The sequence below is a fragment of the Schaalia georgiae DSM 6843 genome (assembly GCF_000429245.1).
GTDB classification, from domain to species: domain Bacteria; phylum Actinomycetota; class Actinomycetes; order Actinomycetales; family Actinomycetaceae; genus Pauljensenia; species Pauljensenia georgiae.
In genome coordinates this window covers 126722-184392 of sequence record NZ_AUBM01000006.1, presented here as the reverse complement: position 1 = coordinate 184392, position 57671 = coordinate 126722, and the positions used below count along the sequence as shown (strand labels likewise).

Annotated in this window: 53 protein-coding genes and 1 tRNA gene (2 of these 54 running past the window's edge); 29 read left to right on the top strand and 25 right to left on the bottom strand. The window is 69.3% G+C overall.

The window, feature by feature from the left end; genetic code table 11:
• The 3 genes from G447_RS12740 to G447_RS0100825 all read left to right on the top strand — a co-directional run.
• A protein-coding gene (locus G447_RS12740; RefSeq protein WP_026429685.1) for a protein kinase domain-containing protein crosses the window boundary here: on the top strand, nt 1-2105 show its 3' portion. Its footprint begins 139 nt before the window's first position; only the last 2105 of its 2244 coding nucleotides appear in the window; its start codon lies off the left edge, out of view; it ends in the stop codon at nt 2103-2105.
• Between the two features lie 53 nt (nt 2106-2158).
• Entirely contained in the window at nt 2159-3061 is a 903-nt protein-coding gene (locus G447_RS0100830) for a DsbA family protein (RefSeq protein WP_005870229.1), read from the top strand.
• 225 nt (nt 3062-3286) lie between these two features.
• Nucleotides 3287-3362: transfer RNA gene (locus tag G447_RS0100825), tRNA-Thr, on the top strand.
• Nucleotides 3363-3430: 68 nt separating this feature from the next.
• Here G447_RS0100825 and G447_RS0100820 read toward each other — a convergent pair.
• The gene (locus G447_RS0100820; RefSeq protein ID WP_005870221.1) at nt 3431-4132 is read right to left on the bottom strand and encodes a uracil-DNA glycosylase; all 702 of its coding nucleotides are present in this window, start codon (nt 4130-4132) and stop codon (nt 3431-3433) included.
• A gap of 183 nt (nt 4133-4315) precedes the next feature.
• Here G447_RS0100820 and G447_RS0100815 point away from each other — a divergent pair, with 183 nt between their 5' ends.
• The 3 genes from G447_RS0100815 to groL all read left to right on the top strand — a co-directional run bounded on the left by G447_RS0100815 (nt 4316) and on the right by groL (nt 8685).
• Nucleotides 4316-4855, top strand: a complete 540-nt coding sequence (locus tag G447_RS0100815) for a LytR C-terminal domain-containing protein (protein ID WP_034475886.1) — start codon at nt 4316-4318, stop codon at nt 4853-4855.
• Between the two features lie 133 nt (nt 4856-4988).
• Nucleotides 4989-6854 carry a variant leucine-rich repeat-containing protein gene (locus tag G447_RS0100810; RefSeq protein ID WP_243442269.1) on the top strand — a complete coding sequence of 622 codons (1866 nt, stop codon included), beginning with the start codon at nt 4989-4991 and terminating at the stop codon, nt 6852-6854.
• A gap of 205 nt (nt 6855-7059) precedes the next feature.
• A complete protein-coding gene (gene groL / locus G447_RS0100805; protein WP_005870231.1) occupies nt 7060-8685 on the top strand; it encodes a chaperonin GroEL in 1626 nt (541 codons plus the stop codon).
• Between the two features lie 177 nt (nt 8686-8862).
• Here groL and G447_RS0100800 read toward each other — a convergent pair whose 3' ends face one another.
• The 4 genes from G447_RS0100800 to G447_RS0100785 form a co-directional block, all read right to left on the bottom strand.
• Entirely contained in the window at nt 8863-9153 is a 291-nt protein-coding gene (locus G447_RS0100800; RefSeq protein ID WP_005870244.1) for a WXG100 family type VII secretion target, read from the bottom strand.
• A 312-nt stretch (nt 9154-9465) separates the two neighbouring features.
• On the bottom strand, nt 9466-10422 hold the full coding sequence (locus G447_RS0100795; RefSeq protein ID WP_005870223.1) for an HD domain-containing protein: 957 nt from the start codon (nt 10420-10422) through the stop codon (nt 9466-9468).
• A gap of 34 nt (nt 10423-10456) precedes the next feature.
• Complete coding sequence (locus G447_RS0100790; RefSeq protein ID WP_026429682.1) at nt 10457-11989, bottom strand: sensor histidine kinase; 1533 nt, start codon at nt 11987-11989, stop codon at nt 10457-10459.
• Complete coding sequence (locus G447_RS0100785; RefSeq protein ID WP_034475884.1) at nt 11986-12711, bottom strand: response regulator transcription factor; 726 nt, start codon at nt 12709-12711, stop codon at nt 11986-11988. The genes G447_RS0100790 and G447_RS0100785 overlap by 4 nt, the downstream gene beginning before the upstream one ends.
• 80 nt (nt 12712-12791) lie before the next feature.
• Here G447_RS0100785 and G447_RS0100780 point away from each other — a divergent pair, with 80 nt between their 5' ends.
• From G447_RS0100780 to G447_RS0100710, 15 genes are all read left to right on the top strand, one after another.
• Nucleotides 12792-13277 carry a PH domain-containing protein gene (locus G447_RS0100780; protein WP_026429680.1) on the top strand — a complete coding sequence of 162 codons (486 nt, stop codon included), beginning with the start codon at nt 12792-12794 and terminating at the stop codon, nt 13275-13277.
• Nucleotides 13274-14938 (top strand): PH domain-containing protein, encoded by a 1665-nt coding sequence (locus G447_RS0100775; RefSeq protein WP_026429679.1) that lies wholly within the window; start codon nt 13274-13276, stop codon nt 14936-14938. The genes G447_RS0100780 and G447_RS0100775 overlap by 4 nt, the downstream gene beginning before the upstream one ends.
• On the top strand, nt 14935-15816 hold the full coding sequence (locus G447_RS0100770) for a Rossmann-like and DUF2520 domain-containing protein (RefSeq protein WP_026429678.1): 882 nt from the start codon (nt 14935-14937) through the stop codon (nt 15814-15816). The genes G447_RS0100775 and G447_RS0100770 overlap by 4 nt, the downstream gene beginning before the upstream one ends.
• Before the next feature lie 54 nt (nt 15817-15870).
• Nucleotides 15871-16797: a pantoate--beta-alanine ligase gene (gene panC / locus G447_RS0100765; protein ID WP_026429677.1), complete on the top strand. Its 927-nt coding sequence runs from the start codon at nt 15871-15873 to the stop codon at nt 16795-16797.
• The gene (gene panD / locus G447_RS0100760) at nt 16794-17228 is read left to right on the top strand and encodes an aspartate 1-decarboxylase (RefSeq protein WP_026429676.1); all 435 of its coding nucleotides are present in this window, start codon (nt 16794-16796) and stop codon (nt 17226-17228) included. Before panC ends, panD begins: the two co-directional genes overlap by 4 nt.
• Nucleotides 17229-17238: 10 nt before the next feature.
• Nucleotides 17239-17976, top strand: coding sequence for a TetR/AcrR family transcriptional regulator (locus G447_RS0100755; protein ID WP_026429675.1), 738 nt, complete (start codon nt 17239-17241; stop codon nt 17974-17976).
• Nucleotides 17977-18168: 192 nt separating this feature from the next.
• Complete coding sequence (locus G447_RS0100750; protein ID WP_026429674.1) at nt 18169-19500, top strand: MFS transporter; 1332 nt, start codon at nt 18169-18171, stop codon at nt 19498-19500.
• A 145-nt stretch (nt 19501-19645) separates the two neighbouring features.
• The gene (locus tag G447_RS0100745; protein WP_026429673.1) at nt 19646-20527 is read left to right on the top strand and encodes a carbohydrate ABC transporter permease; all 882 of its coding nucleotides are present in this window, start codon (nt 19646-19648) and stop codon (nt 20525-20527) included.
• Complete coding sequence (locus G447_RS0100740; RefSeq protein WP_026429672.1) at nt 20514-21353, top strand: carbohydrate ABC transporter permease; 840 nt, start codon at nt 20514-20516, stop codon at nt 21351-21353. The genes G447_RS0100745 and G447_RS0100740 overlap by 14 nt, the downstream gene beginning before the upstream one ends.
• A 27-nt stretch (nt 21354-21380) precedes the next feature.
• Entirely contained in the window at nt 21381-22685 is a 1305-nt protein-coding gene (locus G447_RS0100735) for an ABC transporter substrate-binding protein (RefSeq protein WP_026429671.1), read from the top strand.
• Nucleotides 22682-23395, top strand: coding sequence for a PIG-L deacetylase family protein (locus G447_RS0100730; protein ID WP_026429670.1), 714 nt, complete (start codon nt 22682-22684; stop codon nt 23393-23395). Before G447_RS0100735 ends, G447_RS0100730 begins: the two co-directional genes overlap by 4 nt.
• Nucleotides 23396-23521: 126 nt before the next feature.
• Nucleotides 23522-23821 carry a WXG100 family type VII secretion target gene (locus G447_RS0100725; protein WP_026429669.1) on the top strand — a complete coding sequence of 100 codons (300 nt, stop codon included), beginning with the start codon at nt 23522-23524 and terminating at the stop codon, nt 23819-23821.
• Between the two features lie 117 nt (nt 23822-23938).
• The gene (locus G447_RS0100720) at nt 23939-24247 is read left to right on the top strand and encodes a hypothetical protein (protein WP_026429668.1); all 309 of its coding nucleotides are present in this window, start codon (nt 23939-23941) and stop codon (nt 24245-24247) included.
• 155 nt (nt 24248-24402) lie between these two features.
• Complete coding sequence (locus G447_RS0100715; RefSeq protein ID WP_131295635.1) at nt 24403-25821, top strand: hypothetical protein; 1419 nt, start codon at nt 24403-24405, stop codon at nt 25819-25821.
• Between the two features lie 167 nt (nt 25822-25988).
• Nucleotides 25989-27071, top strand: a complete 1083-nt coding sequence (locus tag G447_RS0100710; protein WP_131295633.1) for a hypothetical protein — start codon at nt 25989-25991, stop codon at nt 27069-27071.
• A gap of 78 nt (nt 27072-27149) precedes the next feature.
• Here G447_RS0100710 and G447_RS0100705 read toward each other — a convergent pair whose 3' ends face one another.
• Nucleotides 27150-31526, bottom strand: coding sequence for an FtsK/SpoIIIE domain-containing protein (locus tag G447_RS0100705; RefSeq protein ID WP_026429665.1), 4377 nt, complete (start codon nt 31524-31526; stop codon nt 27150-27152).
• Nucleotides 31527-31708: 182 nt separating this feature from the next.
• Here G447_RS0100705 and G447_RS0100700 point away from each other — a divergent pair, with 182 nt between their 5' ends.
• From G447_RS0100700 to G447_RS11645, 3 genes are read left to right on the top strand one after another with little or no spacing between them, the layout of a single operon-like run.
• Nucleotides 31709-34762, top strand: coding sequence for a hypothetical protein (locus G447_RS0100700; protein ID WP_026429664.1), 3054 nt, complete (start codon nt 31709-31711; stop codon nt 34760-34762).
• Nucleotides 34759-36015 (top strand): type 1 periplasmic-binding domain-containing protein, encoded by a 1257-nt coding sequence (locus G447_RS0100695; RefSeq protein WP_026429663.1) that lies wholly within the window; start codon nt 34759-34761, stop codon nt 36013-36015. The genes G447_RS0100700 and G447_RS0100695 overlap by 4 nt, the downstream gene beginning before the upstream one ends.
• Nucleotides 36012-37997, top strand: coding sequence for a serine/threonine-protein kinase (locus tag G447_RS11645; RefSeq protein ID WP_051226166.1), 1986 nt, complete (start codon nt 36012-36014; stop codon nt 37995-37997). The genes G447_RS0100695 and G447_RS11645 overlap by 4 nt, the downstream gene beginning before the upstream one ends.
• Before the next feature lie 102 nt (nt 37998-38099).
• On the opposite strand, the gene G447_RS0100685 is transcribed toward G447_RS11645, so the two are convergent.
• From G447_RS0100685 to G447_RS12505, 13 genes are all read right to left on the bottom strand, one after another.
• On the bottom strand, nt 38100-39497 hold the full coding sequence (locus G447_RS0100685) for a hypothetical protein (RefSeq protein WP_005870857.1): 1398 nt from the start codon (nt 39495-39497) through the stop codon (nt 38100-38102).
• Between the two features lie 93 nt (nt 39498-39590).
• Nucleotides 39591-40364: a hypothetical protein gene (locus G447_RS0100680; RefSeq protein WP_026429662.1), complete on the bottom strand. Its 774-nt coding sequence runs from the start codon at nt 40362-40364 to the stop codon at nt 39591-39593.
• A 43-nt stretch (nt 40365-40407) separates the two neighbouring features.
• The gene (locus G447_RS0100675; protein WP_026429661.1) at nt 40408-41181 is read right to left on the bottom strand and encodes a hypothetical protein; all 774 of its coding nucleotides are present in this window, start codon (nt 41179-41181) and stop codon (nt 40408-40410) included.
• Complete coding sequence (locus G447_RS0100670; protein WP_243442268.1) at nt 41181-41870, bottom strand: hypothetical protein; 690 nt, start codon at nt 41868-41870, stop codon at nt 41181-41183. The genes G447_RS0100675 and G447_RS0100670 overlap by 1 nt, the downstream gene beginning before the upstream one ends.
• A gap of 263 nt (nt 41871-42133) precedes the next feature.
• Nucleotides 42134-43309: a pyridoxal-5-phosphate-dependent enzyme gene (locus G447_RS0100665; protein WP_243442267.1), complete on the bottom strand. Its 1176-nt coding sequence runs from the start codon at nt 43307-43309 to the stop codon at nt 42134-42136.
• A gap of 63 nt (nt 43310-43372) precedes the next feature.
• Nucleotides 43373-44926 carry a hypothetical protein gene (locus G447_RS12345; RefSeq protein ID WP_165577576.1) on the bottom strand — a complete coding sequence of 518 codons (1554 nt, stop codon included), beginning with the start codon at nt 44924-44926 and terminating at the stop codon, nt 43373-43375.
• A 178-nt stretch (nt 44927-45104) separates the two neighbouring features.
• Nucleotides 45105-45590: a hypothetical protein gene (locus tag G447_RS0100655; protein WP_026429657.1), complete on the bottom strand. Its 486-nt coding sequence runs from the start codon at nt 45588-45590 to the stop codon at nt 45105-45107.
• A 149-nt stretch (nt 45591-45739) separates the two neighbouring features.
• Nucleotides 45740-45907 carry a hypothetical protein gene (locus G447_RS12510; protein WP_243442266.1) on the bottom strand — a complete coding sequence of 56 codons (168 nt, stop codon included), beginning with the start codon at nt 45905-45907 and terminating at the stop codon, nt 45740-45742.
• Nucleotides 45861-47126, bottom strand: coding sequence for a family 4 glycosyl hydrolase (locus G447_RS10770; RefSeq protein WP_243442265.1), 1266 nt, complete (start codon nt 47124-47126; stop codon nt 45861-45863). Before G447_RS10770 ends, G447_RS12510 begins: the two co-directional genes overlap by 47 nt.
• A gap of 30 nt (nt 47127-47156) precedes the next feature.
• Entirely contained in the window at nt 47157-47705 is a 549-nt protein-coding gene (locus tag G447_RS10765; protein ID WP_051226165.1) for a hypothetical protein, read from the bottom strand.
• 237 nt (nt 47706-47942) lie between these two features.
• Nucleotides 47943-48692, bottom strand: a complete 750-nt coding sequence (locus G447_RS0100640; protein WP_005871800.1) for an ABC transporter permease — start codon at nt 48690-48692, stop codon at nt 47943-47945.
• Between the two features lie 3 nt (nt 48693-48695).
• On the bottom strand, nt 48696-49619 hold the full coding sequence (locus G447_RS0100635) for an ABC transporter ATP-binding protein (protein WP_026429655.1): 924 nt from the start codon (nt 49617-49619) through the stop codon (nt 48696-48698).
• A 43-nt stretch (nt 49620-49662) separates the two neighbouring features.
• Nucleotides 49663-50091: an AbrB/MazE/SpoVT family DNA-binding domain-containing protein gene (locus tag G447_RS12505; protein ID WP_081697815.1), complete on the bottom strand. Its 429-nt coding sequence runs from the start codon at nt 50089-50091 to the stop codon at nt 49663-49665.
• A gap of 150 nt (nt 50092-50241) precedes the next feature.
• On the opposite strand from G447_RS12505, the gene G447_RS0100625 reads away from it, so the two are divergent.
• From G447_RS0100625 to G447_RS0100605, 5 genes are all read left to right on the top strand, one after another.
• Nucleotides 50242-50634, top strand: a complete 393-nt coding sequence (locus G447_RS0100625) for a hypothetical protein (RefSeq protein ID WP_026429654.1) — start codon at nt 50242-50244, stop codon at nt 50632-50634.
• A 19-nt stretch (nt 50635-50653) separates the two neighbouring features.
• Nucleotides 50654-50971: a type VII secretion target gene (locus G447_RS12835; RefSeq protein WP_424141086.1), complete on the top strand. Its 318-nt coding sequence runs from the start codon at nt 50654-50656 to the stop codon at nt 50969-50971.
• Entirely contained in the window at nt 50968-52695 is a 1728-nt protein-coding gene (locus G447_RS0100615) for a prevent-host-death protein (RefSeq protein ID WP_081491408.1), read from the top strand. Before G447_RS12835 ends, G447_RS0100615 begins: the two co-directional genes overlap by 4 nt.
• A gap of 44 nt (nt 52696-52739) precedes the next feature.
• Nucleotides 52740-53264 carry a DUF6301 family protein gene (locus G447_RS0100610; RefSeq protein ID WP_026429652.1) on the top strand — a complete coding sequence of 175 codons (525 nt, stop codon included), beginning with the start codon at nt 52740-52742 and terminating at the stop codon, nt 53262-53264.
• 134 nt (nt 53265-53398) lie between these two features.
• Complete coding sequence (locus G447_RS0100605; RefSeq protein WP_131295631.1) at nt 53399-53917, top strand: DUF6301 family protein; 519 nt, start codon at nt 53399-53401, stop codon at nt 53915-53917.
• Nucleotides 53918-53972: 55 nt separating this feature from the next.
• On the opposite strand, the gene G447_RS0100600 is transcribed toward G447_RS0100605, so the two are convergent.
• The 6 genes from G447_RS0100600 to G447_RS0100575 form a co-directional block, all read right to left on the bottom strand.
• A complete protein-coding gene (locus tag G447_RS0100600; protein ID WP_026429650.1) occupies nt 53973-54512 on the bottom strand; it encodes a DUF6301 family protein in 540 nt (179 codons plus the stop codon).
• Between the two features lie 66 nt (nt 54513-54578).
• Nucleotides 54579-55109 carry a DUF6301 family protein gene (locus tag G447_RS0100595; RefSeq protein WP_131295629.1) on the bottom strand — a complete coding sequence of 177 codons (531 nt, stop codon included), beginning with the start codon at nt 55107-55109 and terminating at the stop codon, nt 54579-54581.
• 298 nt (nt 55110-55407) lie between these two features.
• Nucleotides 55408-55818 carry an immunity protein Imm33 domain-containing protein gene (locus G447_RS0100590; RefSeq protein ID WP_100215303.1) on the bottom strand — a complete coding sequence of 137 codons (411 nt, stop codon included), beginning with the start codon at nt 55816-55818 and terminating at the stop codon, nt 55408-55410.
• An 86-nt stretch (nt 55819-55904) separates the two neighbouring features.
• Nucleotides 55905-56483 carry a hypothetical protein gene (locus tag G447_RS0100585; protein ID WP_026429648.1) on the bottom strand — a complete coding sequence of 193 codons (579 nt, stop codon included), beginning with the start codon at nt 56481-56483 and terminating at the stop codon, nt 55905-55907.
• Nucleotides 56484-56933: a GH-E family nuclease gene (locus G447_RS11830; protein ID WP_165577574.1), complete on the bottom strand. Its 450-nt coding sequence runs from the start codon at nt 56931-56933 to the stop codon at nt 56484-56486.
• A 516-nt stretch (nt 56934-57449) separates the two neighbouring features.
• Nucleotides 57450-57671, bottom strand: partial view of an ABC transporter permease gene (locus G447_RS0100575; protein WP_026429646.1) — the final stretch only. It continues 1380 nt past the right edge of the window; only the last 222 of its 1602 coding nucleotides appear in the window; its start codon lies off the right edge, out of view; its stop codon occupies nt 57450-57452.

Here is a 57671-nt window from a genome sequence, read left to right as displayed (position 1 = left end):
CCGACGCCGCGCGCGCCCGTCTGCGCCGCGAGACGCGGACGGTCAACGCCGTGCAGAGCCCGTTCGTGGCGCACATCGTCGACGCGGAGACTGACGCCTCGCAGCCCTTCGTCGTTTCCGAGTACGTCGCGGGCCCCACCCTGGCCGAGGTCGTCAAATCGGGCCCGGTCCCCATGAGGGGCGTCGCGGCGCTGTCCTTCCACTTGGCGTCGACGATCGCCGCCGTCCACCGGGCGGATGTCATCCACCGCGATATCAAGCCCTCCAATATCATCTGCTCCCAGCGCGGACCCGTCCTCATCGACTTCGGCATCGCCATGGGTGCCGAGGACGAGCACCTGACCAGCACCGGCTTAGTCTCGGGGACCGCCGGCTACACGGCTCCCGAACTGCTCGCGGGGCGCCCGCCGAGCCGCGACAGCGACTGGTGGGCGTGGTGCGCGACCCTGCTGTCCTGCGCCACTGGTAGGCCCCCTTTCGGCAGGGGGGGCATGAAGGCCACCATCCTGCGCGTCATGCAGGGCGAGCCGGATCTGGCGGGCTTGAGTCCGCGGATCGTAGCCGCCCTGAGCGCGGGCCTGGGCACCGAGCCGGAAGGGCGGCCCTCGCCCTCCCTGGTCGTCGCGGACCTCATGGACGCCGTGGGGTGGGCGCCCGGCGAGCTCGACTACGCGAGCGTCAACTGGGCGGAACTGCTCAATACCGGCGAGCGGACGGTTTCGTTGTCCTCGGATCCGCAGGAGATCGCGGCGCCCCCCCAATGGGACGAGGCGCCCGCACGCCCGTCCGCCGGCGCGGCGCTGCCAGTCGTCGATGGTCCGCCAGGGGTGGATGGCGCCGCTCAGGGCGCCTCCGGCTCCGACGAGGCGGACACCGACGGGGAAGACCCGTGGGAGTGGGACGGGGCCAGCCACACCTGGCGCTTGCACGAGGACGGCGCGGGGGAGGGTGCCGACTACGGAGGCCGGGACGGCCACGACGACGGGGCCACCGAGGTCTACCCCCCCTTGGGCTCTGACGGGGACTACGACGACGGGGCCACCGAGGTCTACCCCCTTTCGGGCTCCGGCGGGGGCGGGGGCCGGGACAGCTATGACGGCGAGACCACACGGGTGTTCCCGCCCGGCGGCTACGCCGACGGGGCCACCGAGGTCTACCCCCTTTCGGGCTCCGGCGGGGACGGGGGCCGGGACGGCTATGACGGCGAGACCACACGGGTGCTCCCGCCCGGCGGCTACGACGCCGACGCGACGCGGGTGTACCCGCCCGGGGCGCACGCGGACCCCTCGGCCTTCCCCGGTCCCCCGCAGCCCTACGCGCCGCCGTCGGGCGCCGGGCCCGGATACGCCCCCGTGCCCGCGCCCATCCCCTACCAGACGGGGCCATGGGCACCCGTAGCCGGGCAGGGCCCCCAGCAGGCGGCAGGGTGGGCGGGGGCGGTCCCGGGCGGCGCCCAGCCGGTTCCCCCCTGGGGGGCCGCGCCCGGTGACCCCGGCTCCCCGAAGACCCCCTGGCTGACCGGGGCAGCGGTCATGGCGGCGCTCGCCGTGGCGCCACTGGCGATGGGACTCGGCGGAACCCTGCTGGTGGGCGCCGTGCTCACCGCTGTCTCACTGGGAGGAGCGCTGGCCGGATGGGTCGGCCGCCGCCGCAGCAAGCACGGGGGGCCCCGCTCCAGCGACGGCCCTGTCGCCTTGCTCATGACGCCGCTGCTGACGGTGCGCTGCCTCGTGCAACTGGCCGCGGGCGTCCTCCTGGGAGGAGCCGTCCCCTACCTGCTGTGGGGGTTCGTGTCCTACTCCATCGGGGGAAGGGCGCTGTGGGAGTGGCCCGCGCGGATGATGACCGAGGTGGATCCGGTCGTGAGTGCCGATCCGTGGCTCACTGACCCCGACAGGGCGGCCATCGTCTGGGCACTGGCAGCCTGCGCCTTGGTGCTGTGCTGGCTCACTCCCTTCACGCGGGATCTCAAGAAGGGGTTCGCCCTGGGTTGCAACCGGTGGCTGCGGCCCCCCTGGGCCCGCCTCGGCGTCGTACTGGTCTGCGCCGCCATCATGATCGGCACTTGGGCGCTCGCCACAGGCGGCTGGGCGCATGCGGCGTGAAGCCCCCTTACTAGGTAGTGTTGTTCCCGTATCGAGCGGTAGAAAGGTCACTCATGGGAAACAAGTCCGCCAAGAAGGACGCGGTGCGCCTCAAGGCGCAGCAGATGCGCCAGGCCCAGGAGCGCGCCGACAGGCGAACCCGCATCATCGTGATCTCCGTCGTCACGGTGGTGGTCCTTGCCGTCGTCGCCTCCGTCGCCTACGTGATCCTGCGCCAGCGCGCCATCGTCGAGGAGGCCCGCAACGTCGATCCCGCTTCAGTCCTGGGCGACTACGCTGACGGGCGCCCCATCGTGGTCGGGCCCAACGGCGTGGGGCAGGCCGACCCGTCCCTGCCCACCCTCACCGAGTACTTCGACTACTCGTGCCACGCGTGCGCCGACACGGATGCCGCCGTCGGCGCCCAGCTCACCCAGTGGGCCGCCGAGGGGCGTTACAACATCGAGATCCAGTCGGTGACAACCGTCGGAATGGAGTACCAGAAGGCGGCCACCAGCGCCTCGCTGGTCGTCGCCCAGAAGGATCCCGACCACTGGACCGCCTTCCACCACGCGCTGCTGGCGTACTTCCGCAGCCAGTTCCAAGCGTCCAACGGGGCGGTCGTCCAGGACCTGGAGGCCTCGTGGCGCCAGGTGAAGACCATAGCCTCCGAGACGGGCGTCCCCCAGGGCGTCGTCGACACCTTCCCACTGAACGCTAGCGACGACTACCTGAAGGCGTCCACCGCCGCTTGGCAGGGTACGAACGTGGCCGGACGAGGCTCCTCCTTGGGCACCCCCGAGTTCGTCAAGGACCACGCGCGAATGATCCCGCTGACCTCGGCGGCCGAGCTCCAGCAGGCCATCGACCATGCCTTCACGCCGGGGGCGGACGGCTCCTCCTCGCAAAGCGGCGCCCAGCAGGACACCGCCGCTCAGAGCGGCGCCCAGCAGGAGGACGCGGCAGCGGAGGAATGATGCCCGGTGCGGGGCGCGCGCAAAGCCCGCACGGCCCCCGATTCGTCCCGCGCCGCCACCCGTGGCACACTAGTGCGTGTCGCGCGGTCGCGCCCGCCCGTCCGCGCCTGGCCAGATGCGATGACCCACGCCCTGGCCCAGCCCCCATGTGGGGCGGCAGTGGCGAGGCGGATCCGGGAGATTCCGGGCGCGTCCGCCCCGCGAGCACTGCCCAGCGCGGTCGCCGCCGGCTTAGCTCAGTTGGTAGAGCAGCTGTCTTGTAAACAGCAGGTCATCGGTTCGAGTCCGATAGCCGGCTCCACATGCGGAGCCCCCGCCCCAGGGCGCTTTCGACATGGCCGCCCCGTGCCGTTGAGCGCGGCGGGCCCGTCACGGAAGGCGCCAGTCGACTGGGGATGCTCCCTGCGACTCCAACAGCGAGTTGGCGGTGGAGAACGGCTTCGACCCGAAGAACCCCCGCCTTGCCGACAGCGGGGAAGGGTGTGGTGATTTCACGCACGGCGTCCGCCCGAGGCGGGCCTCGAGTGCCTGGGCGTCACGGCCCCACAGGACGGCAACCAGTGGAACGGGTGCCCCCGCCCTGTCGTGGCGCGAGACGAGCGCGTCAATGGCGCAGGCGGTGACCTCCTCCCACCCCATGCCCCGATGTGAGCCCGGTGCCCCTGGGCGGACGGTCAGGACGCGGTTGAGCAGGCACACGCCCTGCTCGCTCCACGGCGAGAGGTCGCCTGAGGAAGGGCGGGGCACCCCGAGGTCGTCGCACAACTCCGTGAAAATGTTGACAAGGGAGCGGGGCAGCGGGGTGCCGGGGGTCACGGAGAAGCTCAGCCCCATCGCGTGCCCCGGGGTCGGGTACGGGTCCTGTCCCACGATCAGGACTTTCACCTGGTCGAAGGGGTAGGTGAAGGCGCGCAGCACGTCCGTTCCCGCAGGCAGGTAACCGGTTCCCGAGGCGGCGGCGCGCGCCAACTCCTCTCCGATCTGGTGCACGCGGTCCTCGACGGGCGCCAGGGCGCGCGCCCAGCCCGGGTCGATCAGTTCTGACAGTGGTCGGGGGTTGTAGGCGTCCATGCGATCAGGGTAGCGTCCTGGTGGCGTGGAGGGGGGCGGGTGTCGCGCCGGGGAGAGCGCCTGGAACTGGGTGTGGGAAGCGCCTCGCCCTGGGCAAACCTGCCGCAGCGGCAGATTTTTCGTTAGGCTGGCACCGTGAGCTCACAGTATCCTCGGGATGAATTCGATCGTGCGGGCGAGGACATGCCAATCGGCATGCACCGCCCGCAGCCGTCCAGGTGGAAGAACGTGTGGCCGTTCCTGGTCATCCTCATCGTTGTTCCGGCCCTGGGCTGGGCCGCCGCGACCTTTTTGGCGAATCGCCAGAACGGGCAGCCGCTCGGAACCGTGACGACGGGGTCGCCCACCGCGCCCGCGCAGCAGAGCGGTACCGACACCCCCTCGTCCGAACCGACTCCGTCCGAGGATCCCACGCCTTCCCCGTCTCCGAGCACCACGACGGAGGCGCCCCCAACACCCGACTACAATGCGGCGATCCAGGTCCTCAATGGGACGGGGACCCAGGGTCTGGCTGCCAGTAACACGCAGAAGCTCAACGCCGCGGGCTACGCGGGCACCTCGGCCGCCAACGCGACTGGCTGGGATACCCAGGTCTCCACCGTGTACTACGAGGACCCCAGGATGGAGGCCACGGCCAAGGACGTCGCGGCGACGCTCGGCATCGACAACGTTCAGAGGATGGACAACATCGGGAGTCCCGACGTGGTCGTCGTCCTGCGCTGAGGCCTCTGGGCCCCGGTCCAGTGGGCGCGGCGCGCCCGTGCGGTGTGATACGCTGCACAATTAGTTTTTGTCATTCGGTCAAATTTGACGGATACTAGTGCGCGTTCCGCAACATGTTTGGGGGCTGCACCGGGTGGCCTCGCGCACTACGGAGGTCAAGGCTTTGGATCCCTCGATGTACACGGCCGCGATGGCGGCCGATCCCACGATCAGCCCCGAGACGATGCAGGACATCGCCATCAAGAGACCGGATCTGCGCGGCGCGCTCGCCACCAATCTGTCGCTCTACCCCGACCTGCGGAATTGGCTGGCGCAGGCAATGGCGCAGGCCGCCGGGCAGCAGGGGCCGGGTGGAGAGTGCGCCCAGACCGCGCAGTTCTCCTCGAACGGCCCCACCGGGAACGAGGTGGCGCAGGCAGGGCAGGTCCCCCAGGAGCAGGGAACGGCCAAGGGCTGGAACGGCGGTCAGGCCGGGTACCCGCAGGGCGGTTTCGCCGAAGCGGGCGGTCGGGGCGGCTACGCGCCAGGCGTTTTCGGCCCGGTGGACGGTCAGGCCGGGTGCCCCCAGGGCGCGGGTCCCCTGGGGGCCTACGGGGCCGGTGGCCCGGGCATCGCGGGCGCGCCGTACCCCGCGCCGAAGAAGAGGTCCAAGACCATCCTGTGGATCGCGTTCGCGGCCGTGGCCACGATCGTGGTCGCGGGCGGCGGGATCTTCGCTTTTATGAGGCTGAGCGCCGGCCCGAAGGATTACGACCTGTCCGCCGACTGGAACAAGGGCGGGCAGCAGGCGTGGACCTTCAGCCTCTCGAGCGTGTTCGCGACCGGTTCCTCGGCGCCGACCGGGTTCAAGCCCGTGGTGGCGGCACGCGGCAACCGCATGGTGCTCCTGGGCGTCGAGAACGGGACGGTCACCGCCAAGGGCTTCGACGTCTCCGGGGACCAGCCCGAGCAGAAATGGACGCAACCCGTGCAGGGCGGCGACAAGGCCGTCTCATCCCATAAGGACCCCAAGGCGCGGTGGATCGGGAGGGACCACGTGCTCGTGGATATGGGGAAGGAGTCGGTCCCCGTCCTGATCGCAGCAGAGGATGGCGAACAAACGCCTTTGACGTGGTTCGACGCCAAGGATGAGAACAGTCTCATCGTGGACTCCCCACAGGGGCCCGGGGAAGTGGTCTCGATGCAGTGCTCCCTGTCCGAGGGGGACAAGTGGAAGAGCTCTGCGGAGACCCACCCCACCTGCACCCTCTACTCGAAGACTGGCCAGAAGAGCACCGCCACGATCGCCGAGGGGGCCACGTCGAAGTTCTGGCTCCTCTCGCTGCGCGACAAGGCCCTGTACCCGTTCCCGGCGAATCTGGACCCCAGCAGCAGCAAGGACGAGAGCGCGGTCGCTTCCGTCACCGTCGGTGACATCGGCCCCGTCGAGGGACGGGGGGTCTTACAAAAGGCGAAGGGTATCGAATATTACGACATCCATGGCCAGCTGAGGGGTGCCATCGACGCGAGCACCGGCATGCCGATACCCTGCGGGAACGGGACGCGCTCCTCGAACAACTTCACCAAGCAGCTCAACGACGCCCTGGAGGGGAAGCTCACAGACACGGTGCTCGTTCTCGAGTACAACGACTCCATGCGCTACACCGGCGGGCACATCGGTGCTGACACTACGAATAAGTTCGGCGAGGAACTGCTGAAACCACTGGGGAACCTGGGGTCTCGCGTCAACACGACCCAAACTGGTTGCATTGCCTCCGGTGATGGCAAGGCACTCGCCGTAGTGGCGTTCAGCATCGAGGTCGAGGCGGGGTCCTCGAAGCCGGTGCTCGTGGGCGACGGGGTCACAGGGATCATCAATCCGGAGACGCACACGCTCACGCCGATGTCGGAGATCACGGGGGTCTCGGCCTCCAAGGCGAGCTACGCCCTGCTGGCGCGCTCCGACCTGATCGTCACAGTCGACGACTCGACGGTCAACGCTTTCAAACCCGCCAAGTGAGCGCCCACGGTTTCGCCCTGAGCGCAGCGGGGGCGTCGCCGCACCCCTCCCCTTGCACTCGCAGGGGGGGAGTGCCAGAATCGTTCCTGGCACTCCCGATGGGAGAGTGACAAAACCACCGGTCCGGTGAGGTCGGCGGCCCGCGCCGCCGACCGTCCGTCGCGGGCACCGGCCCCGATCCGCGAAGCGGAAGGAAAAACACCCAATGACCAAGATCATCAAGTTCGATGAGGACGCACGTCGCGGCATGGAGAACGGCCTCAACCTGCTGGCCGACACCGTGAAGGTGACCCTGGGCCCCAAGGGCCGCAACGTCGTGCTCGACAAGAAGTGGGGCGCCCCGACGATCACCAAGGACGGCGTGTCCGTCGCCAAGGAGATCGACTTGGAGGATCCCTTCGAGCGCATCGGCGCCGAACTGGTCAAGGAGGTCGCGAAGAAGACCGACGATGTCGCTGGTGACGGCACGACCACCGCGACGGTCCTCGCACAGTCGCTCGTCCACGAGGGCCTGCGCAACGTCGCCGCCGGTTCGAACCCGATCGCCCTCAAGCGGGGCATCGACCAGGCCGTAGACGCGATCGTCAAGCAGCTGCACGCCGACGCCAAGCCCGTCGAGACCTCCGAGCAGATCGCCGCCACCGCGTCGATCTCCGCCAACGACACCGAGATCGGCCGACTCATCGCCGAGGCCTTCGAGAAGGTCGGCTCCGAGGGCGTCGTCACCGTCGAGGAGACCAACTCCTTCGACACCACCCTGGAGACCACCGAGGGCATGCGCTTCGACAAGGGCTACCTGTCGGCGTACTTCGTCACCGACCAGGAGCGCCAGGAGGCCGTCCTGGAGGACGCCTACGTGCTGCTCATGGACTCCAAGATCTCCAACGTCAAGGACATTGTTCCCGTCCTGGAGAAGGTCATGCAGACCGGCAAGCCCTTGGCGATCATCGCCGAGGACATCGAGGGCGAGGCGCTGGCCACCCTGGTCGTCAACAAGATCCGCGGGACCTTCAAGTCCGTGGCCGTCAAGGCCCCCGGCTTCGGCGACCGCCGCAAGGCGATGCTTCAGGACATGGCGATCCTGACCGGCGGCCAGGTCATCTCCGAGACCGTCGGCCTGTCCCTGGAGAACGCCGACCTGGAGCTGCTGGGCCGCGCCCGCAAGATCGTCGTCTCCAAGGACGAGACCACTATCGTCGAGGGCGCTGGCGACAAGGACATGCTCGATGCCCGCGTGCGCCAGATCCGCCAGGAGATCGAGAACACCGACTCCGACTACGACCGCGAGAAGCTGCAGGAGCGCCTCGCCAAGCTGGCTGGCGGCGTCGCCGTCATCAAGTCCGGCGCCGCCACCGAGGTCGAGCTCAAGGAGCGTAAGCACCGCATCGAGGACGCGGTGCGCAACGCCCGCGCGGCCTCCGAGGAGGGCCTGGTCGCCGGCGGCGGCGTCGCCCTGATCCAGGCCGCCGAGAAGGCGCTGGCCTCCCTGGAGCTGGTGGGCGACGAGGCGACCGGTGTGAACATCGTCCGCCTGGCCGTTGTCTCCCCCCTCAAGCAGATCGCTGAGAACGCGGGCCTGGAGGGCGGAGTCGTCGCCGACCGCGTTGCGGGCATGGCCGCCGGCCACGGCCTCAACGCCGCGACCGGCGAGTACGGCGACCTCATGGCCGAGGGCATCTCCGACCCGGTGAAGGTCACGCGCTCCGCGCTGCAGAACGCTGCCTCCATCGCAGGCATGTTCCTGACCACCGAGGCCGTTGTGGCTGACAAGCCCGAGCCCCCGGCCCCCGCCGGCGGCGCCGACGACGGCGGCATGGGCGGCATGTACTGATCGCCCACACCTTCAGTGGATAGGGGCCGGCCCGCAGTGGGTCGGCCCCCATCCGTTTTTATCCGGGGCCGCTTCCCCTTGTCCCCTTGCTCGAAACGGAGCGTGGCCCCCTTCTGAGCGCGGGGAATCGGTGTTGGGGTGCGAAGTCGCGCCCGCCCAGGACGGTGCGGCGCATGCTCAGCCTGCGAAGAGGGCTGTGGAGCGGGCCTCGGCGTCGGAGTAGAGGGCGGCCGCGGTCTGGAGCTGTGAGGAGATGGTGTCGAGCGCCGCCTCGACCTGCGCCTGGGCGCCCTGCCACTGGGCGACCGCCCCTTGGAAGGTGGCTTGCGCGCCGCCCGACCAGGACTCGCCGAGGGCGACCAGCTGCGCCATCATCGCCTGGACCTCGGAGCGGATCTGCCCCGCGGTCGCAGTGATCTGAGTGGCTGAGGCCGCGACTTGGGCGGAATCGACCATGTAGGTGCTCATCGTTCTTCCTATCGTTCGGCACCCCGGTTGGATGCGTTAACGAAAGGTTACGATCCGTATGGAAACGATATGGAAAAGAGGCTGCTGGAATGTGGATAGTCGTGAGCGGTGACGCGTGCCTGTGGATCTGCGGTGGTGTGGATGGGCGCGGGCGGCTACGCGTACCTGTGGATCTGCGGTGATGTGGACGGGCGCGGGCGGCTGACACTCGGCTGTGTGCCAGTCGGGATGTGGATGGAACCGACGCTGATGCGCGCTTGCGGACAACAGCGCGCCGGGCGTGCGCTCCTGCCCGTCAGTCCGCCCTGCCCGTCAGTCGGCCGGAGTCGCGGGCAGGTCGAGGCTCTCCACGGCGCTCTCCAGGGAGGAGGTCGCCTCGGGCTCGTCGGCGTCCGGGGCGGGCTCGGGCGCCTTGACCGGCAGGATCCCGGTGCCTGTGGCCTCCTCGGGAGGAGGGGGGCACGGGTTCTTCTTCAGCGCGCGGCGTTTGATGATCAGAGTGCCAGTCGTCGTCGTGCGGTCGGCGCCGTAGGGCTCGTCGTCCGCCTCGTCCGCATCCGCGTCGTCGTCAGGGCCGGGGCACAACTTCGCCCGCGCGTCCTCCAGCCGCGCCAGCTCGACCTCCAGGTTCGCCCGCGCCGCGTCCTCCCAGGTGTTGCCAAGGGGCGACTGGTAGATGCGGTCGTAGCCGAGCAGGCGCTTGACCAGGGCGCAGCGCGCCTTGAGGAACTGGGGGTCATCGAGGTCGTGGAGCTCGAGGCGGAGCTTTTCGCGGAACTTCTTGTAGTCCTGCGGGCTGCACGCGAGCACCGCCAGATCCGCGTCGACGAGGACCTGCGCGTCGAAGTCGGTGCGGGGCGCGCGGTGGCGCGTGAGGAACGCGATGAGCTCGTCGATGCGCGCCACCACTTCCTCGGAGACGCCCAGTTCCGTGAGCCGGTTGTGGGCGTGGTCGATGCACCGGGCCGAGGCGACCTGCGCCTCGAAGCCTCCGAGTCTGACCTCGAGCGCCCTGTTCAGGAAAGCGCCGTGGTACCAAGCGGCGATCCGCAGCACGTCGGGGTCGTGGGCGGATAGGGAGATCTCGTCGATATGCGTGAGGACCTTGATGAGCCGGTGCAGATCGTGCAGGGCGCGGCCCTCGGCGGACCAGCGCCCAGCCAGGTCGCGCGCCTCCGCCGCGAGCGCATCCGCGGGCGCGGTAGCGCCAATCTGCTGCATGGCCTCAACGAAGGACCCCAGCAGCCACTGAGGTGCGTGGGCACCCATGACACCCTCCTTGTCAGGGAATACCCGAGACATGCTAGACCGTTGCGGCGCTGTCAGCATCTCCGGTGACCATTGCCTCGTTCTGGGGGCGTGGCAGCGGCAGCTCGATGCGGACAGTCAACCCGCCGCCCTTCGTCTTCGTGAGGGTGGCGTTGCCGTGGTGGGCGCCCAGGATTCCCGAGACGATCGCCAGTCCCAGGCCCGACCCCCCCGACTTGCGGTTGCGGGAGGAGTCGGAGCGGTAGAAGCGCTCGAAGACCCTCGACCGGTCGCGGTCCGCGATGCCCGGTCCGTGGTCGCGGAACTCCACGACGGCGTAGTCGGCCGCCGTGCCGAGGGCGATCTCGACGGGCGAGCCGGCGGGCGTGTAGCGGACGATATTGCCGATGAGGTTCGTGAACACCTGTGCGATGCGGTCGCGGTCCGCGGACACCACCAGCGACATCGGCGCCCGGCGCCCCTCCAACGAGGACAGCCCGACGGTGCGCGTCGAATCGAGGGCCTGTAGGTCGAACACGGCGTTGTCCGCCATCTTCACCAAGTCGATGTCCGTGAACTCCAGGGGCCGCCTCTCGTCGAGGCGCGCGAGGGTGAGCAGATCCTCGACAAGGGCCGCCATGCGGGTCGATTCGGAGGAGATGCGCCCCATGACATCCTCAACGCGCTCGGCGGGCACGCCGCCCATCGAGTAGAGCTCGCAGTAGCCGCTGATCGCAGCCAGCGGGGTGCGCAGCTCGTGGGAGGCGTCGGAGACGAAGCGCCGTATCTTCCTCTCCGAGGCCTGGCGCGCCTCGAAGGACTGCTCCACCTGGGTGAGCATGGAGTTCAGCGACAGGGCAAGGGAGCCGACCTCGGTCGAGGGCGGGCCCGGGCGCACTCTCTGGGTGAGGTCCCCGGCGGCGATCTTGCCCGCGGTGGACTCGATGGAGCGCAGGGGGGACAGGGAGCGCCGGACCAGCCAGTGGCCGACCCACCCTCCCGCGAAGACGATCACGACAGCCGCGATGGAGAAGTAGGCGGCGGTCGTGCGCAGGGTGTGCTGGACGTCCGTCAGGGGCAGGGCGATGGTGAGGACGCCCGTGGACGGGATGACCCCGTTCACCTCGATCGTGGTGGCCACGACCCTCCACGGGTGCCCCTCTCTGTCCGACGCGACCGTGACCGCTTGCGTGTAGCCCCTGGCGCCCGCGCGCACGTCCTCCCATTCGAGCAGTTCGGGCAGGAGGGGCGTTCCGGAGGCCGCGATGGTCTCCGGGTAGAAGGTGACTTGGTCCGGATCGATGCCGGGGTGGTGCAGGCGCAGGTAGTAGGCGGTGGGGACCGTGGACGCCGTGCCGTTGCTGGCCGCGGCCCCCGTCTGGTTGAAGAGGCGCAGCGCCGCGTCGGAGGTCAGCTGCGCGTCCACCTGGGAGATCAGGTGGCGCTGGAGGAGGCCGATCATCACGGTCCCGCTCATCGTCAGGCCCACCGCGAGCAGACCGGTGATGAGGACGACGAGCTGCGCGGACAACGGCTTGTTCGTCCACGCCCGCTCGATCCGGTCGGCCAGGCCGATCCTCTCGCTCAATCCTCAGCCCTCAGGATGTAGCCGACGCCCCGCTTGGTGTGGATGAGCTCCCCGGAGGCGCCCTCGACGGCGAGTTTGCGGCGCAGGTAGGAGATGTAGGACTCGACGATGGCGACTTCGCCGTCCCAGTCGTACTCCCACACGTGGTCGAGGATCTGCATCTTGGACACGACGCGGCCGGCGTTGATGACCAGGTACCGCAGCAGTTTGAACTCGGTGGGGGACAGGTCGATGTCGACCCCGGCCCGTGTCACCTCGTGCGCGTCCTCGTCGATGACCAGGTCGCCGACGCGCAGTTTGCCGTCCTCGTCGTCGCCCCCCATCGTGCGGCGCAGGATCGCGCGGATGCGGGCGACCACCTCCTCGAGGCCGAAGGGCTTGGTGACGTAGTCGTCGCCGCCGACCGTCAGGCCCTGGATCTTGTCGCGCATGTCGTCGCGCGCGGTGAGGAAGAGGACGGGCGTGGTCAGCCCGGCGTCCCGCAGCCGGCGCGTCACCGTGAAGCCGTCCATGTCGGGCAGCATGACGTCGAGGACGATGAGGTCGGGGCGCACGGCCTGCGCCTCGTGGAAGGCGGAGGAGCCGTCCTCGGCGGTGGAGACGTCGAAACCGGCGAAACGCAGGGACGAGGCGAGTAGGTCGCGGATATTGGGCTCGTCATCGACGACGAGGAGCTTTGCTTCGGGAGCGGGTGCGGTCATGGGGATATTCTTCACGAACATCCTGAATATTTCCTGTGAGGTAGGTGGATGGTGGCGCCGTGGTGGATAATTCAGGAAGACCGCAACCCGAAAGGAATCCAATGGCCGATCTGATGGCCCCCGACTCCGTGTCCTTCACCCCTGTGTCGAGCGCGCTGGCGAAGGTCCGCCTCGCCACCAGCGCAGTCGTCCTCGCCGTCCTCGCCGCTGGAATCGCGGTCGCGGCACTCGCCTCGGACGAGCCGGGGTTGTGGCGCTGGGAGGCCGTTCCAGTGTGCCTCATGGCCTGGCTGTGCTGGCTGGTGCCCCGGCAGGTTCGCGCCATCGGCTTCGCCGAGGGGCCCGACGAGTTCATCATCCGGCGGGGCGTCATGTTCCGCTCGATGACGATGGTCCCCTACGGGCGCATCCAGTACGTCGATATCGCGCAGGGCCCGATCGCCCGCTTCTTCGGGATCGCGCAGATCAAACTCTCCACGGCCTCGGCGACCACCGACGCCACCCTGGACGGCGTGCCGGCCGCAGATGCCTCGCGCCTGCGCGACGCCCTCGCCAAGCGCGGCAGCGCGGAGTTGATGGGCCTGTGAGCGCCGAGTCCCGTTCGATCACGGCCGACGGGGTCGCTGCCGACGCCTGGCACCGCGTCCACCCGGTGTCCCCCATCATCAACGCCTGGCAGGTGATCGCCGCGCTCGTGGCCATCGTCACATACCGGGGCGTGAGCGCCTACAGCAGCGGCGCCCCCTCGGGCTGGGAGCTCCTGAACGGAATCGCGGAGGCGCTCCACCTGCGCGGGGTCCTCATGGCCGCGGTCGCCGTCATCGTCGCCGTCCTGGTCGTCAGCGGCCTCTACTCGTGGCTCCAGTGGCGGGCGACAGCCTACGCCGTCGACGGCGGCGCCGTCTGGTTCCGCTCTGGGATCGTCTTCCGCACTAACCGGCACGCCCGCCTCGACCGCATCCAGTCCGTCGACATCCACTTGCCGCTGCTCGGACGGATCCTGGGGCTGGGGAGGCTGAGCATCGAGGTCGCCGGGGGCGCGGGCTCGAGCTTCACCATCGGCTTCCTGCGCGCCACCGAACTCGACGAGCTGCGCGCCCACATCCTGGCGCTCGCGGCGGGGCTGGAGATCGGCCCCGCGGGGGAGGGCGCCCAACCAGGAGCCCCGGCGCACCCGGTCGTTGATTCCCCCGGCCGCGTGTCCGGCGCCCTGGAGGCCGCGGCCGCCCGCGGCAGCGCCAGGCGCGGCGCCTTCACCTCCTCCGCCCCCATCGCACCGGAGAGCGTTCTCTACGAGGTCGGGGCCGGTCCGCTGATCGGCTCGCTCCTGCTAACGGTCCCGGTCGTGCTCCTGCTCCTCGTCCTCGTGGCGGTGCTGGCGGGGTCCGCATGGGCGATTGCCGCGCAGGGGGCGGTGGCCCTGCCGTCGCTGTTCGCGGTGGTGCCGATGGTGGTGGCGTCGGGGTCGGTGCTGTGGGGGCGCTTCAACGCCGAGTTCGCCTTCACTGCGGCCGCCAGTCCGGACGGAATCCGCATCCGCAGGGGCCTGACCGACTCACGGAACCAGACGATCCCGCCCGGGCGCATCCACGCCATCGAGATCCGCCAGCCCCTGCTGTGGCGCCTCACGGGCTGGTACCGCGTCACGATGACCCAGGCCGGCAACTCGGTCAAGATCGGCAAGGAGAACAACGGCGGGAAGAACGAGGCGGTGAGCGCCCGGGTGCTGCTGCCGGTGGGGAGCCGGGCCCAGGCGGAACTGGCCATCTGGATGGTCGTCAAGGACCTGGGGGTCCCCGACCCGGTGGCCTTCGTCGATTCCGTCTTCGCCCCGGTCCACGCCGGGGCGGGCGCCCACTTCACGCAGGTGCCTTCCCGGGCGCGCCTCGTCGACCCCTTCGTGCGCCGGCGCCGCGCCTACGCCCTCACCGGCTCGCTCTTCGTGATACGCGATGGGTGGCTCACGCGCCGCTGCGCGTTGATCCCTTTGGCGCGCATCCAATCCACGCACATCCTCCAGGGGCCCGTTGAGCGCCGCCTCGACGTGGCGACCGTGCGCGCGGACCTGGTCCCCGGTGTCGTGTCCCACACCGCCAGGCACGTGGACCGTCGCGGCGCGCAACTGCTGTGGAAGCGCCTCGAGGGCGCCTCCCGGGTGCGCCGCGAGGCCGAGCCGCCGGAGAAGTGGATGCGCCGCGCCCTGGCCGCGCGCGACCACGCGGCCGCGCCCGAGGGGGAGGGGGCGTGAGCGCCCGGGCCGGCCGACTGGGCGTCGGTGTCATCGGCATGGGCCACGTCGGGCCCGTCATCGCCAGTGCGCTGCGCGCCGCGGGGCACAGCATCGTCGCCGTTTCCGCGTCGTCGGACGCCTCCCGGGAGAGGGTGGACGCGATGTTGCCCGGTGTGCCCATCGAGGAGGTCCCGGTCGTCGTCGAGCGCAGCGAGGTGGTCGTCCTGGCGGTCCCCGACGACCAGATCGGCCCCCTCGTGACGGGGCTCGCCCGGTCGGGCGCCTGGCAGACGGGGCAGATCGTCATCCACCTCTCCGGGGCCCACGGCGTGTCAGTCCTGGACGGGGCGGCCAGCCAGGGCGCCATCCCCCTGGCCATCCACCCCGCGATGACTTTCACGGGGACCAGTGTGGACGTGCGCCGACTGGTGGGCGCCCCCTTCGCGGTGACCGGTGCCGCGCCCTTCCTCCCGATCGCGCAGGCACTCGTCGTCGAGATGGGGGGCGAGCCCGTGGTGGTCGATGAGGAGCACCGCCCGCTCTACCACGCGGGCCTCACCCACGGCGCGAACTTCATCGCCGGCATCGCGAACCAGACGATGCGGATCCTGGGCGAGGCGGGCGTCGAGGACCCGGCGCGCTACGCCAGGCCCCTGCTGGAGGCGGCCCTGGACAGGGCGCTCACCGAGGGCGTGGCTGGCATCTCGGGGCCCGTGCCCCGCGCCGACGCGGGCACAGTGGCCGCCCACGTGCGGGCGCTCGGCGCCAGCACGGGCCTGCGCGGGGAGCTCGACACCTACGCGTCGATGACCCGGGCCCTGGTCGCCCTCCTCCAGGACGCGCGCCTGCTCGACGAGCGGCGGGCCACGGAGCTGCTGGCGGCCCTGCTCCAGTAGTGAAAAGCCGGACTCGATTGGCACCGGCGGGCCGCGCCGGACGACAATGGGACTATGACTACCCGTCCACGCCTGGTGCGGACCCGCACCGAACTCGCCGACGCCCTGGGGGCGCTGGGGGGCACCCGCGCCCTTGTGATGACGATGGGCGCCCTCCACGAAGGACACCTGCAACTGGTCCGCGAAGCCCGCGTGCTCGCCGATCACGTCGTTGTCTCCATATTCGTCAACCCCACCCAGTTCGCGCCCGGTGAGGACTTCGACGCCTACCCGCGCACGCTCGACGCCGACATGGAGGCCCTGGCCGGCGTCGGCGCCGACCTCGTGTGGGCGCCCGGGCCCGCCGACGTCTACCCCGCTCCGGTGCGCGCCACCATCGACCCGGGCCCCGTCGCCCGTGTCCTCGAGGGCGCGTCCAGGCCCACGCACTTCGCGGGCGTGGCGCTGGTGTGCACGAAGGCCGTGAACTTGGTGCGCCCGGATGTGGCGCTCTACGGCCTCAAGGACGCCCAGCAGTTGGCGGTCCTGCGGACTGTGTTCGAGGGTCTCGACGTTCCCGTGCGCCTCCACCCGGTCCCGATCGTGCGCGACCACGACGGCGTCGCGCTGTCGAGCCGCAACCGCTACCTGGCCGACGACGAGCGGGCGAGGGCGCGGGCGCTGCCCGAGGCGCTGTCGTTGGCGGTCGCCGCCGCCCGGGGAGGGGCCGGGGCCGCGCGGGCCGTGGAGGCGGCGCGCGAGCGCATCGAGGCGGAGGGCGGGATCGCCATCGACTACATCGCCGTCGTGGACGACGGCACCTTCGACGTGCTGGCGGGCACGGGGAGCGCGGCCTCCCAGGTGGCGGCCGACCCGGGCCCCGCCACCATCGCCGAGGGCGGACTGCGCGCGTGCCGCGTCCTGGTGGCCGCGCGAGTGGGCACCACCCGCCTCATCGACAATATGGAGTTGCCCCTGATCTGCGAGGAGGCTGGCGCGTGAGCGAGATGATGCGCGAAATGGTGGTCGGGAAGATCCACCGCGCCACGGTGACCGGCGCGGACCTCCACTACGTGGGCTCCATCACGGTGGACGAGGACCTGCTGGACGCCGCGAACATCGTCCCCGGTCAGAAGGTCGACATCGCGGACATCGACAACGGGGCGCGCTTGGCGACCTACACGATCGCGGGCCCCCGCGGCAGTGGCGTCGTCCAGCTCAACGGCGCGGCGGCCCACCTGGTGTCCGTCGGCGACCTGGTCATCATCATGGCCTACGCGCACGTCCCCGAGTCGCAGGCGCGCACGATGGCGCCGTCGGTGGTGTTCGTGGACGCGGACAATCGCGTCGTCGAGGCGGGGGGCCACCCGGGGGCCGTCCCGGAGGAGTCGGCCCGCGCGCGCGAGCTCGGCCTGCGCTCGTCGGGCGCGTGAGGCGGCGGCGGTGGCGCGGCGCGCAAGAGGGGCCGGACGGGGCAGGGAGTCCTACCACGCCGGGCTGACCCCCGGCGCCGTCGTCGAGGAGGCGCTGGAAATGTCCCGGGGGACGGGGATCCAGGGGTGGTCGATGCGGGACCTCGGGGCGCGCCTGGGCGTGTCGGCGTCCGTGGTCCACCACCATGTGGGGACCCGCGAGGCGCTGACGGCGCGCGTCGTCGGACGGGTCCTCGACCTGGTGGGGCTGCCCACGGAGGCGATGGAATGGCGCGAGTGGTTCCGCAGGGCCCTGCTGCCCGCGCGGCCGGTCCTGTCCGCCTACCCGGGGACGGCGCGCTGGCTGCTCATGCACTCCGCGGCGCTGCCGGAACTGGGACCGGTCGTGGACTCGGGGATCGCCAGCGTCCAACGGGCGGGCTTCGGGGGGAACTCGGCCCTGGTCTTCGCATGCGTCGTCAATGCCGCGATGATGACGATCGCCACGGCGGACGACCGCGCCCTCCACGGGGACCAGGTGCCCGCCGATCATGCGCTGCTGATGGAGGGGCTGTCCGAGGCCGCCGCGGCGAGCCCGGGGATCGCTCTGCTGTCCGCGGATCTGATCGCCCAGTTCGCTGGGACGCCGCGCGAGCGCGACATCGCCTTCGACCGCTACTACCGATTCGTCGTCGAGGCGATGATGGACGGACTGGAGCTGCGGTTGCTCGGCACGGTCCACCGGCCGCCGAACTCCCAGGTTCTGTAGGGGTCGCGCGGCTCCCGGTGCGGTCCTGCGCGCGACGATCCGTCCAACGCCACCATGGGGCATCCCTGGGTGCGGCGGCCCGGAGGTCCGCCCATTGCAATTAGAACAGTGTTCGAATAGACTTCGGTCACATGGTCCACATACGCGGGCGCCGGAGGTCGGCACCCCGGACCAGTCGAGGAAGTGAGACGCATGGAAGCCGCAAAGGAGAACAGGGCTCAGCCCGACGCGTGGGCAGGGGAGACGGCAGGGGCAGGGGCCGGGGCGGACGCTGGAACGGCGGCCGCAGCCGGAGGGCGAACCAGTGCGGACGGCACGGGGCTCCAGGCGCAGGTCGGAGTCGTCCTGGCCGCCGTGTTCCTCACCTACGTCGGGCAATCCACCCTCAACCCCGTCATCGCGCCCCTCTCACGGCTGGTGGGGCTCAAGGAATGGCAGATCGGCCTCACCATCTCCGTCGCGGCGCTCATGGTGGTCCTGACCAGTCAGGCGTGGGGCAAGCGCTCCCAGTCGATGGGGCGCAAACCTGTGCTCGTGATCGCGCTCGCCGTGGCAGCCGTCTCCATGGGGGCCTTCGCCCTCGTCTCGCACCTCGGCGTCACGGGCGCCCTGACCGGAGCGCCCTTGTTCGCCCTCTTCATCATCATCCGGGGCGTCATCTTCGGCGCCGCGCTGGCGGCAGTGCTCCCCACCGCGCAGGCGTGCATCGCCGACGCCACCACCACTGAGGAGTCCCGAGTCCGCGGCATGGCCGGTGTCGGGGCCGCCCAGGGGCTCGCCTCGATCGCGGGCGCGCTCATTGGCGGAGCGCTATCGGGCTTGTCCCTGCTCGTCTCCGTCGACGCCGTCCCCGTGTTCCTACTCATCGGCCTCCTGGTCGTCGCGGCCGCCCTGCGCAAGGAGTCCCGCACCACCTTGATCGCCAAGCCCGCCAGAGTCAGCCCACGCGACCCACGCGTGTGGCCCTACCTGGTCGCAGGCTTCGGGATGTTCAGCGCCCTCGGCCTCGTCCAAGTCGTCACGGGCTTCCTCGTGCAGGACCGGCTCGGCTTGGACGCCGACGCGACCGGGCTCATCACCGGGGGCGCCCTGCTGGCAGCGGGCGTCGGGATGGTCCTGGCCCAGAGCGTCATAGTTCCCGTGTCGAAATGGTCGCCGCCCGCACTTCTGCGCGCCGGGTCCCTGACGGCCGCCATCGGGTTCGGACTGCTCTTCTTCGACGCCGGTCTGGCCGCCCTGATCGTCTCCGTCGCCATCATCGGCGTCGGCATCGGAATGGCGATGCCCGGATACACCGCTGGCCCGACCCTGCGCATGAGCCGCGAGGAGCAGGGCGGATTGGCGGGCCTCATCGGCGCGACCAACGGGCTCACCTACGTCGTCGCCCCCACGCTCGGCACCTTCCTCTACGGGGTGGCGCCCGCGCTGCCCATCGTCATCGGAGCGGCAATGCTTGCGGGAGTCCTCGTCTTCGTCTGCGCGCACAGCAGCTTCCGCAGGCCCTCCGGCCAGGGCGCCGGGTAGGGCCCCGGGCCCCGTCCGCGCGGCCCCAGTGGCGCAGGGGCCCTCCCCGAGGGTTTCACAGTGGTTCACCCCCTGAACCCCCCTGGTGCGCTGCCCCCCGGCCCGGCTAGCCATGCAGTACCTGGACATCGAGGCGGGGGGACGCATGGCAACACGATCGCGCAGGCGCTTGCGCGACACCCTGACGGGGTACGCGCTGCTCGCCCCTTCGCTGCTGGGGGTCGTCGCCTTCATGGCAGTGCCCATCCTCGTCGTCTTCTGGCTCAGCGTCCACAAATGGGACCTCATCGGCGAGCCCTCCTACGTGGGCTCCTCCCAGATCGCCTCCGTCCTGTCGGACCCGGGCTTCCTCTCGTCGCTGGGCACCACCGTGCTCCTCGTCGTCCTCGTGGTGCCAGCCCAGATCGTCCTCGGGCTCCTCCTGGCGAACCTGCTCACCAAAGGCGTCAAGGGGACGACCGCCTTCCGCGCCCTCGTCGTCATCCCGTGGATCGCCCCGCCGCTGGCCCTGGGCGTCGTCTGGTCGTGGGTATTCGCCCCCACAGGCGGCCTGCTCAGCGCCATCGCCGGCCAGCGCCTCGAGATCCTCGTGTCGCCCACGTGGGCGCTGCCCGCCGCCGCCTTCGTCGTCATCTGGGGCAACGTCGGATACACCGCCCTCTTCTTCATCGCGGGCCTGCTGTCGATCCCCAAGGAGCTCGTCGAGGCGGCCACCGTCGACGGCGCCAGTTCCTCCCAGATCTTCTGGCGCATCAAGATGCCGCTGCTGCGCCCCACCTTCTTCTTCGTCTCCGTCACGTCCGTGATCTCGGTGTTCAACCTCTTCGACCAGATCTACGCGCTCACGAAAGGCGGTCCGGACGGCGCCACAGAAGTCCTCGCCTACAAGATCTACCAAGAGGCGTTCGAGACCGGGAACCTCGGGCGCGCCGCCGTCATGGCCGTGGTCATGATGCTCATCCTCATGGCGATCACCCTCGCCCAGAACCTCTACTTCCGTTCGAGGACCACCTATGAGCTCGTCTAGCACTCGGCGCGGCCCGCTGGCCGCCCTCGGCATCTACCTGGGGCTGTCCGCCGCCGCGCTCATCATGGCGGCGCCGCTGCTCTTCAGTTTCATGACGGCCTTCAAGTCCCCCAAGGACTTCGCGTCCCACTCGCCCTTCGCCCTGCCCTCCCCCTTCTCGCTGGAGTCCTTCGGCGCCGTCCTGGGCGGGCGCATCGCCTTCGGCGGGGCCATCGCCACGACCCTGGCGGTGGTGGTCGTCATGGTCGCAGGACAACTGGTCTCCTCCGTGATGGCGGCCTACGCCTTCGCCCGCATCGACTTCCCCGGCAGGGACCTGGTCTTCTGGCTGTTCCTGGCCACCATGATGATCCCCGCCACCGTCCTGGTGGTCCCGCTGTACCTCATGCTGGCCAGGATGGGGTTGAACAACACCTTCTGGGGCATCGTGATCCCCTTCGTCTTCGCCTCGCCCTACGCGGTGTTCCTGCTCCGCCAGTCCTTCAAGCAGATCCCGCAGGAGCTCATCGACGCCGCCACCCTGGACGGCGCCGGGACCTGGAGGATCCTGTGGTCCCTGGTCCTGCCCATGTCCAAACCCATCCTGGCCACCCTCACACTCATCACCGTCGTCAGCCACTGGAACTCCTTCATGTGGCCGCGCATCATCGCCGCCCAGCGCCCCAAGGTCATCACCGTCGCCACGGCGGCCCTCCAGAGCCAGTACAACGCGAACTGGACCTACGTCATGGCGGCCACCACTATCGCACTGGTCCCCCTCATCGCCCTGTTCATCGCGTTCCAGCGCCAGATCGTGGGCTCCATCGCCCTCACCGGACTGAAGTAACACCACCGCCTGAAGGAGGCACCCCACATGAAACGACGTATCACAGGCGCGAGCGCCGCGATCGCGGCGGCACTGGCCCTGGCGGCATGCTCGGGCGGCCAGCCCGCCGGCCAATCGGGCGCGGGCGGATCCCTGACATTCCGCCTCTGGGACGAGCAGGCCGCCAGGGCGTACGAGGCCGCCACGGGGATCGACGTCTCCGTCGAGGTCGTGCCCTGGAACGACTACTTCACCGGCATCCGCAACGAGATCGCCGCAGGCGCCGGCCCCGACGTCTTCTGGTCCAACACGAACAACTACTCGGAGTACGCCAAGGGCGGCAAACTGGTGAACATGAACGAGGTGTTCTCCGAGGCCGAGCGCGCCTCGTGGCTGGACACCGCCGTCAGCCAGTACACGGTCGACGGGCAGATCTACGGCGCCCCGGTCATCACCGACCCCTCCGTGGCCCTCTACTACAACAAGGAACTGCTGGACCGCGCGGGGGTGGGCGTCGAGGAGCTCGACGGCCTCGCGTGGGATCCCGCGGCGCCGTCCGACTCCCTGCGCGATATCGCCAAGCGCCTCACGCTCGACTCGTCGGGCCGCAACGCGGCCGATCCCGGATTCGACCCGAACGCGGTCGTCCAGTACGGGTACAACGCCGCCCTCGACGGGCAGGCGATGCTCTTCCCCTACCTGGGGTCCAACGGCGCGTCGCTGCAGGACGCCGACGGGCGCTTCACCTTCGCCAGCCCCGAGGGCGAGGCCGCCATCGGCTACCTGGTGGACCTGGTGAACAAGGACCACGTCGCCCCCTCCGCCGCCGACACCAACGACAACGGCGACTTCAGCCGCGACCAGTTCCTCCAGGGCAAGATGGCCCTCTTCCAGTCCGGCGCGTACAACCTGGCGAACGTCCAGGAGGGCGCGGGCTTCACGTGGGGCCTGGCGCCCCAGCCGAAGGGCCCCAAGGGCGCGGTGACCGTGGGCAACTCGGTGGTCGCCGTCGCCAACGCCGCGGACGCCTCGAAGTCCGACGGGCAGAAGAAGCTGCTCGAATGGCTGGCGGGCCCCGAGGGCGGGCGCGCCCTGGGCGCCGTGGGAGTCGGTTTCCCCGCGAACGCCGAGGCGCAGGACTCCTGGTCCCAGTACTGGTTCGGCAAGGGCGTGGACGTCACGGTCATGGCCACCAAGCCCACCGGGACGATCACCGCGCCCTTCGGCGCGAAACTCGGTGCCGCCATGGACGCCTACAACAAGGAGCTCAAGGAGGTCTTCCTGGGCCGCGTCGGCGTCCCCGAGGGGGTCCAAGCCGCGCAGGACGCCGCCAACAAGGCAGTCGACGAGTGAGCGCCCAAGCGTTCGCCTCGGTCCTGGGCGTCTACGCGCACCCCGATGACGCCGACGTCGACGCGGGCGCCACCATCGCCCGCCTCGCCCGGCAAGGGGCCCGCGTCACCCTGGTGGTCGTCACCGACGGGGGAGCGGGCGGGTTCGAGGCCGACGGCCAGTCCTCGATGGGGGGACGGCGCCGGGCCGAGCAGCGCGAGGCGGCACGGGCACTGGGCGTGTCGGAGGTGGTGTTCCTGGACGGGTACGCCGACGGGCACGTCAAGGAGGATCCGCGCCTCACGCGCGACCTGGTGCGCCAGATCCGCTTGTGGCGCCCGCAGCTGGTCCTGTCCTTGTCCCCGGAGTACAACTGGGACTCCATCCACGCCAACCACCCCGACCACCGCGCCGTCGGCGCGGCGCTGGTCGACGCCGTCTACCCCGCTGCCCGCAACCCCTTCGACTACCGCGACCTGCTGGGCGGCGGGCTCGAGGCCCACGCCGTGGACGAGGTGTGGTTCCAGGGCGGGCCCGCCGTCAACCACGTCGCCCCCGTCGAGGAGCGGGACTTGGAGGCGAAAGTCCGTGCGGTGCGGTGCCACGCCAGCCAGTTTCCCGATATGGACGGCATCGAGGCCCACATCCGCGCGGCTGCGGCGCGCGCGGGGGAGGGGCTGCCGGGCGCGCCGCTGGGCGAGGGCTTCTTCAGGTGGGTGGTGGCGGGCTGAATGCTGACCGATTTGTAGTTTTTGGTCACATAGTGTTGTGGCGGCCGACTCGGGTTGGTTACGGTGGATCGCACCAGTTGTTGGGAATCCAACTTCTGTAGCCGGATAACAAGGAGAACACTGATCATGGCCAACGCTTATGGGTACTCGCCCGAGGAGATGCGTTCGATCGGCAGCCAGCTGGTGACGACGAAGGCGGAGATCTCCGAGAAGATCCAGGCCGCTCTGGCGGCCGTGAACGGGCTCATCGGCTCGGGTTTCACCACGCAGGCGGCGTCGGGCGCCTACTCCGAGCAGTTCAGCCAGCTGTCCCAGGGCCTCACCCAGGTCAACGACGGGTTGGAGCCCCTGGGGAACTTCCTTACGCAGTACGCGGACGCCGTTGTGGAGATGGACACGCAGATGAGCTCGTCGCTGCGGGGCTGAGCCGCTCAGGGTTCCCGGGTGGGCCCTGCTGCTGGTTCCGCGCGAGCGCTACTGGTGGCGGGGCCCCGCCAGCATTGTGGTTCCATTCGTCGTCACTAGGTAATTGGAGGCGTTGACATGAGCGGCGAGACGATGATCATCGAGGTCGACACGATCGCGGCCCTGGGCTCCAGCGCGGGCACGATCGCGACAGAGTTCGAGGGCGCGAACGCGGAGTCGGACACGATCGCCGGGGCCGTGGGGCACTCCGGGTTGTCGGAGAGCGTCCGCGAGTTCGCCCACGGCTGGGACGACAAGCGGAAGAAGATGACGGAGGCCCTCAAGGCCATGTCGCAGGCGGCCACTGCCGTCGCGGACACGTGGAAGGACTTCGACAAGCAGGGCGCGGACGCCCTGCGCGGTGAGGGCGGGCAGTCGGGCGGCTGACAGCCGCGGGCAGCATCGGTTCAGGTATTTCGAGTGAGTGGAAATGGAGGCGTGTGATCGTGCGTCCGGTTGATTGGTCTGTGGTGGGTTTTGAGTCGGATCCTGTTCCGGGGGATCCGGTGGTGGTGCGTGCGGGCGGGACGGATTATGTGGGGGTGGCCGATGCTATCCTGCGGTGCGCTGATTCCCTGCGCGCTCTGGACGCCGGGGGGTCGCGGGGGTCGGAGGCGGTGGAGGCGCTGTTGGAGACCCGTGACGACATCCTGGAGAAGGTGGAGGTCGCCGAGGGGCGCTACCGCGCGGCTGGCAACGCGCTGGTGGAGTACGCGGGGGCGTTGGAGCGGGCGCAGACGGATTCTGTGAACGCCCTGGCGGCGGCGGAGTCGGCCCAGCAGGACGTGGACGAGGCCGTGGGGCGGGCAGGGCGTATGCGCGAGAGCGCGGGCGAGTACCCGTCTGAGGGGGAGGGGGCCGACGACCGGGCCCGCTACGAGCGGGCCGCCTCCACCGCTGACTCGGATGCCTCCGCTGCGCGGGCCAGGGTGCGGGCCCAGCGGCAGGTGATCCTTAACGCCATGAGCGAGAGGGACACCGCGGCGGTCAAGGCCATGAACGTCATCGACGGCGCCAGTGACGATGGGCTGGGGGACTCGTGGTGGGACGACTGGGGCTCGAAGATCGTCAAATGGGTGGCGAAGATCTGCGACATCGTCAGCGCGATCACGGGGCTTTTGGGGTTGTTGGTGTGTTGGATCCCGGTGATCGGGCAGGCCCTGGCGGGTGTGTTGTTCGCGATCTCGGCGATCACGGGGGTGGTCGCGGCCATCGCGCACGTCGCACTGGCCGCCACAGGGGAGGAGTCGTGGACCGAGGCGCTCATCTCGGTGGCCTTCGCCGCCCTGGGCTGTCTGGGCCTGGGCGCCATGAAGGGCGTCGGGAGGTTCATGTGCAAGGCCATGGCGAGCCGGGTCGTGCAACGGGTCGGCCGCGCCTCGGCTGCGTACATGGCGAAACTCGCGGGGATGACCAAGGGAGCCATGGGGACTGTGGGAGGGATGCGGAGGCTCCGGGTGCTTCGTTTCGCTGGCCGCATCGGGATGCGCACCCTGCTGCGCCCCGGGGCGTGGGCGCGGATCAAAGCGGCCAACAAAGCGAACAACGCTGTGGGCCGCCTGGGCGAGGAAATACTCCTCATCAACTCCACGGCACCAAAGGTGAATTTTCGGATGGGGCGGTACGTTGCTGGAGCGACGCATGGTCGCGAGCCGGATTTGTTCTTCCGGTTTCCTGGATTTAAGAATCCAATCTTGGGCGACGTGAAGTACTGGCAAAATCTAGGCTACACACCACAGCTCCGAGACTTCAGCAGAATCGCTGCCCAGGATGGCGCTGGAGGGGTGTTCCACATTTTTTCTCCAGAGTACTACACGCGGTTGAGGGGCCCTTTGCAAGCCCTTGCGCGGGGAGCAGGCAATGGGGGTAACTTCGTATTTCATTCCTTGGAAAACGTGCTCGGCGTCCGCGCGGTCGCACCGGTGATTGCGGGTGCCGGACTGGGACACGTCACTAGATAGGCAGCGGCGGTTCTTTTACGAGAGGTGATGGCATGTCGAATGTTGTGTGTTTTGATGTTTACGGTTCTCGTCCGGTGACGGCCGCTGATGTGGAGGCGGCGTTCGGCGGTGGCGCGGGCGTCGTGCCACGGCTGGGGAGTTCTTTCCGGGTGCGTGTGGGGGAGTGCGTGTTCGAGTTGCGGGACTACCCTTCCACCGATGATGAGGCCTTCGTCCGCTGGTTGGCGGACAGGCACGGGCGCGCGGGGTTCGCGGCGTTGCACGGTGCCGAGGTCGATGGCGCGTACCTGGAGCCCGACCGCTACGGCGGCCTGGGTGAGAGGGTGAGGGCGGGGTTCGAGGCGCTCGCCGAGCGGATCGACGGCATTGTCGTCGTTTTGGACGAGGGGGCGGGTGAGTACACGGATCCCACAAGCGGGGAGGTGTACAGGTTCGCGGAGGCCGAGCCCCCAGCCGAGGGCGGGCGAGCGGCTTTGGCGCTGTCGTGGTTCGGGATCGTGGGGACGCGGGAAGCTGATCCACTGCTCGGGTGGATTGACGTGTGCCGTCAGCGGTGGCCCGCGCTTTCCCCCTCGGTCTACAGGGACGAGGTCCGCCGGCCGCTCACCGACGGCCTCATTGACGCGCTTTCCCGCCCCGGGAACCAGCACTCGTGCCCCTCGCTTCTGGGTGACCGGGTGTTCGGGGAGGTGGACTTGTCGCTCGCGACGACACTGCCGGAGGGCAGTGACGATTGCGTGATCGATCCTGCGGGTTTCTACCGCGTGTCGTGCAGGGCCCTAGTGGACACCGTCGAGCAGAAGATGGGTGTGGAGGCGTTCCGCGATTTCTTCACGGCGATGTCCCGGCAGCTGCGCGCCGAGTTGGCGGTGTGCCAGGTCGTCGACGGCTATGCGTCCGATGGGGGGCTGGCGCAGTGGGCGCCGGGGGCGGACGCCACTGACATCGTTCGCACGGACAGGAATAGTGGTGTGGTGTTGGGTTTGCCGGTGGTGCCGGTGTGGTGGGTGTGGTTGGGCAGTGGGTACGCGGAGGCGGCCAGTGGGTTCCTCTCTTCGGGGGCTCCGTCGTCGTGGCGGGTGGTGCCCGGTGGGGGCGGGGGCGTGTTCGTCGAGACCTCGCCCTCCCCGGTGGCGCACGCGGAGGCGAGGCGCGGGGGGTGGTTCCCCAAGGAGTTCCTGCCCCGCAAGCGCCTGTTCGGGCGCGGCTGGGAACCCGCCCGCACCCGCCCCCAGTGGGCCAGCAGCTGAGCGGAGCCCGGAGAGGCTGCGGCTTGGGCGCAACCTGGGACAGGGGCGGCCCACCAGCGCGCGTCCGGACGGGTGCCGCTACTCGGGCATTGGCAACTGCACGACGCGCACCTTCCCGGAATGGACGTAGACGCCCCTGCCCAGCGGGTAGTCGGAGCGCTTGAGGCGCGGGAAGTCCACCTTGAACAGCACGTCCCCGTCCATGGGGTTGGGTTGCATGACGATGCCGTGCCGGGCGTTTCGCACCTCGGCGATCAACGGCCAGCCCGACGACCATCCCGAGGTCTCCTGCTCGGCGACCACCAGGTGCCCGTTGCGGCGCAGCTTCTTCACAATGTCCAGGACGGGGGCCTCGGCAGGGGTGCCCACCAACTCCGAGAGCGCCTCGACGACCAGGACGACATCGGGGGCGTCGTCGTCAGCGGCCGCGTTCTCCGCGATCTCCTTGACGGGCGCCAGCAGGGCCGCCACCTCGTCGACCCCGCGCGCGCTCGCCCGCCACAGCCCCAAGTCGTGGACGCGCGAGCGGCGAGGGCCGATGAAGTACAGGGGGAGCGACGGGCGCCACTGGTGCAGGGCCTGGACGACCGACTCGATCGCGCTGGTGCGGCCGCTGCCCGGCATCCCCCCGATCGACAGCGCGCCCAGGGGCGAGAAGGGCAGTGGGGCCAGATCCTCCTCGCCGATGCCCAGCACGGGCATTCCCGCGATGGAGGCGGGGACATCGCTGCGCGCCACCAGGTCGGCGAGGCGCTCGACGCCCTCCGCGGGTGCCACCCCCGCATCGCGCATCCTCTCGGCCAGCTTCGCGAACGCCGCCGCCTGGCTGGGGGCGCTGGAGGAGCCGGAGGGTATCGCGACCTGGAGCTCGTTGACGCCCCCGGAGAAGACCGCGCGCCCGGGCGGTGCCTCGACCAGGACGTTCTTGGGCACGTCGAGCGCCAAGTACCCGTTCTCGTCCGCCTGGCGCAGCACGAGGCGCGTGTGGACGTTCGCCGCCAGCGAGGAGGGCAGTGCGCCCGGGCGGTCCGCAGTGAGGATGACGTGGATCCCCACGCCCCTGCCCTCGGCGAGCAGGCGGGTGAAGTTCCCGTAGGCCTTCAGGGTCGCTCCCGTTCCCGTCTCGTAGGCGTCGCGGAACGCGGAGAAACCGTCGATGAGCAGGAGGACGCGGGCCTCGTCGGGCTTGTCGGCGCTGCGGCGGTACTCGGCGATGGAGTCGGCGTGGGCGTCCGCGTAGCGCGTTGCGCGGTCGTCGAGCAGCTCGACGAGGCGGCGCAGCAACCGGATAACGCGTTCGGCGTCCGAGCCGTCGATGACTGCCCCCACGTTCGGCAGAGAGGAGAGCATCGGCAGGCCCGCCGTTGAGAAGTCGAGGCCGTAGATGTGGGTCCGCGCCCGGTCGGACAGCGCCGAGGCCGCGTAGGCGAGCGCGCGCAGCACCCCGGACTTCCCGGAGCCGCCGGTTCCGTACACCGCCAGGTTCCCGTCCGTGTCGGGCGAGTAGCGGACGGTGTGCTGGCTCTGGTGCGCGGGGTCGTCGATGACGCCCAGCGGAAGGGCGTTGGGGTCGCCGCCCCCGTCGGCGGCGAGCACCCGGTCCATGTCGTAGCGGGCCTCCAGCTCCGGCAGCCAGGGGCGCCGGGGGGCGGGCAGGCGGCAGGCGCGCGCCGCGTTCGTGATGGAGGCGACGATGCGGGTGATGTCGGTGGGGCCCGAGTCCTCGTCGTCGTGGGCGGCGGCGGGGCGGGGGATGTCCCACGCGGTTCCCGGTCCGAAGGCCATCGTCTCGATGTCGATGCGCGCCGCGGTGGGTGCGTCGGATGTCCTGCCGCCCGCGTACCCGGTTTGGAACAGGGAGATGCGGCCCGGGCCCGTGCGCACGGCGCCGCGCCCGGGGATCCTCGGGTCGAACTCGCTGGCCAGGGGGGAGTCGATGACATCGGTCGAGTCGATCTCGTCCGCCATCCGAAGGGCGACGCGCAGCGCAGTGTTAGCGCGGAGGTTGCCCTTGATGACGCCCGCCGGGCGCTGCGTGGCCAGGATGAGGTGGAGCCCCAGGGACCGCCCGCGCTGCGCGATATCGATCATCCCGTCGATGAACTCGGGGACCTCTTGGACCAGGGCGGCGAACTCGTCGACCACGATGACCAGGGACGGAGGGCACTCCGGGTCGTCCGTGGCCTCCAGGGAGACGAGGTCCTTCGCGTTCTTCGCGTTGAGCAGGTGCTCGCGGAAGGTGAGCTCCGCGCGGAAGGACGTGAGGGCGCGGCGAACCAGGTGGGGGGAGAGGTCGGTGACCAGGCCGACGCAGTGCGGCAGGTTCACGCAGTCGGCGAACGCGGAGCCCCCCTTGTAATCGACGAAGAGGAAGGTGACGCGTCGGGGGCTGTGGGCGGCCGCCATCCCCAGCACCCACGACTGGAGGAACTCCGACTTGCCCGCGCCCGAGGTGCCGCCGACCAGGGCGTGCGGCCCCTGCGAGCGCAGGTCCAGGGAGAAGTCGCCCAGGGGCCCCTGCCCGACGAGGGCCTTGAGGGTGCGCGGCGCGCGGGAAGCGGGCGCCCCGGCCCCGGGCAGCGAGCCGTCGTCGCGCCAGCGGCCGACGGTCACTTGGGGGTCGTCCGCCAGTTCCACGCCCGCCAGCGCCAGGTACGAGACGGCCCGCGGGATCCCGGACTGGTCGAGGACGGGGGCCCCGGCGTCCTCGATGGGCGACAGTTCGAGCGCGAGGCCCGTGGCCGTCACAGGGGGCAGAAGCTCCAGGGAGGCGATGGGCGTCGTCTGGCGCTGGGTCGTGAAACCCGCGGTGGCGCTGGTCCCGTGGACCACCAGGTAGGCGCGGCAGGCCGCCGGCAGTTGGTTCTGCGCGTCCGCCATCCACACCAGGTGGACGCCGACCCCGGGCCCGTCCTCGGCGATGGACACGAGGCGCCCGCGCTCCACGGGGGCGTCGTTCTCGACCAGGACGACGATGCCGGGCAGGTTCGCCCGCGCCTCGCGCCTGCTGGCGACGATCTCCTCGAGCTGGCCCACCAGGGCCGAGGCCGTCGCCTGCGCGCAAGCGAGGTGGGGGCCGGGGATCGGGGAGTAGGGGGAGTCGACGTGGGGGAGCCACGTGAGGTAGTTCCACGCGGCGCTGGACTCCTCCGAGGCCAGGGCGGCGACGACCAGCTCGGCCGGGGAGTGCAGGCACGTGAGTTGGGCGACGTAGCCGCGGGCGACGGGCAGGCGCTCCTCCCTGGGGCCCGCGACGCCGAGGTTGTCGCATTCGCGCAGGGACGCCGTGATGGGCACGTCGTCGACGAAGCGCGCGGACTCCTCGACCCCGAGCAGGAGCGACCAGGTCTGCTCGTCGGCGCCGCGGCGCGGCGGCATCTTCAGGGTGTTGCGCGAGGGCGCGCGCCCGTAGCCCAGGGTGACGCGCAGGAACGAGTCGTCGTCGGGGTGGCGGTACCACAGCAGGGGCGTTCGCCCGTATGCGGCTTCGATCGCGCGTTCCAGAGCGGGGACCTCCTCGCGCCGCTGGTCGTGCTCCTCGTCGAGGGCGTTGGTGATGGAGATCCGCAGGTCGTCGAGGGCGGTCTGGAATTTCTCGACATCGGCCTTGTGGGCGCGTTTGCCGGACATCTTCGATTCGAGGGCGGTGCCGACCATCATGAGGGGGCTCATGGCGAAGAAGAAAATGGTCATGACGTTGCGGAAGACCAGGAAGGAGACCACCCCCATGAGGAGGGGCGCCAGCGCCATGAGCGGGGAGAGCCTGCGTCCCGCGCTGGGGGCCCCGGGGGGCTCGGGGGCCTGGAGCTCGCGGCCCTCGTAGTCGACGCGCACGTGCGGGGACCGGTTGAAGGGGATGCCGGGGCCTCCCGGCCCCCCGGGCTGGTTGGGGGTGTCGACGACGAAGACGGTGGCCCCCGCCTGGACGGGCGTGCGCCCGGAGAGGTCGGCGGAGTCGAGGCGCTCGCCGTCAATGGTGATCCCGTTCGCCGATCCGAGGTCGTCGATCCGTGCCCCGGGGCCGATGGTGATGCGCGCGTGGCGCCGGGACACTTCGCGGTCGGTGAGGGCGATGTCGCACTCGGCGGAGCGTCCGAGGATGTTGGGCCCGGGGTGCAGGGGGAAGGACTTGCCCGAGTCGGGGCCGCAGACCACGCGCAGGCGGGCACCGCCGTCGGGGCCGCGCCCCTCCGCCCCTTCGCCGGGGATAAGGCGGATGCGGTGCCCGGAATGCAGCGGGGTGTCGAGGAGGAGGGAGGCGGGGGGCAGTGCGCGCAGGCGGGCCCCGGCCCCGTCGATGATCTCAACGGCGAGGGGGGAGTGCTCGGGAACGGGGATCCCCGTGCGCCCGGACTCGATGGCGCCCGCCAGGTCCGCGACGGTCGCCGTGGCCTCGGTGGTCACCAGGATGGGCACGGTTCCGCCGTTGGCGCTCAGCTCGAATTTGAAGCGCATTCATCCCTCCGAACGGTCAGGGAGCCTCCGGGGGTCCCGTCGGCCCGTTGTGTGTTTTTGGGCTCTGCCGGTGTCGTTCGCTGAAAATATATGTTTCCATAGTATTTGGCAATCGGTCAGGATTATGTTCATCGCATCACAACCACCGATAGGTGCGATGACGATTGGCGGATGGGGGAGACATGCTCGAACGACCTTGGGGAGCGCTGAGGGGCACCCGGAAGAGGACTGCGGCCGCACTGTGCCTGGTGCTGGTCGGCTGCTTGGCGGTGCTCCGGCCGATGGGCCCGGCGAGTGCCGACGCCCCGACCCTGCAGCACGTCAGTGTGACCCTCGACGGATCCTCGGCCGTCACCAATGTGGGACTGGCCTCCATGACGAAGAACCCCAGCGGCGCCGTCACCGAGTACTCCGACACGATCGAGCCGCAGGAAGCCGTCCAGAACCTGCCGGTGCGCATCCGCACCACGTGGTCCCACGACGGCCAGGTCGGCACCGACCTGGCCCTCCTGGCCGGGAAGTCGGGCCGTTTCGCCATCCAGTGGTTCGTCGAGAACCTCACGGCGAAGCCCACCGAGGTCTCCTACGAGTCCAACGGCGTGCGCTACAGCCAGACCGAACTGGTGGGCGTGCCCATGACCATCGCCGCCCACGCGGAGGTGTCCGGAGGAGCGGTCGTCACCGCCGCGGACGAGCAGGGCGCTGTGTCGGACGGGAGCGTGCTGGCGCTCGACTCCGCCACGACTTCCGTGCAGTGGGCGGCACTGCTCGCTCCCCCCGCCCTGAGCCCCACGACTTCATTCACCCTGGTCGTCGACTCCTCCGACTTCCAGGTCCCCCAGCTCTCCCTGTCCACCATCGCCGGGATCACGACCGACCCCTCGCTGGCGGGCCTGCTGCGCGGCGCCCTCGATCCGGGCACGGCGCGGGGCGTCAGTGAGCAGCAAGTCCTCGACACCGTGGGAAAGGCCACCACGAGCCTCGGAGAGGCCCGCGAGTTCGTCGATAAAGTGCACTCGGCGCTGCGCACCGACGTGTCCACCATCGCGGACGGCACCTACGCGGACCTGCGCTCCAGCTCCAACCAGGTCGCCTCTCACCTGCGCACGACCGGCTCACAACTGGAGGCCATCGGCACATCCGCCGAGTCGGCGGTGGGCGGAGCCACCCAGGGCGTGCGCGGGAGCCTGAGATCCCTGGTCGACTCCTTCGCCTCCCTGCTCGGCACGAACTCGGACCCCGCGCTCACCCCCTCCTCCGTGGACGGGTGCTCGCTCACCCTGCCGGGGCTCGCGGAGGGGGAGGAGCGGACGGTGTCATCGACCTTCGCCCTGGTGAACGCCCAGATGGAGGCGCTGGGCACCGTGCTCACCCCATCCGAGGAGAACGACTCGTGCAGGGACGCCATCGTGGCCGGCCTGCGCGCCTCCATCGGGGACCCCGCGGTCTTCGACGGCGGCGAGCAGGCGCGCGCGTGCGAGGAGGCGGACGCCTCGACGGCCTCGCTGACGTGCGCGCTCCACCTGCTCGACTCCGACGTGGGCCAGAGGCTCCAGCGCCTGAACACCCTCGCGGAGGCGGCGGTGACGGGCTACGAGGGCCTGGGGACCAACCAGCTCATGGACGTGCTGCGGGGGCGCACGGGCCTGGCCAGCCAGCTCGGCAGGCTCTCCGAGCGTGTGAAGGCGCTGCAGGACGCCGACCCGGACGCGGGCGCCGCGCGCCCCGTCAACGAACTGGCCGCGGACAACGAGGCGGCGATCAGCGCCGTCAAGTCCGCCACCGCCTCCCTGGGGTCGGCGTCCAACTGGTTGGACTCCGTCGACGGCGTGCGCGGAGCCCTGGCCACCGCGTTGAACGGCGACGGGGCGGACCAGGGGCTGATCGCCCAGCTCGACGCCCTCGCGAACTCGACGGAGGGCAGTGCCTCCGTGGGGTCCTGGTTCCTCTCGTCGAACACGCCCGCCGCCATCGACTCCATCGTGGGGCAGCTGGACGCCCAAGGAACGCGGTGCAACGCGTCGTGGGCGCAGGGGCTCACCAGTGACTCCAGCGCGGACGCCATCGTCGCCGCACTGGGCGGCCTCGACCAGCAGGACTGCCCCGCCGCCCAGCTGGCCCGCTCCACCGCGTCGATGGTGGAGGGCTACGCGGCGACCGTCGGGGCCATCCAGTCGCTGCGCGCCTCAGCGGCCACCGCGCGCGACAACGCCCAGCAGATGAACGGGCAGCTCACCGCCCTCAACGACGCCGTGGCCAAACTGCGCGCGTCGATCGGCTCGGGGGAGGAACTGGCGAACGCCCTGTACGCGCTGTACGACGAGCGCGTGAGCGCCGACCACCCCGACCCCACCGGAGTCCTCGTCGAGGTCCGCGCCCTCCTGGCCGACATCCGCGGCGGCGTCCCCGACCAGCGCGCGCAGATCCGCCAGATCGCCACGATCGTCAACGGGATCTGGCCGGACTCGTCGGTCATGCCCCTCACCAACCCGCTGGAGTGCCCGGCGGACGACGACGCGGGCACCGCGCCGGGGGCGAGCGGGCAAGCCGTCGTGTGGCTGGCGAACCGCTCGTACTGCTCGAACACGGACCTCGGCGCTGCGCTGGGATCCCTGAAATCGGGGATCGACGGCACCAGCGACTCCTCCCACCAGCTCATCGCCCAGGGCAAGGACCGCGCCACCGGCGCCCTTGACGGCGCCGTCAACGGCATCGACGCGCTGGGGAGCCAGCTCCAGAGCGGGATCGCCGCCCAGCGGGAGCAGTCCGACGGCGCCACCAGGCGCATGATCGACGAGGCGGGCGCCCGGTCGGACGAGAGGCTCGCCCAGGCGCTCGGCGACCTGGACACGTCGATGAACGCGACCCTCACCGGGCTGCGCGACGGCCTGGGCGACGCCGCGGGCCAGTCCACCACCGTCGCCTCCAGCCTGGAGCACCAGTTCGAGGTGCTCCTGCTCAACCTGGGCCAGCCGGGCACCAACTCCCGCCTCGGCCTCATCGGGAAACTGAGGGGGATCACGACCGACATCGGGGCGACGGGCGACGTCCTGGACCAGTCGAGCGCCTCCGTGGGCGCGGTCGCCCACTCCCGCGCCGCAGCGCTGAGGCGGGCGAACCTGAGGGCCGCCGCGTACTCGCTGGCGGACGGCCGCCTGCAGGAGTACACGCCCTTCAGCGGGGGAGCGGGGCCCACGACGACGATCATCACCTACACGATCGGGGTGTCGAAGTGAAGCGCCCCCGGTTCCCCATCGCCCTCCTGGTACTGGGAGTAGCGGCCGGGACCGCGGCGTGCCGCCCGGGCGGCGGCTCCTCCCAATCCGATCCGGCCGCGCAGCCCGCTGCCCTCGTCGACGCCGCCCTGCACCACTCCCTGCCCGCGGACGCGCCACTGTCGATAGGCGTCCTCATCGGCCCCACCGAGGGGAGGGGGTCCGAGTTCCGGCCCCTCATCGAGGGGGCGAACCTGGCTGCCTACCGCTTCGGACTCGGGGGGACGCCAGTGGACCTGCGCGTCGCCCTGGACGACGGCACGCCCTCGGGCGCCACGGACGCCGTCCGCTCCCTGCTGGACGGGGGCGTGGGCGCGATCCTGGTGGAGTCCCAGGCCGACGGGCACCTCGACGCTGCGCTCGCCGAGGCGTCCGCAGCGGATTGCGCGGTCGTCATGGCGTACTCGCAGGCCGGGGCCGACGGGGTGTGGAGCCTGGCGCCCTCCGCCGCGGGAGTGAGGGCGGCGATCGACCAGACCCTCAGGGACGCGCGCCTTTCCAAGCCCTACGTGGTCACCGGGGCCCAGCGCCAGGGCCCGGTCGAGGGCATCGCCTCGGGCTCCGCAGCCGACCCGCGGGCGCAGGCCACTGCGGTCAAAGAGCGTTTGGACAACCGCGAGATCGACTCGGTCGTGGTCGCCGCCTCCGCAGACGAGGCCGCTGCCTTCGTGACCGCGCTGGAGACCGCCCTCGACGACCCGCAGACCCTGGTCTTCCTGACCCCGGAGGCGATGACGCCGGCGTTCGGGGACGCGGTCACCGCCTCGGGGGCATCGGAGGGGCGCCTGGTCACAGTGGGCCGCGCCCCCGCTGAGACGACGGCCCTCACCGCGGGAGAGGCGGGCGACGCCGCCTCCGCCTTCTACGCGGCGATGCGCATGGCGGCGGCGGACCCCCAGTGCGAGAACATCTACAAGGACGACGCGTGCGCCACGTCGATCCGCAGCGCCGACGCCACCAGCCACGACGCGGTCGTCGCCCTGGTCCGGGCGGCCGAGGCCGCGCAGTCCTCCAAGCCCGCGCGCGTCCGCGCCGCCCTGTCGGCCCTCACCGTCTCGACCGGGCAGGGACTGGCGGTGGGGACGTTGGACTTCCGCTCCTACGAGGCGGTCCCCGCCTCCGAGAGGCGCCTCCTGCGGGCCACGGCCTCCGACACCGGGTTGGCCCCCCAGTCAGGCGGAGCCGTCCCGACGCTCCACTGGTTCGGGCAATGACCCGCGCAGGGGGAGCCCCGCTCGGCAGCCGCTACACCCTGGAGGAGCCCATCAGCGCGGGCGCCATGGGCGAGGTGTGGCGGGCGCGCGACAACCGCAGTGGCGGACAGGTCGCGGCGAAACTGCTCAAAGAGCACCACGAGGACGATCCGGAGGTCATCGCCCGTTTCATCAACGAGCGCAAGCTCCTTCTCGCGGTGGACCACCCCGGTGTCGTGGGCGCCAGGGACATGGTCGTCGAGGGGGACACCCTCGCGATCATCATGGACCTGGTCGAGGGGCCCGACCTGGCGGCGCTGCTGCGCGAGCACGGGCCGTTGGCGGAGGACCGGGCTGCGGCTGTGGGCACGGGCGTCCTCGGCGCGCTCGCGGCCGCCCACCGGGCGGGCATCGTGCACCGGGACGTGAAACCGTCCAACGTGCTCATCACCGATCCGGACGCCCCCACCGCCGCCGGCGTCCGCCTCGTCGACTTCGGAATCGCTGCTCTGGCGGCACAGGAACCGGACAGCGAGCGCGTCGGGACTCCCGCCTACATGGCGCCGGAAGTGGACGCGGGCGGGCGCGCCACCCCTGCCGCTGACGTCTACTCCGCAGGAGTCGTCCTCTACGAGATGCTCTCCGGCGCGCCACCCCGCGCAGCGGCCGGGGCCGACCACGGCCGGGCGCCGCGCCTGCCCATCGATGACGCGCTGTGGGACCTCGTCGCGCACATGCTGGCCGAGGACCCGGACGCCAGGCCGAGCGCCGCCGCCTGCCTGCGCGCCCTGAGGCGACTGGCCCCGCCCGGCGCGGCTCCCGGCGCGGATGGGCCGCCCGGGGCCGACGACGAGTGCTGGGCGCCCTCAGCGGCCCCCGCCGATGCGGACACCGGGCGCGCTGCGGGCACCATCCACGACGAGATGACGATCGTGAGCTCCCGCAAGCGCAAGCGCCCCGCCGCAGTCGAGGACGAGGCGCCCGGCGTCGACCTCGTCGAGCCCGAGGGCGACGAGACGATCCTGAAACCAGGTTTCCACCACTACGTCGTGGGGCCCGAGCCCGCGGACACGGGAACTGCGGAGGCGAAACCGAAGCGGTGGATCCTGTGGTGCGCCGTGGCGGCCGTGTGCGCCATAGCCGTCGGCGCGGGCGCGTGGATGTGGCTGGGCGGGCGCTCGGGCACTGCGGACGACGACCCCTACGCCGGCCTCTCCATCGGCGACGCGAGGACCACTGGCGACTTCTCGGCGACGGGACTGCGCGTCGATACGAGCGCCACATGGGACAAGGACGCGAAGAGGACCATCCTCACGCTCACCTACTCCGTCGCCCCGAAAGTCACGGTCTCCGGCGAGGTCCTGGTGGTGCTGCCGGGCGTCCAGGACGGCAAGTGTGCCACCCCGGCGGACACGAAGAGCGCCCTCCAGCCGATCAAAGCGTCGACCGATGGGATGAGCGTCCCGTGCGGCTACCGCGTCGTGCTCGCCCCCGTGGCCTACGGCCAGCAGCAGGTCGTTTCCCTGCCCGTGGACCTCGACCTGGTCGGTGAGGACGGGAGTGCGCCCGCGGACTACTCCCAGTGGCTGGCGTCTGTGGACTCCGCCACCGCGTCCGCGTTGTCCACGATGACGGGCACCCGCTTCCCCCTGCAGAGGGTCACGGGCATATCCGTCAAACCCGAGTCGGTGAGCCTGGACGGGACGGAGGCGACGCCGGTCCCCTACACGGTCACCGCCAGGTGGAACGGGAAAGCGGACGGGACGACGGAAACGGACCTCGTCTCCTCCGAGACCCGCGATGGCGCGGAGATCCAAGCCCTCCTCGACCTGACGGGCGGACAGGGCCTGGACGGGCTCACCCTCACCACGTGCTCGTCCGCGCGGGTCAGCGGGACCCGGGTGCTGGCCGAGCAGCCCACCGACTCGTGCGACCTCGAGGCGCAGATCGGGGGACTGTCCTCCCCGAAGGCATCCTTCCAGGCGCGGATGCGCAACTCGTAGCGGCCGAGTGGCCGACGGCGCCCCGCGCCCTGCGCCGCACGCCCAACGCGCGGGCACTGGCGCCCGGAGCGAAGACCGATGGCCCCTCCTGCCCGGTGGGGCTCACTCGTCGTTGGGGCCCGCCTCAGCCGATTCCCCGCGACCCGGGCCGAGCTCCCCCGGGAAGGTCCAGGTCCCCTGCAGCGCGATGGCGTCGCACAGCGCGGTGACGGTTTCGCGAATGGCGACGTGGGGGGTCGAGAACGCGATGTGCGCCAGGGCGAGGGGGTCACCGGGCACTTCGATCCAGTAGTCGAGGAACAACATGGGGACGTCGGAGCCGCCCAGCTCGGGTGCCCCGAAACGGTTGCGGATCGCACGCAGCACGCGGTCTCCGCCGGAGTCCACGACGGTGAGCTCGTCGTCGGGGGCGCAGGACTCCTCCATGTGGGCGCGCATCGTGGCGAAAGCGCCACCCGGGTTGTTCGTCATGATCTTCCGCCAGTAGGTGACGACGGACAGTGCCAGCGTCACGGAGCGGATACGGGCCGTGGAGAAGGCGAACTCCAGTCCGCCGTTGGCCTTGGCCTGCGACGAGGCATCATCCAGCCATGCGCGCATCTCCTGGCGCAGCAGGGCTCCCGCGTCGGAGAGCTGGCGCGTCCGGTCTTTGACGAGGCGGCGGATCCAGCGTTCGCGTTCGGCGTTGTCAGCGGCGAGGTCGATGCGCGCCCAGTCCCCGGACAGGTTGAGTGTGAAGCCCGTGGGAGCCGGCAGGGGTCCGCCGTCCTGACCGGAGGCGCCGTCTTGGACGGGTCCGCTGCCCTGCTCGGGGGTGCTGGTCCGGGCGGGGGCACCGTCTTGGGCGGGGCCGCCCAGCTCTTTCTCGGTGGCTGCCTCGGCGTCGGAGCGGATGAGTGCGAAGAGCTCCGAGGGGAAGACGACCCGGTCGGCGCCCCCTGGGACTGGATCGACGGCGACAGAGGAGATCAGGTCCGTTCTGCGCCCCACGTAATCGACCAGGCTGGCGCCGTGCCGGAAGATGAAGAGCGGACCCGTTGCCGCGAAGTCGTTGAGGACGGCCGCAGCGCTCGAGTAGATGCTGAGTTCCGCTTTCGTGTCCTCGTCGGCGCGCCAGGCGATCAAGCGCAGTACGCCGTCGTCGTCGAATGCGACAGGCAGTGCGACGGGCTCCTCCGCTAGCGCTTCGAGGGCGTCGGCGGGATCCTCGTGCGCCCCCTCCAGGATCCGCGAGCCGAGGGATTGCAGTGGGGCCACGGGCAGGATGCGGTAGTCCCCCACCTGCGATCCCAGACCCGCCTGGTCCTCGCTGGCCGCCAGGGAGAAGACCAGGTTGGCATCCACCTCGATGCGCCCTTCAGCAACTGAGGCGCGCCCGGCCTCCCCGGCTCCAGCGGTGGTGGTATCGACCGCGATCCTGCCGACGAACGGCCCGATATCGACGGGGAGGTCGGGCAGGAGGATCTGATGGACGGGGGAGTCGTGGTCGGTTCCGCTCATAATCCCATCCTAACGGTCAGATTCGGGGCTGGAACCCTTCATGACGGCACGGGCCACGGGAAGGGAGCGGGCGCGGGGGGTGGTGTGTGGTCATCAGTCGTCCTGGGTGTTGTGGTGGGGGTCGATGGTGGTGGTGAGGAGGGTGTCGATGGTGTCCCAGAAGTCGATGTCGAGTTCTGGGTCCGCCCGGGGGTGCCATAGGTCGGCGCGTCCGGGGCACTGGCCGGTGATGTCGAGGGTGACGATGTCTCCGGTGGGGCTGCGGTAGAAGGGGTAGCAGCCTTTGGCGCGTTCGTGCAGCCCCTCGTCGTCGATGCCCAGACTGGTGAACTGCCCGGTGGAGAACTCGTTGATGTCCCTCACCTGGTAGATGCCGGTGGACGGCTGCGCGCACGAGAGGAATCCGTCGTGGAAATGGCTGTACAAGGGCCAGATGTCCAGGACCAGGTCCCACACTGAGTGGATGTTGCACTCGTACCCGGCGTCGCGCTTGCGCGGCCATGAGGGGTACATGGCGTCGCCGCCGTAGTAGTAGAGGGTCTGGCCCGTGGAGTTAATGAGTGTGTAGATGAAGACGTACCGTTCCCCCCACTTCGCGATTTGCGCGTCGTGCCCGCAGCGCTCCAGGAGGTCGATGGTCTTGGGCAATGTCGCGCCCATGGTGTACCGCAATGTGTAGACTATGACTTTCCCGCTTACTTCGGAGGCGCCGAGGTGGGCAGTTCCCCAGGGGGAACGGACGGGGAGGGAGCGGATAGAATCCTCTAGGAGGATCACCGCGCCTTGGTCTGACATGAGGCGGTTGAGTTCGTCCAGTTTCGCCTGCTCGGCCAACTGGCGCCTCCTGCGCCAGGGCAGAATAGCCATCAGCGGTCTCCTCTTCCGCGGGCGCGGGGGTGGTGTGTGATCATCAGTCGTCCTGGGTGTTGTGGTGGGGGTCGATGGTGGTGGTGAGGAGGGTGTCGATGGTGTCCCAGAAGTCGATGTCGAATTCTGGGTCCGCCCGGGGGTGCCATAGGTCGGCACGTCCAGGGCACTGGCCGGTGATGTCCAAGGTGACGATATCTCCGCCGGGGCTGCGGTAGAACGGGTAGCAGCCCCTGGCCCGCGCCCGCAGGTCTTCGTCGTCCAGTCCAAGGTCCGCGTACTCCCCGGTGGAGAACTCGTTGACGTCCCCCACCTGGTAGACGCCGGTGAACGGCTGGGCGCACGAGACGAAACCGTCCTGGAAGTTGCGGTAGAAGGGCCACACATCCAGGGCGCGGGACCACACGGCCCGCACATTGCGCCCATACCCCACCTCACTGCTCAGGGGCCACGACGGGCGCATGGGATTGCCCCCGAAATAGTAGACGGTCTCCCCGGTCGAGTTGACCAGCGTATACACCACGACATACCGCTCCCCCCACTTCACGATTTGAGCGTCGTGCCCGCAGCGCTCCAGAAGGCCGACGGTCCGGGGAAAATTGTTGCCCTCGGTGTACCGCATCATGCCTGAAACGCTCCTTCCGCCGATTGCGGAGGTTCTGCGGGCGATGCTCTCCCAGAGTGAAGGTATGAAGACGGGGTAGGGCGGACCCTCCGCGAAGCCCACCGTCCCCCCGTAGGACATGAGGCGGTTGAGCTCGTCCAGTTTCGCCTGTTCGGCCAACTGGTGCCTCCTGCGCCACGGCAGAATGGCCATCAGCGGCCCCCTTCGTCGTCGACCTCATCGACTTCGTTGGTCGTCGGCGGTTGCCGCCTTTGGTGGATCAGCGGGTAGTCGATCGGGTCCAGGTCATCCCCGAGCTGGGCGTCGAGCATTTGCCACAAGTCGATGTCGAACTTGAAGTCCCCTCCGGTGCTCCAGTAATCGACGCGCCCAGGGCACTTGCCGACCAGGTCCACAGTGAGCAGGGAGCCCGAAGTGTGGTGGTAGAAGACGTAGCAGCCCTTGGCCCGGTCGCACAGGGCGTCGTTGTCGAGCATGTCGAAGTTGGGGAAGTCCCCGCTGCGGAACTCGTTGACATCCACGAGTTCGTAGAGCTGTAGGTCTCCGCCTGTGGAGTAGAGGAATCCGTCGTGGACGTTCTCGTAGAAGGACCGCAACTTGGCCGGGACCCGGTCCCACACCGCATGGACGTTGAAGTCGTACACCGACACGTACGAGGGCCAAGTCCTCTTGGGCTCGTCCTCGCCCGGCCATGTGGGCTGGTAGGGGTTTCCCGCGCAGTAGTAGGACGTCCCGCCCTCGGGGTCAGTGAAGGTGTAGACCACCAGGTAGCGCTCACCGTCCTCCCACATGGCCAGTTCGGCGTCCCGCCCGCACCGCCTGATGAAGTCCACAGTCTTGGGCAGCACATCCCCCACGTAGTGGTCCATCCGGTCCGCCATCACCCCCACCCGCTCAGCAGGCGACAAAGCGGGCAGGGCCCGCCACTCCTCCGGCAAAGGAGCCCCCGCAGGCGGGGCCCCCTCCACGAAACGCAAAGGCCCGTGCCCACACGTGTGGGTGTTCAACTTCTCCAACTTCGTGAGCCCATGCCCCTTATTCCGCGAGAACAAGCCCATCAGACTCCTCCTGCCACTATCTGGTCGATCATGTACTGGATGCGCTCCTGCGGTCTGTTGGGCCTCGGCGTCTCAGCGGGTGCCCGTTATCCTCCGTCCCAGTGGGGTATGCGGGGGGCGGGTTCCCATGCTTTGCTGAAGCGGCGCTTGCGGGGCAGGTACTCCTCGGGGAACCACCAGCCGTTGTGGCTGGGTTTGTCGTAGCGCTCCGCGCTTCCTTCGAGGTCCACGAGGACTCCGTGGAAGCCGGGGTACCTGATCAGGCACGATGCGCCGTTCTTCGCCTTCGCTTCGATCCATTCGGCCAGGAGGCCGGCGTAGGCGGGGCCCAGCCACACCAACCACGCCGGGATCGCGGGCAGCCCCAGGAGGCGGCCCGCCTCGTCCACCACGACCACCCGCTTCGCACTGGCCTTGCGGGTCGGACGCGCGACCCCCGACCCGCAGTCGTACCCGTAGAGCAGCTCGCACGTGGCGACCTCGGCCCCCAGGTCCTCGGCCGCCAGCGCCACGAACTCGCGCAACTCGTCCAAGCACACCACCGCGAGGCCGGAAGCGAAAGCGTCCAGGGGGACCGTGCACGACAGCGTGTACAGGCCCGGGCGTCCGCTCCCCGCCGCGGGCCGTCGCAGCTGCACATCCCCCCACGGCGGCCCATAACGCAGGTAAAGCGGACCGCCCCTCATGATCGACTCCACAGCGGGGCGCCGCAGGGGACAGCACTGGGGCAGGTGCCGCTCCAGCGCCGCCGCCCACTGCTCCAGCGGCGCCGCCTGCGGGTCCGGGCGCCCGTACCACGACAAGTGGAGGGCGGGAGAGCCCGGCTCGCGTTTACGGGTGATCGGCCCGGACGCGAAGGAGTAGTAGCCGCCGACGGGGTCGGTGTAGTCGATCGCGTTCCCCTGGAAGAAGGGGGCGTACACCCCGCCCACGCGTTCGGCGAGCCGGGCGAAGCCCGCCTCCACCTGGCGGCTGGCCTCCGTCTCCTCCCCCTCCGACTCCAAATAGGACTTGTCGACCTCCGCACTGTGAACGTGGGCCGAGCCACCAAAATCGCGTGCGTGGGCCACCCACCTGACGAAAGCGGGATTGATCGACAACGACGCCTCCGGGGCGATGACGAACCAGCAATCCCCGATCACCACATCCACCGCGCCCCCGTCCAACGGGCGCACCCTCCCCCACCGGCCGAACGCGGCCTCCACATCCTCAATACCAACCGGCCCACCAGCAATGATGTTGTACTCCATGACCCAGGACACGCCCCAGCCCCCCACTTCCTTGACGAACTACGAAACAACGAACACACACCCGCAGGCCAGCCCCTACGGACCGAACCCCTGCGCGCCGTGCCCCACCCCCGACCCGGCCACAACGGGAGCAACAGCCCGCGCACCGACCGCGTACTCCAAGGAGTGGTACTCGATGCACACCTGCTTCAGCAAGTCTATTCCCGTTTCGCGAGCGTGCGTCGCGAACTTCTCATTGATACTCGCGACGAGGTTCTCGAGGCCGGTAGTTGATTGGGTGTAGTACTCGGGACGGAAAATGTGCAGCGTCGCATCACGGCTTCCCGCGCTCACGAGTTTCGTGAAGTCGCCGAGCTGCGGATTACCCGGAATGTCTTCCATCCACTTCACGTCGCCGAACACCTTCCCGAATGGCGAATCGAGGAACACATCCGGTTTCCGGCCAATAACCTCCCCGATTTTCTTCCCAGATGTTTGCACCATCCGGAACGTGGCCTTCGGCGCTGTGGAGTTGATGAGGAGTATTTCCTCGCCTAAGCGGCCCACGGCGTTGTTCGCGTTGTTGGCCGCTTTGATGCGCGCCCACGCCCCGGGGCGCAGCAGGGTCCGCATCCCGATGCGCCCGGCGAAACGGAGCGTGCGGAGCCTCCGCATCCCCGCGAGAGTCCCCATGGCCCCCTTAGCCATCCCCGCGAGATTCGCCATGTGTTTGGCCGTGGTGCGGCCGACCTGTTGCGCGACCCGGCTCGCCATTGCCTTGCACATGAACGTCCCCACGCCCTTCATGGCGCCCAGGCCCAGGCAGCCCAGGGCGGCGAAGGCCACCGAGATGAGCGCCTCCATCCACGACTCCTCCCCGCCGACAGCCAGCGCGACGTGCGCGATGGCCGCGACGATCCCGCTGATCGCCGAGATCGCGAACAGCACGCCCGCCAGGGCCTGCCCGATCACCGGGATCCAGCACACCAACAACCCCAACAGCCCCGTGATCGCACTGATCATGTCGCAGACCGCAGCCACCCACGAGGCGATCTTGGCCCCCCAGTCGTCCCACCACGAGTCCCCCAAACCGTCATCACCGGCCCCGTCGATGGCGTTCTGCGCCTTGACCGCCGCCGCGTCGCGCTCGCCCATGGCGCCCAGGACCACCTGCCGCTGGGCCCGCACCCGCCCCCGCGCCGCCTCCGCGTCACCGTCCGCAGTAGTGGCGGCCCGCTCGTAGCGCGCCCGGTCATCAGCCCCGTCCCCCTGCTCGGGGTACTCGCCCGCGCTCTCGCGCATCCTTCCGGCGCGGGCCACCGCCTCGTCCACGTCCTGCTGGGCCGACTTCGCCGCCGCCAGCGCGTTCAACGAATCCGTCTGCGCCCGCTCCAACGCCCCCGCGTACTCCACCAGCGCATTGCCCGCCGAACGGTAGCGCCCCTCGGCGACCTCCACCTTCGACAAAATGTCATCACGGGTCTCCAACAATGCCTCCACCGCCTCAGACCCCCGCGAACCCCCCGCGTCCAAAGCCCGCAGGGAATCCGCGCACCTCCGGATCGCGTCGGCGACCCCCACGTAGTCGTTCCCGCCCGCGCGCACCACCACAGGATCCCCAGGAACCGGATCCGAATCGAACCCCACCACAGACCAATCAACCGGACGCACCAAGGCCCGCCAACCCCTCCTCAACCAGACGAAGGCGCTCCCCCACACTAACCCCACCCACACCCAAAAGAAAGAGACGCACAACACCACCAGGCCGAAAGAAGGCCAGCGACGGGAGCACAGGCCCCCAGAACCAGGCCCCGGCAGGACCGGAGCCCTACGCGCCCGGTTGCTGCCCGGGGCGGGGCGCGGCCCCGCTGTGGGGTTGCGCGCTCCCGGCGTTCGGCTGCTGCCCGGGCTGGAAAGTGGCTCCGCCGTAGGGCTGCGCGCCATCAGCGCCCGCCTGGGGCTGCTGCCCGGGCTGGGGGGCGCCCTGGGCCAGGGCCGCGTTGATCTGCTCGAACGCGGCGTTGATGATCTTCTTGTTGCGCCCCTCCTGCCCCAGGGTGGGCATGGGCCACTGCGACTGCGCCGTGACCTCGACGACGACCTGGCCCTGCTGGGGGACGAGGCCAATGGTGACGTTCACGCCCCAGGTGAAAGCGGTGGTTGGCGTGGAGTAGCAGATCACGCGCATATTGGGGTCCGCCATGTCGGGTGTGTACCCCAGTGCGTAAACGGCGGCGAAGGCGGCCAGGTACACCTGCTCGTAGGTGCCGGGGAAGTTCGCGGATAGGGTCGTTGTCCGTGCGAATAGTGCCATGGCCCCACTCTAGTCCCGCCGCGTGGCGGTTGGAAGGCCCGCTCCCGTGCGCGGGCCCGCCTTGCAGGGGGGCGCCCCGGGCGCGCCGGGTCAGTCTTCGGCGGGAACGGCCTCGTCGGACAGGACCAGGGGGTTCCGGGCGTGCCGGGTCAGTCGAAGACGGCGGCCACCAGGGGGTTGCGCGCGATGTAGGAGTCGAGGACGCGGCGCGCCGCCCGCACGGAGTCGACCAGGGGGTGCTGCGCCAGCGCCCGCCAGGCCAGGGACTCGTCACGGCGCCGCACGGCCTCGATGACCAGGTCCTCGCAGGCCTTCACTGATTGCACGAGTCCCAGCGGCGCCCCGGTGAGGGGGGGCGACGGGGCGCGGGTGGATGCCGTCCCCGTCGACATCGCAGGGGACCTCGACGACCGCCTCGTCGGCCAGGGACGCGATGGCCGCGCTGCCCGAGTCCGCGTTGCCGACGTCGAGGACCATGCGCGCGGGCTCCCCGGTGGACAGTGCGGTCATGAGGTCCAGGGCGACGCGCTGGTAGCCGCCGCCCGCGATGTCCTCCTCGCGGCGCCCGTCGCGGTCGTCCTCACTGCGCGCCTCCGCCATGTACGTCGCCTCCCGGCGGGCGTGGGCGGCCTCCCACAGCGCGCCCGCCCGGGCGGGGTCGGCGGCCACCGCCTCGTAGAACTCCCCCTGCTGGGCGTCGAGGAACTCCCCGCGGGTGCGCGAGCGGGCCACCCCCGCCAGCGCCTCCCGTTGGCAGTAGTAGTAGAAGAGGTACTCGTTGGGCACCGCGCCGATGGCCCGCAGCCAGTCGGCGCCGATGGTCCGCGCCTCCTCGAGGGCGTCGAGGCGGGCGTCGTCGGCCAGCAGGCCGGGCAGCAGATCCATCCCGTCGACTCTCAGGGAGCGCAGCCAACCGAGGTGGTTGAGGCCCACGTAGTCGAAGTCGGTGCCCGTGCCGCTGCGCTCGGCGGCGCAGGGGTCCAGTCCCAGCGCGGCGCAGGTGCGGCGCACCAGGGAGATGGGGGTGTCGCAGATGCCGACGACCCGGCGCCCCAGGACCGAGCGCATCGCCTGCGTGATGATTCCGGCGGGGTTCGTGAAGTTGATGACCCACGCCCCGGGCGCCGCGCGGCGGACGGCGCGGGCGAGGTCCAGCGCGGGCCCGAGGGTGCGCAGCGCGTAGGCGTATCCGCCGACGCCGACGGTCTCCTGGCCGAGCAGCCCCTCTTCCAGGGCGCAGCGCTCGTCGAGGACGCGTCCGCACGTGCCGCCGACCCGCATCGCCGAGAACACGAAGTCCGCGCCCGCCAGCGCCCCGTCGAGGTCCGTGTGGGAGGTGACCGGGGGGGAGCAGGGGTAGTCCAGGGCGGTGAGGACCGCTGTCATCGCGCGCAGGCGGGAGGGGGCGGTGTCGTGGAGGGCGACGTGGTCGACGACCAACTGGGCGTGGGGGCCGGCGCCGGCGCGGGCGCGCGCGAGGACCTCGATGATCTGGGGGACGCGGAATCCGCCCCCGCCTACGATGGCGAGTTTCATAGGGCTCCGATCGGTGGTGGGCTTCCAATCCTAATGCGGGTCGCGCCTGTGCCCGTAGCCGACGAGGCCGACGGTGAGGGCGGGTGCCCACAGGAGGATCATCGGGGCGTAGGCTGCGACCAGGACGGCCACCTGCCAGTGGTTCATGCCCTCTGCGGGGGTCCATCCGTCGGCCAGGCCCAGCCAGATGGCGCCGAATCTGATCGCCAGGGTGCCGTTGATGAGGTAGAGCACGGCGTTGCCGGTCCCGCCGACCACGAGGGGGAGGAGCCGGGGGATCTCGCGTCCGCCGAGGCGGGGCACCCAGCGGGGGACGCGCTCGCCCCAGGGGTGGATGAGGCCGAGGCACAGGACGCCGGCGGTCACCTGGACGACCTCGAGGCTGAGGATGTAGGCGGTGCCGGCCACGGTGGACTTGAATAGGTCGGCTTGGGCGAATCCGACATCGGCGCCGGAGAACAGTGCGACCCTCCACACCACGGGCAGCATTGCTGAGGCGAAGGCCGTCCAGCAGGCGGCGCGCGCCCAGCGCTGGGGCGGGCGCCCGGTCGCGGGGTGGCCCCCGGTCCGAGAACTCATGCCCCACATGCTAGGGGGGGTGGTGGCCGCCGGTTCAAGACGCGGACGCCCGCGCGGTTGCCGGCCGGGCGCCACCGTCCCGGGTCCCAGGCCCGGGACGGTGACTCGGGGCGTTGACATGCCAATCTGGCTCTGGGGCCGCAGCAGCCCGGATCCCCTCGGCTGGGAGCACACCCAGGGGGTTCGCTCCCAGCCGAGGGGATCCTGTTCTCCGATGCGGTTGCCGGGCTCGGGGCCTCACTCCCAGCGGAAGAAGCGCGCCGCGGCAGTGGCGCAGACGGCGCCGAAGACGACCAGCACCACTGCGGCTGCCCAGTGCTGCCCCCATCCTTCGCCCGCCCATAGGCCCTGGGTGAGGTAGGTGAGCTGCGTCATTGGCGAGTACTTCGCGACGGAGAGCACCCCGGGGGGCAGTATCGCCAGGGGCACCGCCGCACCGGAGGTGAAGATCAGCGGGTACATGAGGATGTTCCCCAGCCCCTGCGCGGCGCCCACGTTGCGGAATCGCCCGGCGATCAGGTAGCCCGGCGCCAGGAACGCGGCCAGCCCCAGCATCGTCGCCACCAGGGCGGACACGAAGGCCCCGGCCGACGCGGGGCGCACCCCGAAGCCGAGGGCCGCGATGGCGTACATGGCCGTGAAGGACACCAGGCCCAGGACCATCCGGGAGACGACATCGGCTGCCAGGTAGAGCGCGGGGTTGAGCGGGGTGGCGCGGAACCGCCGCAGCACGCCCGCGCCGCGCTGGGCCACCAGGTCCACGGGGACGATGATGAGCGCTGTGATCGCGATTACGATACCCGGGAAGGCGGTGAAGTTCGCTTCGAGGAACCCCTTGCCGCCGAACTCGGGTGCCGGGTTGTTGCCGAAGATGAGGCCCATGCACGCGATGAACGCGGGGGCGAAGAGGACCGCGAAGATGACGGTGACGGGTTCGCGGAGGGCGCGCATCGCGGTGACGCGGCACAGTTGGACGAAGGTGCGCATGGCTCATGCCTCCTGACGCATATCGCGGCCGGTGAGGGCGAGGAACACGTCCTCCAGGCCGGGGGAGCTGGTGCGGATGTTGGACACGGTGGCGCCGGTGGCCTCGATGGCGGAGACGGCGGCCTGGGGGATCCCCGAGCCAGCCCACAGCATCGACACCGCTGTGCCGGCGACTGCCACATCGCTGATGCCCTCGACGCCGTCGAGCGCGCCGGGCTGGATCGTGCGGGAGGTGCGCAGCTGGACCTTGGTCCCCTTCCCGAGGGAGCCGATGAGGCCCGGGACCGTGTCGAGCGCGATGAGCCGCCCGTGGTCGATGACGGCGACGCGGTCGCACAGGGCCTCGGCCTCCTCCATGTAATGGGTGGTCATGACCACTGTGGCGCCGCCCTGGCGGATGGAGCGCACCACATCCCACATGGCCAGGCGCGCCTGGGGGTCGAGCGCGGTGGTGAGCTCGTCGAGGAAGACCAGTTCGGGCTTGCCCAGCAGGGCGAGCGCGATGAAGACCCTCTGGCGCTGGCCGCCGGAGAGCTTGTCCACGTAGGAGCGGCCTTTGGAGGCGATGCCGAGCTCGTGGAGCAGGGCGGAGGGGTCGGCGGGGTCGGAGTACATGGACGCGAAGATGGCCAGTGCCTCGTCGACTGTGATCTTGGGCGGCAGGGCGGCGGTCTGCAGTTGGACGCCGATGCGCTCGCGCCACCGTTTGGTCGGGTGGGAGGGGTCCTCCCCGAGTACGTCGATATCGCCGCTGGTGGGCTGGCGCAGGCCCTCAAGGCATTCCATGAAGGTCGTCTTGCCCGCGCCGTTGGGGCCGATGATCCCGAAGATTTCGCCTTGGGAGACCTCCAGTGACACGCCGTCCACGGCGGTGAGGCTGCCGTAGTGCTTGGTGACATCCGCTGCGCGGATGGCTGGGCTGGTCATTTCTACTCCTGGTGGTGCGGTGGGGTGGGTGCGGATGTTGGGTTCACGAGGCGGGGGCTGGGTCGGCGGGTCCGGTGCCCGTTGGGGGCGTGGTGTCCGATCCCGGGGTGGGTGCGGCGTCGCTCGCTTCTGTCGGTGTGTCTGCCGCGCTGCCCGGTTCGTCGGCGCCGGGTGCCCCGTCGTCCGCCTCGGGGGCGAGTGGGGGCGGGGAGGCTTTGCCGTCCGCCATGGTGTCGCGGACGAGGGCTGCGAGGGGGTTGGTGTCGGCGTGCTGGGCGAGGAGTAGTGACAGGGGGACCAGGGCCAGGCCCTGGGCGGGGTCGGTGAGGACGACCAGCTGGTCGCCGGGCTCCAGGCCGAGGGATTTGCGCGCTTGGGCGGGGATGGAGATCTGCCCCCGCGTGCCCACTGTGACAGTTCCGAAGAATCCGCGCCCGCCGGGGCCGAGGTGTGCGGGGTTTCGTGGTGTCATGGTGTCAGCCTCCTTTGCTGAATCCGATATGACATGTAAACCATGTATATATGAATTATGCGCTTAGGGTGTGGGCTTTGCAGCCGTTCGTTTTGTGACTTATAAAACATTCTTTGTTGGATGTTGGTGTGTGGGGGGTATTGTTACCGCATGGATGGTTTTGATGAGGTGATCGCCCGTGTGGAGGGCGAGGTCGCCGGTGCGCAGGAGTTGGCTGAGCGGGCGCAGGGTTTCTTGGATTCGTTGGCGGACGTGCGTGGTGTGGGTGTTGATCGTGATGAGCGGGTGAGGGTGGAGGTCGACGCTTCTGGCAACGTGGTCAGCCTTGAGATCGAGGAGGCCCCGGAGCTAGGTGGGGCTGTGGTCGAGGCGCTGGAGGCGGCGCGGGCGGCTGCGGGGCGGAGCTTGGCCGGTGCGGCGGGGCGCGCTTACGGGGAGGACTCGGAGGTGGCCTCGCAGTTGGCCCAGGAGTACGGCACCGACGATGACGATGATGATGTCAGTGGGTACGGGGCCCGTGGTGGTTTCCGTGGTTGGCGCTGAGGCGGGGGAGTGATTGGTTGTGGATTGGGATGTGAGTTTCGAGTCGGACCGGTTCCGGGCGGCGGCTGAGGACGCGCGTCGGGTGGGCGATGGTGTCCAGGCGGCGATCAGTGCGGTGGGTCAGGCGAGTTCCTTGTCGGGGGCGCTGGGGATGTTGGTGGGGCCCTTGGTGGCCCCGGTGTTCGCGGTTGTCGAGGTCGCGGCGCACGGGTGTTTGCGCGCTGGTGGTGAGGCGGCGGCGGACATCGCGCGCAGGTTGGAGGAGTCGGCGCGGGTCATGGAGCAGTGCGAGCAGGAGGTTGCGGATGAGTTCGAGCGGATCGGAGGGCAGTTGTGAGTGCGTCGGATGAGCGGCTGGAGGTGCGCGACGGCGGTTCCCGGGACCAGTCGCGGTCGGGTTCGGGGCGCGGGGGGCTGGACACGATGCCCCGGCCTGCGGATGGGGATCCGCTGCCGTCTGCGCCCCGTGGCGGGTCGGGTTCGTCCAGCGGCTTCTCCGGTGGTGGGAATCCGTTCGTGGCGTCCAAGGAGGATTCGACGACGCCGTTGGCGGGGTCGGGCGTGCTGGACGATATCGAGGGGATCGCGACCGGGTTGAAGGAGGGGTCCTGGCTGGACGTGGGGATGTCCACGTTGGCGATGGGCGCCGATGTGCTGGGCGCGGTGGTCGATCCGCTGGGGACTTTGATCGCGTGGGGCGCGGGCTGGCTGATCGAGCACTTCAACCCGATGAAGGGCTGGTTGGAGCAGTTGGCCGGGGACGCGGACCAGGTGAAGGCCAATGCCCAGACGTGGGGGAACGTCGCTGAGGCGATGGGCGGCCTGGCCGAGGACTTGGAGATGGACGCCAAGGGGCTGATGGCCGACGCCCGCGGGGCCGCGGCCATGGGGTACTTGGCGGCCAACGGGGACGTGTCCAAGAGCCTGCGCACCGCGGGCAAGGCCGCGGCGGCGATGAGCGGGGCGCTGGGCGTGCTCGCGACGGTCGTCAAGGTCGTCCACGACCTCGTGCGCGACGCGATCGCCAACATCATCGGGACCCTCGCCTCGGCGATCATCGAGGCGGTGGTCACTGTGGGCTTTGCGATCCCCGCCATCATCGCCCAAGTCCAGATCAAGGTCGGGGCCAAAGCCGCCGAGATGGGCGCCAAGATCACCGGCCTGCTCAAATCCGCCAAATCCCTGTTCAAGCAACTCACCTCCCTCAAAGGCCTGCTCGAACTACTCAAATCCCTCCTCAAGAAAGGCAAACAAGGACTCAAAGGACTCAAAGACCTTGGTAAGAAGTTTCTGAAGGGCAAAAAGGGGACCGATCTCAAGGAGCTTGTGAAGAGCAGGAAGCGCATGTGGACTGCGGAGAAGGCGGAGAAGCGGGCAAAGAAACTCATCGAAAAGGGGAAGAAGGCGAACGCGAGGAAGAAGAAGTACATCGAGAAGATCGAGAAGCGCGGGCTGAGCACCTCTGATGTAAGCGCAAGTAATTGCAATAAGACTCTTAGGAAAATGCGTAAAAAAGGAAAGTCTATATTTGAAAGGAAGATGGTGCAGTGGGAGGCGAACCGGCTGTCCAAAGCGCGCGTTATGGAAAAGCGGGCAAGTGAGGATCTCGGGCAGTTGGGGGCGGAGTATGCGGCGAACAATTTTCATCCGCCGCGCCATGTGATTCCGGGGGTCGGGGGCTCGGGTGCTGGCAATAGGCGCTTCGATGTGCTTGCTGTGGATGAGCGTTTGAAGAATTTGGACTTCATTGAATCGAAAGGGGTAAAAGAGGGCAGGAGCCCACATATGGGACAGGCCACGGACATCCTGCCCAACGGGCAGAAGGTGAAACTGAGACAGGGTACACCCGAGTACCTCAATCACATCGCCCGCCAAGACAAGGAGTTCCTCCAATTGATGAGGGACAATCCGGAGTTCTGGCGCCGGATCAAGAATGGGGATGTACAACTCAATAATGTGGTTTCTGTCACTAACACCAGTGGGTTGGGTAGTACGACCTATAAATCAACGCCGTTCACGCTCGAGCAGAGGACCATAGACCATATCGACGCGCAATTGTGAGAACAGTGCTGTAGTATCAGAAGAATGACCCTATGGAGGTTGAGATGAGTCATGAGCTTCAGGCGGTTTCCACTGAGCGGGCTGTTGAGATCGTGCGGGCGTGGGCGCTGCACACGTGGCCGATGCGTGTCAAGGAGGGGGTGCGGGTCTACACCGATCTCGGTTTCCGTTGCGCGGGTTCTGATCCTGAGATGTTCACTTCGGATCTGTCCCCCGACGAGGACGTCTCCTACTTCACCAGCGATCATGGTGTCATTTCGAATGTGTGGCTGCAGTTGTCGAACGTGGTCCCCGAGGAGGGGTGGGCGGCGTCGTTGCCGCGTTCCAGGGAGGTCTTCGAGTCTTACGTCGCCGCGTTCTCCCAGGTGTTCGGCGCCCCCTACTCCAGGGAGAGCACGAAGTCGGATTTCAGCGCACAGTGGTTCCTTGACAATGGGGCGGGTGTGGAAGTCGGTGGGGATCAAGCGCTAGTCACCGCTTCGGTCGAATCACCGGAGTACGCGGGTTATCACCTTTCCGAGCTGGAGGACGAGGAGAACGGCATCCCGCTCGATTTCGATTACTTCTAGCCCGGCCGCGGCTATCCTGGCCGCGCCTTCCGGTGGGTCCGGCCTGGACACCACAGAGAAAAGTACGGGTGGATGCGGCTTGGCGAGGGTTGCAGCGATCAGTCAACGACCTAGTGGAGGGGAGTGGTGTGCCTGTGGAGTTCCAAGCCGTTCCTGTTGAGAGAGCTGTTGAGATCATGCGGGCGTGGGCGCTGCACACATGGCCGATGCGCGTCAAGGAGGGGGTGCGGGTCTACACCGATCTCGGTTTCCGTTGCGCGGGTTCTGACCGTGAGGCGTTCACTTCGGATCTGTCCCCCGACGAGGACGTCTCCTACTTCAACAGTGAGAACGGTTCGGTGTTCGGAGTGCGGGTGCAGTTGACGAACCTGGTCCCCGAGGAGGGATGGGCGGCGTCGTTGCCGCGTTCCAGGGAGGTCTTCGAGTCTTACGTCGCCGCGTTCTCCCAGGTGTTCGGTGCCCCCTACTCCAGGGAGAGCACGGAGTCGTCTTTCAAGGCTCAGTGGTTCCTTGACAATGGGGCAGGGGTCGGGCTGAACGGAAACCAGGCTCTGATCACCGCTTCGGTCGAATCACCGGAAGAGGCGGAGTGCCACCTTTCCGAGCTGGAGGACGAGGAGAACGGCACCCCGCTCGATTTCGATTACTTCTAGCCCGGCCGCGGCTATCCTGGCCGCGCCTTCCGGTGGCGCCCCTGTCGGCGCACGGCTAGAAGTAGTCCTGGTCGATGGGCTCGCCGCGCTCTTCCATCTCGAGCTCCCGCAGGAAGTCCCCCGTGCCCTCGGGTGAGTCCACAGACAGCTCCACGAACGCCTCGTTCCCCGCGAGCTCGACCATCACTTTGGTGTCGAGGATCCACCGGCGTGAGAAGTCCGTCCCCTCGTCCTCGAAGGAGAACGGCTCGCCGAGCACCTCCGTGTACGCCCGCACGCACTCATCGAAAGCCGCGCGCGACTTGGGCAGGGAGCGCTCCCAGTCCTCCTCGGGCACCCAGTTCGACAACCGCAACGACACCTCCCCCACAAGATCCCCCTCAACGACGAGGAACGAGTCAGCCTCCCGGGGCGACATGTCCGACGTGAAGAATGTCCGATCCCCCGGACGCGGAGTGAAACCCAGGCCCGTGTACACCCCGACCCCCTCGTCCACCGTCATCGGCCACCGGTGCAGCGCCCACGCCCGCATGATCTCAACAGCCCGCTCAGTGGGAACCGCCTCGAACTCCACGGACGCGTCGCCCCTCCTCATGTCATGCTCTCCTGCTGCCAAGCCATCCGCGCGAACCCACCACGCGTTCCCTAGGGTTCGCGTGTGTCACGAGTCGACCGCGGGCATCCCGAGCGACTGCCTCTCTCGCTCCTCGCGCAGGAAGCGCGCCTCGTCCGGCGAGTAGAGGACCAGCGACACCGACCCCTGGTTCGCCCCCAGGTTCAAGTAGACGCCGTTGGGCAAGAAGAACTCGGCGCTGCGGCTTCCTCCATCGTCCTCCACCTCCAGGGCGGGCGCAACGCCGTAGTGGTCACCGAGCAGGCCCGCGAAGCGCTCGAAGACCGCACGGGCCTCAACGGCGGCCCGGTCCCACGAGCCCTCGTCGGCGATATCGGTGACCGGCATCTTGAACATGTTCACGAACCCACGCACATGGGTGAAGAACGACGACGCCTCGTCAGGAATGGCATCGGACGTGAACACCCGGGGATTCTGGGGCGACTGCTCCCAACCGAAGCCCATGCACAGTGCGACCGCCTCCTCAACCGGCATCGGCCACGTGTGGCCGACCCACGCGTCGACGACCTCGGCGAAGCGCCGCTCCCCCACCACGCGGAACGTGAAGTCGTTACCCACCAGCCGCATCTCCCTTCGCTAGTGACCGAGTTCTATCATCAGGGATATCCATTCTCGGTTTCCGTTCCTCGGGTTCTGATCCTGAGGGTGTTCACCTCGGATCCATCCCCCGACGAGGACGTCGCCTACTTCAATAGTGAGCACGATCCGGTGTTCGGAGTGCGGGCGCGGCTGTCGAACCTGGTCCCAGGGGAGGAGCGGCTATCCGAGCCGCGGACTCCGCCGCCGTGAGCCCCCGCGCGCGCTTGGCGCCGCACCGGGACCGCACCGCGTCAGCGGGATCGCAATACGACTCCACCTATTCCTGCAGCTTGTCGACCCACGCGGCGTAGTCCTGGTTGAACTGCGCCCAGAAGACGTCGTCGAAGCGCACCTCATCCAGTTTGCCGTCCTGATTGCTATTCTCGTCGAACCAGCGGAGCCTGTCGTTCTGCTCGTCATAGAACAAACGGAGCTCAGTGCCCACCGGCATGAAGTAGACGGGAAGGATCATCGGCTCGATCTCGCCGGCATCGTTATAGGGGACGATCGCGAAGTTCCCGTCACCCTCGATGTACTCCGGGGTGTCGGCGCGGGAGTACAGGCGCCATCCCGAGTCCTCGGGGGCCTCGGGTTCGACGCGCACCAGCCAGCCGAGCGGCGCGTCCTCATTCAGGAACTGCTTGGACGCCAAGCAGTTCAACGCTCCGGGTATCCGTAGTTGCGGCATTCATCCTCCCATGCAGTCGAAGGGATCCGTGTCCTTGTGCCCCGTCAGCCATTCTACAGGGACCCTCTAGTGACCCGCTCCGGCCCTCACTGATCTGCGCTGGCCTGGTCGGCCGTGCAGTCGAAGGGGCCCGTGTCGCGGTAGCGCGTCAGCCATTCGAGGGCGAATCCCCCTCGGAGGAGGCGCGCGGCCTCCACCAGGTCGTGGCCCCCTCTGTCCGGTGTCGTGACATCCAGGTCGGGCGCCAGCAGGAAGGGCCGGTAGAGCGGGGCCATCTGGGCCCTGGTCCCCTTCCGCAGCAGCAACTCCTTCAAGGGGACCATGCCCTTGTCGTTGCGCAAGTTGATATCGGCCCCCATCTCGATGAGCCGCTCCGCGATCCGCGCGTCGCTCGCACTGTCCCAGTCCACCCTGCTGAACAGAACGTGGAGCGGGCCGTCGCCGTACGGGTTGGGAGGGCCGGGCACCGCGCCCTGCTCCAACAGGAAGTCCACCATCGCATAGCGGTCCTCCATGCTGTTGTTCCCCAGAGCCCACATCACCAACGACTTGCCGCCGTACAGCTTGCGCGCGGCGCGCCTGCGGAACACCCTGGCCCGCTTCCGGTACGCCCTGAGGAAATCCGCATAACTCCCCGTCCGGGCAACGATCTCCAAACCCATCACTCACTCCTCCTCCGGATCCGTGTTCTCACCCATGCGAGCCCTGTTCGACGAGTACAACTCCGGCCTGTAGTTCTTGGGATCCTGGAACCACTCCCGGAACTCTTCCGGCGTCATATCCTGCTCAATATACTGCTGATGAACAGTACGGTACTGCTGATCTGGCTTGTGCCCCATATCCCACACTTTATTCCGGGGCTGCCCGATCTCCCACTCGATCGGGGTCTTTGTCACAGGATCGCGCACGATGCCATCGGGAGACTTCCTCTGCGCACGGCGCCACGCCTCCTCGACCGTCCCCGGATGGCCCTTGGTTTCCTTTCGATAACTCGGACGCGAAATGGGCTTCCTGTTCTTATCCATCTTCAGATACGGACGGGGATCCTTCGGATCGACGACCAAACGCCCTTCCCTGTCGATATAGGTCGCGTACTTCCTCGGATCCAGTTTCAAGCGCATCTTCTTCCAGAACTTCGTTGGAACGTACCCCTTCTCCCTGGAAGCCTCCTTCGGAACCTTCTTTCCGAGGCCCTTGACGGTCTCCTTGAAGTTCTTCGCGCCTCCTTTGAGTCCTTACCCTCCACACGGGCGATCACCTCATCAAAACCATCCATACGGTCAAGATCCCCCCATGCACCAACATCCAATAGAGAATGCGTTGTGTGTCGCAACCGTGATGCTTGCGAAGACTCGATTACGGTCGGTGCTTGTGGCTCGAGGACGAGGAGAACGGCATCCCCTCGGCTGCGACTTCTGATCCGGGCGCTGGCGTTCATCCGGGTCGCGCAGCGTTCGTGGCCCAGGCCGTTGGCGCTGCTCGAGCGCCGACGGGAATGCGCGGGCGGGAGCTCTGTACGCCCCGCCCGCCGGGCTCCCACCCTGCGGGGCGGGGCCCGGACCCGGTCGACCCGCTCGAAGCCGACCCGGCGCCCGGTCCCAATGCCCCCGGGCCCTCCGGGCAGGGGCGGCTCAGGCCGGGATGTCCCTCCTCCGGTAGACGGCCAGCCCGGCGCCGCAGCAGGTGAGTCCCACCACCAGTTGGACCGCCAGCGGCACCCAGTGCGTCGTCCCCCACGGGTCGACCACGTGCCCCAGGACGCCCAGGTCCTGAGCCCACTTCGGCATGTCGATGAGGCCCCCGAAGAAGCGCGCGAAAGAACTCCACGCGATGAGTGCCCACGCCAGGGACCG

Bases quoted from the DNA above. Each gene is read 5' to 3' on its own strand.
- G447_RS0100830 (WP_005870229.1), top strand. From the start codon at position 2,159: ATGGGAAACAAGTCCGCCAAGAAGGACGCGGTGCGCCTCAAGGCGCAG.
- G447_RS0100820 (WP_005870221.1), bottom strand. From the start codon at position 4,132: ATGGACGCCTACAACCCCCGACCACTGTCAGAACTGATCGACCCGGGC.
- G447_RS0100815 (WP_034475886.1), top strand. From the start codon at position 4,316: ATGCCAATCGGCATGCACCGCCCGCAGCCGTCCAGGTGGAAGAACGTG.
- groL (WP_005870231.1), top strand. From the start codon at position 7,060: ATGACCAAGATCATCAAGTTCGATGAGGACGCACGTCGCGGCATGGAG.
- G447_RS0100800 (WP_005870244.1), bottom strand. From the start codon at position 9,153: ATGAGCACCTACATGGTCGATTCCGCCCAAGTCGCGGCCTCAGCCACT.
- G447_RS0100795 (WP_005870223.1), bottom strand. From the start codon at position 10,422: ATGGGTGCCCACGCACCTCAGTGGCTGCTGGGGTCCTTCGTTGAGGCC.
- G447_RS0100785 (WP_034475884.1), bottom strand. From the start codon at position 12,711: ATGTTCGTGAAGAATATCCCCATGACCGCACCCGCTCCCGAAGCAAAG.
- G447_RS0100780 (WP_026429680.1), top strand. From the start codon at position 12,792: ATGGCCGATCTGATGGCCCCCGACTCCGTGTCCTTCACCCCTGTGTCG.
- panC (WP_026429677.1), top strand. From the start codon at position 15,871: ATGACTACCCGTCCACGCCTGGTGCGGACCCGCACCGAACTCGCCGAC.
- G447_RS0100750 (WP_026429674.1), top strand. From the start codon at position 18,169: ATGGAAGCCGCAAAGGAGAACAGGGCTCAGCCCGACGCGTGGGCAGGG.
- G447_RS0100745 (WP_026429673.1), top strand. From the start codon at position 19,646: ATGGCAACACGATCGCGCAGGCGCTTGCGCGACACCCTGACGGGGTAC.
- G447_RS0100740 (WP_026429672.1), top strand. From the start codon at position 20,514: ATGAGCTCGTCTAGCACTCGGCGCGGCCCGCTGGCCGCCCTCGGCATC.
- G447_RS0100735 (WP_026429671.1), top strand. From the start codon at position 21,381: ATGAAACGACGTATCACAGGCGCGAGCGCCGCGATCGCGGCGGCACTG.
- G447_RS0100725 (WP_026429669.1), top strand. From the start codon at position 23,522: ATGGCCAACGCTTATGGGTACTCGCCCGAGGAGATGCGTTCGATCGGC.
- G447_RS0100720 (WP_026429668.1), top strand. From the start codon at position 23,939: ATGAGCGGCGAGACGATGATCATCGAGGTCGACACGATCGCGGCCCTG.
- G447_RS0100705 (WP_026429665.1), bottom strand. From the start codon at position 31,526: ATGCGCTTCAAATTCGAGCTGAGCGCCAACGGCGGAACCGTGCCCATC.
- G447_RS0100700 (WP_026429664.1), top strand. From the start codon at position 31,709: ATGCTCGAACGACCTTGGGGAGCGCTGAGGGGCACCCGGAAGAGGACT.
- G447_RS11645 (WP_051226166.1), top strand. From the start codon at position 36,012: ATGACCCGCGCAGGGGGAGCCCCGCTCGGCAGCCGCTACACCCTGGAG.
- G447_RS0100685 (WP_005870857.1), bottom strand. From the start codon at position 39,497: ATGAGCGGAACCGACCACGACTCCCCCGTCCATCAGATCCTCCTGCCC.
- G447_RS0100680 (WP_026429662.1), bottom strand. From the start codon at position 40,364: ATGGCTATTCTGCCCTGGCGCAGGAGGCGCCAGTTGGCCGAGCAGGCG.
- G447_RS0100675 (WP_026429661.1), bottom strand. From the start codon at position 41,181: ATGGCCATTCTGCCGTGGCGCAGGAGGCACCAGTTGGCCGAACAGGCG.
- G447_RS0100670 (WP_243442268.1), bottom strand. From the start codon at position 41,870: ATGGCGGACCGGATGGACCACTACGTGGGGGATGTGCTGCCCAAGACT.
- G447_RS0100655 (WP_026429657.1), bottom strand. From the start codon at position 45,590: ATGGCACTATTCGCACGGACAACGACCCTATCCGCGAACTTCCCCGGC.
- G447_RS10770 (WP_243442265.1), bottom strand. From the start codon at position 47,126: ATGAAACTCGCCATCGTAGGCGGGGGCGGATTCCGCGTCCCCCAGATC.
- G447_RS10765 (WP_051226165.1), bottom strand. From the start codon at position 47,705: ATGAGTTCTCGGACCGGGGGCCACCCCGCGACCGGGCGCCCGCCCCAG.
- G447_RS0100640 (WP_005871800.1), bottom strand. From the start codon at position 48,692: ATGCGCACCTTCGTCCAACTGTGCCGCGTCACCGCGATGCGCGCCCTC.
- G447_RS0100635 (WP_026429655.1), bottom strand. From the start codon at position 49,619: ATGACCAGCCCAGCCATCCGCGCAGCGGATGTCACCAAGCACTACGGC.
- G447_RS12505 (WP_081697815.1), bottom strand. From the start codon at position 50,091: ATGACACCACGAAACCCCGCACACCTCGGCCCCGGCGGGCGCGGATTC.
- G447_RS0100625 (WP_026429654.1), top strand. From the start codon at position 50,242: ATGGATGGTTTTGATGAGGTGATCGCCCGTGTGGAGGGCGAGGTCGCC.
- G447_RS0100610 (WP_026429652.1), top strand. From the start codon at position 52,740: ATGAGTCATGAGCTTCAGGCGGTTTCCACTGAGCGGGCTGTTGAGATC.
- G447_RS0100600 (WP_026429650.1), bottom strand. From the start codon at position 54,512: ATGAGGAGGGGCGACGCGTCCGTGGAGTTCGAGGCGGTTCCCACTGAG.
- G447_RS0100590 (WP_100215303.1), bottom strand. From the start codon at position 55,818: ATGCCGCAACTACGGATACCCGGAGCGTTGAACTGCTTGGCGTCCAAG.